We start from the raw sequence: 57,671 nt of genomic DNA, 5'->3' as shown, positions 1-57,671 counted from the left end.
GAGGCCGGAGACCCCGCGCTCGGGGATCGGCTCGTCCGTGCGCACGTCCCGGCAGAAGAACATGCCCTCCGCCGGGTCCCACAGCCGGTCGACCAGCGCCGCCGTCAGCCGCTCCGCGCGCGCGTGCCGGGCGGTGCCCGTCGCGCCCAGCTCCCGGGCGATCCGCGCCAGCGCGTGCTCGGAGGCGATCAGCAGCGCGTTGAACGCCGGGTCCTCCACGGCGAATTCACCGACGCCGCGACCGGGACGCCCGCCGCCCCCGCGACCGTCGTCCCCGTGAGCGCCGCCCCCGTGGCCGCCGTCCGCGTAGCCGCCGTCCCGGTAGTCCGCCGCCAGCCGTACGTACCGGCCGTAGTCCAGGTCGGTCGGCCGGTCCTCGGCGGCGCCGTGGTCCAGGTCGGCGCGGCGGAAGGAGCGGGCCGGGGCCGGTGTGACACGGGACAGCGGCGCGTCCCAGCTCGGCGCGTTGTCCATGCCCTGCTCCCAGGGGTGGACCACCGACGCGAGACCCCCGCCGCCCAGGTCCCGGCGGTGCAGCAGATAGCGGTGCCAGGCCGCGAGGCGCGGGTACATCCGGGACAGGAAGGACCGCGACCGGGACAGCCCCGGGTCGGCGGTGTGCACCAGCCACACGGCGAGCGCGTGCACCGGTGGCTGCACGATGCCCGAGGTCTGTACGGTGCCCGGGGCGCCCGCGGCGCGCCCCGCGGTCGAGGAGCGCCAGAAGTCCGGGCTGGGGAAGTACGCGTCGAGGGGGACGGAGGGGTTGAACACGATGTGCGGGATCCGGCCGTCGCCCCACTGCGCGTCGAGCAGCGTCTCCAGCTCGGTCTGGGCCCGCAACGGCGACAGATGCCGCAGCCCGATCGCGACGAACGCGGAGTCCCAGGACCACTGGTGCGGATACAGGCTGCGCGAGGGCACCGTGGACGTGCCCGTCCAGTTGCTGTCCAGCACCCGGGCCGCCCTGGCATGCAGCGACTCCGCCGGGCGGACCGGGTCGTATACGGCTGTTCCCGCCCGGCCGGGATCGTGGTGCACGGTCCGGCGGGCGGTAGGACGGGCGGTGAGCTGGGTTGTGCGGTCCACTCAGGTCTCCCCGAAGACATGCGGCCGATCAGTTCGGCAGTAACCACCGTAGAGTTACGTCTATTTAACACGCAGAACTCAATATGTAATGCAGAGTTGGGGAACGCAAGGGGTGCGTATGACCGGGACCGGAGGGAGGAGCGCGATGGCGACAAGGACCGGGAAGGCCGGGAGCCAGGCCAGCTCCGGCGACCTGCTGGAGCTGGTGCGCAGCGGGCGCGCCACCACCCGCGGGGCATTGCAACAGGTCACCGGGTTGTCCCGGGCCACCGTCGGACAGCGCCTCGACCGGCTCTTCCGGGCCGGCTGGCTGCGCGAGGGCGCCGCGGGCCCGGTGGACTCGCCGCTCGGCGGACGCCCCTCGGTCCGCCTGGAGTTCGACGACTCCCACGCCGTCGTCCTCGCCGCCGATCTCGACACCCGGCACGCGCGCGCCGCCGTGCTGTCCCTGACCGGTGAGCTGCTGGCCGAGCACGCGGGGCCGCTGCGCGTCGAGGACGGCCCGGACGTGGTCCTCGGCGAGCTGGGCCGCTGGTTCGCCGAACTGCTGGAGAAGGCCGGGCACCGGGCGGCCGAGGTGTGCGGGATCGGCCTCGCCGTACCGGGTCCGGTGGACACCGACACGGGCCGGGTCGTCCAGCCGCCGATCATGCCCGGCTGGGACGGCTACGACATACGAGGCCGCCTCACCCGCGCCTTCACCGAGCACACGGGCGCCGGACCGGTCCCGGTCCTGGTCGACAACGACGCCAACCTCATGGCGTACGGGGAGCAGCGCACCGCCCACCCCGACTGCTCGGCCTTCGTCCTGGTGAAGGTCTCCACCGGCATCGGCGCGGGTGTGGTCGTGGGGGGCACGATCTTCCGGGGCATCGACGGCGGAGCCGGGGACATCGGGCACATCCGGGTCCCGGAGGGCGCCGACGCGCTGTGCAGGTGCGGGTCGTACGGCTGCCTCGCCGCCGTCGCCAGCGGGGGCGCCGTGGCCCGCAGGCTGGTGGAGGCGGGGGTTCCGGCGGCGTCGGGCTCGGACGTGCGCGATCTGCTCACCTCGGGGCACCCCGGCGCGGCGGCGTTCGCGCGGGAGGCGGGGCGGCATGTCGGTGACGTCCTCGCCACGGTGGTGACCCTGCTCAACCCCGGGGTCCTGATGATCGCCGGGGATCTGGCCGGAACCGCCTTCCTCACCGGCGTACGCGAACTGCTCTACCAGCGGGCCCTGCCCCGCTCCACCGCACACCTGCAGGTGGTCACCTCCCGGCTCGGCGAACGGGCGGCCCTCGTCGGAGCCGGCGCGCTGGTCGTGGAGCACCTGTACGCGCCCGAGCGGATCGAGGAGCGCCTGCTCGCCCTGGGCGTGTGAGGCGGCGGGCGGGCGTGGGGCGCCCGTGCGAGGCGGTGTGACGGTGGTGTTTCCGGTCGGGGAACGCGTCCGCATGGTGAAATCCGGGCGCCGAGAACGGCGTGATTCTCACCACGCATGATCGATGTTTCGCTCAGATGAGCGGATCATGGGTGGCTGCACTTCTCCAAAGGGTGGCACTCAGTGCCACCCTTTGATCATTGACGACGTGAACTCAGACGTGCCGTAAGCCGCTCAAGTGAGCGCAATACCGGGTCTGTGAGCGCCGACGCCTTCAAGAGATGAACGCTGTATGCCCCATCGGCTTACCATCCCTTGACTTTCGATCCGCTGGCGCACGACGGGTTACGGCCGTGTGACACGCAAGTGGACGTACCCAGACGCCTTCGATCTGGGTATGTTCCCCAACGTCAGGGCAGCCACCGCGTCGTCGAGGAGTCGAGACCCGTGTCGGAAAACAAAGATCCCCACGTAGCCGCGAACGGCGACAGCGGCGTCGAGAGCGTCGGCGCAGGCGTGAAGTTCGTTTATGACTTCACCGAGGGCAACAAGGAACTCAAGGATCTCCTCGGCGGCAAGGGTGCCAACCTCGCCGAGATGACCAACCTGGGGCTTCCCGTGCCTCCCGGCTTCACCATCACCACCGAGGCCTGCAAGACCTACCTCGACAGCGGCGACGAGCCCGCGGCACTGCGTGACGAGGTGAGCGCGCACCTCGACGCCCTCGAAGCGAAGATGGGCAAGAAGCTCGGACAGGCCGACGACCCGCTCCTCGTCTCGGTCCGCTCCGGCGCCAAGTTCTCCATGCCCGGCATGATGGACACCGTCCTGAACATCGGCCTCTCCGACAAGTCCGTACAGGGCCTGGCCAAGCAGGCCGGGGACGACCGCTTCGCGTGGGACTCGTACCGCAGGCTCATCCAGATGTTCGGCAAGACCGTCCTCGGCGTCGAGGGCGAGCTGTTCGAGGACGCGCTGGAGGCGGCGAAGCACACCAAGAAGGTCGCGGTCGACACCGATCTCGAAGCGGCCGACCTGAAGAAGCTCGTCGCCAAGTTCAAGAAGATCGTCAAGACCGAGGCGGGCCGGGACTTCCCGCAGGACCCGCGCGAGCAGATGGACCTCGCCATCCACGCGGTCTTCGACTCCTGGAACACCGAGCGGGCCAAGCTCTACCGCCGCCAGGAACGCATCCCGCACGACCTCGGCACCGCCGTCAACGTCTGTTCCATGGTCTTCGGCAACCTCGGCCCCGACTCCGGCACGGGCGTCGCCTTCACCCGCGACCCGGCCTCCGGACACCAGGGCGTGTACGGCGACTACCTGCAGAACGCGCAGGGCGAGGACGTCGTCGCGGGCATCCGCAACACCGTCGCGCTCGCCGACCTGGAACAGATCGACAAGACGTCGTACGACCAGCTCATGCAGATCATGAAGACCCTGGAGAACCACTACCGGGACCTGTGCGACATCGAGTTCACCATCGAGCGCGGGCAGTTGTGGATGCTCCAGACCCGCGTCGGCAAGCGGACGGCAGGTGCCGCCTTCCGTATCGCCACCCAGCTCGTCGACCAGGGCCTCATCGACGAGGCCGAGGCGCTGCAGCGGGTCAACGGCGCCCAGCTCGCCCAGCTGATGTTCCCCCGCTTCGACGACTCGGTGGCCGGAGGCGAGAAGGTGTCGCAGATCGGCCGGGGCATCGCCGCCTCGCCGGGCGCCGCGGTCGGCAAGGCGGTCTTCGACTCGTACACGGCCGTCAAGTGGTCGCGTTCCGGCGAGCAGGTCATCCTGGTCCGCCGCGAGACGAACCCCGACGACCTCGACGGCATGATCGCGGCCGAGGGCATCCTCACCTCGCGCGGCGGCAAGACCTCCCACGCGGCCGTCGTGGCGCGCGGCATGGGCAAGACCTGTGTGTGCGGCGCCGAGGAGCTGGAGGTCGACACCAAGCGGCGCCGGATGACCGTCCCCGGCGGGCACGTGGTGGAGGAGGGCGACGTCATCTCCATCGACGGCTCGTCCGGCAAGGTCTACCTGGGCGAGGTCCCGGTCGTGCCGTCCCCCGTCGTGGAGTACTTCGAGGGCCGGATGCACGCGGGCGCCGACGACGCCGACGAACTGGTCGAGGCCGTCCACCGGATCATGGCCTTCGCCGACCGCAAGCGCCGGCTGCGGGTGCGCGCCAACGCCGACAACGCCGAGGACGCGCTGCGCGCCCGCCGCTTCGGCGCCCAGGGCATCGGCCTGTGCCGCACCGAGCACATGTTCCTCGGTGACCGGCGCGAGCTGGTGGAGCGGCTGATCCTCGCGGACACCGACGCCGAGCGCGAGGAGTCGCTGAAGGAGCTTCTCCCGCTCCAGAAGCAGGACTTCGTGCAGCTATTCGAGGCGATGGACGGCCTGCCGGTCACGGTCCGCCTGCTGGACCCGCCGCTGCACGAGTTCCTGCCCGACATCACCGAGCTGTCGGTCCGGGTGGCCCTCGCGGAGGCCCGCCAGGACCCGCACGAGAACGAACTGCGGCTGCTCCAGGCCGTCCACCGGCTGCACGAGCAGAACCCGATGCTCGGCCTGCGCGGCGTACGTCTCGGGCTGGTCATCCCGGGCCTGTTCACCATGCAGGTACGGGCGATCGCCGAGGCAGCCGCCGAGCGCAAGAACGCCAAGGGCGACCCGCGCGCCGAGATCATGATCCCGCTCGTCGGCACGGTCCAGGAGCTGGAGATCGTCCGCGAGGAGGCCGAGCAGGTCATCGCCGAGGTGCAGGAGCACGCCGGCGTGGACCTCAAGCTGTCGCTCGGCACGATGATCGAGCTGCCGCGCGCCGCGCTCACGGCCGGCCAGATCGCGGAGGCGGCGGAGTTCTTCTCCTTCGGCACGAACGACCTCACGCAGACCGTCTGGGGCTTCAGCCGGGACGACGTGGAGGCCAGCTTCTTCACGGCCTACCTGGAGAAGGGCATCTTCGGGGTCTCCCCGTTCGAGACGATCGACCGGGACGGCGTCGGCAAGCTCGTGAGCGACGCGGTGAAGGCCGGCCGTGAGACGCGGCCCGACCTCAAGCTCGGCGTCTGCGGCGAGCACGGCGGCGACCCGGAGTCGGTCCACTTCTTCCACGAGGTGGGACTCGACTACGTCTCCTGCTCCCCGTTCCGCATCCCGGTGGCGCGCCTGGAGGCGGGCCGGGCGGCCTCGTCCTCGACGGGCAGCGACCACCGGTAGGCCCACGGGGCTCCGGGCCCGTCATCCGTCACCCACCCTCACCGGCGGCCGACGGACCCGGTGCGCGAAAGCGGAGAGGCGGCGCCCTGTGCGGGGGTGCCGCCTCTTCGCTGTGCGCCGGTGCGCCGGTGCGCCGATGTGCTGGTGGGCCCGTGCGTCAGCGGGCGTCGCGTCGCCTGCGCAGGGTGAACAGCACGCCGCCGCCGGCCAGCAGGACGGCCGCGCCGCCGGCCGCGATGTACGGGGTGGCGCCGCTGCCCCCGGTCTCCGCCAGGTCGGGGTTCCGCCGGCCGGTGTCCGTGCCCTCGTCCTTCGTGCCCTTGTCGTCGGTGTCCTTGTCCTGGTCGCTCGCGGGGACGAAACCGGCGGGCGGCTTGTCGCAGCCGATGCCGTCCTTGTCGCGGTCCAGGTGCTCGCCGTAGTGGTCGTCGCCCTTGACGATGTTGGAGTACCCGTTCTCGTAGGCCTCGGTGCAGTTCTTGAACGGGTGCAGGCCGTCGTGGGCCTCGGCGGTGGTGACGGACAGGGCGGCCAGGGCCAGCGCGGCGACGGCCACGGAGGCGGACTTGCGGAACAGGTTCACGGTGAGCCCCCAGATATCTGTCGATATCCGTATGCATGATCACTAGGGTGATCTGTCGGATTCGAGGTGACGAAAGTATGAGAGGGGCTCGCGGTGCTGCGGCGGAATGACGGACCCGTGATGCGAACGTGACGTGACCGGACGGTAGCTCTCCGCTCACGGCCTCCGTCCCGGCGGGGGCGGGCCGCGCAGTTCCCCGCGCCCCCAGGGGCAAAGCAGGGGCGCAGCCCCGCTTTAGGGGCGCGGGGAACGGCGCGGGCAACCCCCACCGGGCCGCGCTGAGGTCAGAACCTCAATGCGCCCGTACCTCGTACGTCCTCACCCGCACCGACTCGTCGTCCAGGCACACGCCCGACGCCAAGTCGAACCGCTGCTTCAGGAGCGGCGAGGCCACGAACGGCCGCCCCTGGTGCGAGCCGGTCAGCCCGCGGGACAGCACCGCCGCGCCGGAGAACGGATCACGGTTGTCGATCGCGTACATACGGCCCGTACGGTCCAGGAAGACCGCCACCTGCCGCCCGTCCGGCAGCAGCGCCGCCACCCCCCGCCCGGGAATCAGCACGGACAGGTCGCACACCGCGAACCAGTCGTCGGAGGCGGCCGTACCGGCCGTGTCGTTCGGTTCGGCCAGCCGGAGCTGGACCCTGAGCGTCGTGGTCTCGGGTGCGAGCGTCATCGCTGGGCGCTTCCTTCCAGGGGACGGGTGCCGATGGTCAGCAGCGGCAGGTCGGGCTTGATCTGGTCGCGCTCCGGGACGAAGCCGACGACCGGGTCCGGCGTGTCCGGCGCGTTCACGAAGGAGACGAAGCGGGACAGCTTCTCCGGGTCGTTGATGGTCTCGGCCCACTCGTCGCGGTAGGCGGCGACATGCGCCGTCATCAGCGACTCCAGCTCCTCGCAGATGCCCAGCGAGTCCTCCACGACCACGTCACGGACGTGGTCCAGGCCGCCGGGGATCCGCTCCAGCCACGTCGAGGTGCGCTCCAGCCGGTCGGCCGTGCGGATGTAGAACATCAGGAACCGGTCGATCAGACGGATCAGCTCGGCGTCCGAGAGGTCCTGCGCGAGCAGGTCCGCGTGGCGCGGAGTCGCGCCGCCGTTGCCGCCCACGTACAGGTTCCAGCCGGCCGCCGTGGCGATGATGCCGAAGTCCTTCGACTGGGCCTCGGCGCACTCGCGGGCGCACCCGGACACCGCCGACTTGAGCTTGTGCGGCGACCGCAGACCCCGGTAGCGCAGCTCCAGGTCGATGGCCATGCGCACCGAGTCCTGGACGCCGTAACGGCACCAGGTCTGCCCCACGCACGACTTGACCGTCCGCAGCGACTTCCCGTACGCGTGCCCGGACTCGAAGCCCGCGTCCACCAACCGGGCCCAGATGAGCGGCAGTTGCTCGACGCGCGCACCGAACATGTCGATCCGCTGACCGCCCGTGATCTTCGTGTAGAGGCCGAAGTCCCGCGCCACCTCACCGATCACGATGAGCTTCTCGGGGGTGATCTCACCGCCGGGGATGCGCGGCACGATCGAGTACGAGCCGTTCTTCTGCAGGTTCGCGAGGAAGTGGTCGTTGGTGTCCTGGAGGGCGGCCTGCTCACCGCCCAGGACGTAGTTCTCGGCGCCGATCGTGGGCGCGAGGGACGCGACGATCGAGCCGACCGTGGGCTTGCAGACCTCACAGCCGTCACCGCCCCGCGCGTCCTCGCGGCCGTACCGGTCGAGCAGCTGCTGGTACGAGGAGATGCGCAGGGCGAGGACGATCTCGTACAGCTCCTCGCGGGTCTGGGAGAAGCAGCCGCACAGGCCCTTGTCGACCTCGACGCCGCTCGCCTCCAGCTCGGAGGTGACGAGCTGACCGAGCACCTTGACGCAACTGCCGCACCCGGTACCGGCCTTGGTGCACTTCTTGACCTCGGGGACCGTCGTGCACGCGTGCTCGGTGACCGCGCCGCGGATCGCGCCCTTGGTGACGTTGTGGCAGGAGCAGATGATCGCCTCGTCCGGCAGGGAGGAGGGGCCGAGCTGGACGGGAGCGCCCGCGCCGGCCGGCAGCACGAGCTGCTCCGGGGCGATCGGCGGCACCGAACCGGTGAAGGCCCGCAGGGTGCCGTACGCGTCCGCGTCACCGACCAGGATGCCGCCGAGCAGTTCCCCGTTCCGCCCGATGACGAGCTTCTTGTACGTGCCCGAGCGGGAGTCCGCGTAGACGACGTCGAGGCAGTCGGCGGCGGCGCCGTGCGCGTCACCGAAGGAGGCGACGTCGACACCGAGGAGCTTCAGCTTGGTGGAGAGGTCGGCGCCCGTGAAGGAGGCCGCGCCGGCGGTGTCGGTGAGGGGGGCCGCGGCGGCGGCGATCGTGGCGGCGGCCGTCTCGGCCATCTCGTAGCCGGGTGCCACCAGGCCGTAGACCCGGCCGTCCGAGGCCAGCGCGCACTCGCCGATCGCGAAGACCTGCTGGTCGGAGACCGTACGGCACTGGTCGTCGACGCTGATTCCGCCGCGCTCGCCCACGGTGAGTCCGCAGTCGCGGGCGAGCTGGTCACGGGGGCGTACACCGGCCGAGAACACCACCAGGTCGGTGGCGACCGTCGAGCCGTCGGAGAGCTTCATGCCGGTCACCGCGCCGTCGTCGCCGGTGACGACCTCCTGCGTGCCCGTGCCGGTGTGGACCGTCAGGCCCATGTTCTCGATGGTCCGGAGGAGCGCCGCGCCGCCGCCCTCGTCGACCTGGACGGGCATCAGCCGGGGCGCGAACTCCACGATGTGCGTGGTGAGTCCGAGCCCCTTCAGCGCACCGGCGGCCTCAAGCCCCAGCAGCCCGCCGCCCACCACCGCGCCGGTCGTCGCCCGCGCCTTCGCGTACTCCTCGATGGCGAGCAGGTCCTCGATCGTGCGGTAGACGAAGCAGCCCTCGGCGTCCTTGCCCGGTACGGGCGGCACGAAGGGGAACGAGCCGGTGGCGAGGACCAGCGTGTCGTAGCCGAGGACGAGACCCGAGCGGGCGGTGACCTTCCGGGCGGCCCGGTCGACGGTCTCGGCAGGATCGCCGATGTGCAGCTCGATCCCGTGTTCCTCGATGAACTCCATGTCCGTCACGGACAGTTCCTCGGGCGTGCGGCCCGAGAAGTACGAGGTGAGCTGCACGCGGTCGTACGCGGGCCGCGGCTCCTCGCACAGCACGACCACCCGGTGCGTGGCGGTCAGGCCGCGCTCGGCCAGCGCTTCGAGGAAGCGCTGGCCGACCATGCCGTGGCCGACGAGCACGATCGTGGGGCGGGGGCCAGTTCCCACCGGTGCGGTCGTGGACATCAGGAGCCTCCATCGTTGGTGAGCAGGTGGAGCAGCGGGGCGCCGTCCGTGGGGAGCGGTTCCGCTCCCTCCCAGGCGCGGGCGAGCGCGCCGACGGTGCCGAGCTCGCCGACGAGCACCCCGCCGACCAGGCGGTCGTCGCGGACGACGACCTTGCGGTAGGTGCCGCGGGTGGCGTCGGTGAGCTGGATGACGTCGTCCCCGGGGAGCGGGGTGTGCTCCCCGAAGGCGGCGAGGTCGAGCGGGCCGCCGGAGGCGGGGGAGCCGCCGGTGGTGAGGGTCAGCCGGGTGAGGGCGCGGGTGCCGCTGTAACCGGCGGCGCCCTGCGCGGGTGCGGTCCCGGCCGGTGACACGTTCAGTGACGCGGCCAGCAACTCGGCGAGTACATCGGCCTGTTCGAGCGCGGGCGCGGCCAGTCCGTACACCTGCCCGTCGTGCTGCGCGCAGTCGCCGATCGCCCGGATGTGCGGGTCGGAGGTGCGCAGCTCGTCGTCGACGATGACGCCCTTGTGCACGGCGAGACCCGCGTCCTGGGCGAGGCCCGCGCGCGGACGCACTCCGCAGGCCAGCACCACCAGGTCGGCGCCGAGGGTGTATCCGTCGGCCATCTCGACCAAGCGGACCGCGCCCCCGACGCAGCGCACACCGCGCACCCGGCTCTCGGTGTGCACCTCGACGCCGAGGTCCTTGAGGTGCCGGAGCACCAACTTGGACGCCGACGGGTCGAGCTGACGTTCCATCAGACGTTCGCCCTGCTGGGCCAGGACCACCTGCGCGCCGCGTTCGGCGAGCGCGCGGGCGGCCGAGACACCGAGCAGTCCGCCGCCGATGACGACGGCCCGGGTGTCCTGCCGTACGGCGCCGGACAGGCCCAGGCAGTCGTCCATCGTGCGGAACGCGTGGACGCCCTCGGGCAGTTCGTGCCGGTCGGGGGCGAACAGGCCGCGCAGCGGCGGCAGTACGGGGTTCGAGCCGGTGGCCAGGACCAGCGTGTCGTATGCGATCACCGTGTCGTCGGCGAGGTGCACCCGCCGCCGGACGCGGTCGATGCGCACCACCCGGCCGCGGGTCAGCCGCTCGGGCGTCGGGAGTGCGATGACCTCGGGGGCGTACCGCCCCGCCAGGACCTCCGCGAGCAGCACCCGGTTGTACGGGGTGTGCTCCTCCTCGCCGACGAGTACGGCGGGCACGCCGAGCTCTGAGAGCCTGCGGGCGAGACGTACGCCCGCGAGGCCGGCGCCGATCACCACCACACGCGTATTCGAGGTCATGTACCGCAGCGTGCGGTGCCGGTGTTACCCGGCCGCATCACGACTGTTTCCCGCGGGGAACGCTGCCCTCAGCGGGACCCGGACGCGGATGTGAGGGTTCTCGGGGGCCGGTTCCCGACCCCCGGGCTCCGTGCGAGCATCCAGGCAGCCGCCCGTCCGGGAACCTCAGAAGTCCCTCAAGGTTCACATAATTCATGGACGACGCATCTATCTCGTCCATAGGGTCGCGATCATGCCCGACATATCGCTGACCATGGTCGTCGTCCTGTGCCTCGCCGCCCTCGCGGCCGGCTGGATCGACGCGGTCGTGGGCGGCGGCGGCCTGCTCCTCCTGCCCGCGCTGCTGCTCGGCCTGCCGAACACGGGCTCGGTGGCCCAGTACGCGCTCGGCACCAACAAGGCCGTGGCGATCGTCGGGACGACGGGCGCGGCGGTGACGTACGCGCGCAAGGCGCCCGTGGACGTCCGCACGGCGATACGGATCGGTCTCGCGGCGCTCGCCGGGTCCACGGCCGGGGCGTTCGTGGCCACCGGGATGAGCACCGAGATCCTGAAACCGGTGGTCATGGTCGTCCTGCTCGGCGTCGGCACCTTCGTGATCATGAAGCCCGCGTTCGGTACGGCCCCCTCGACCGAGCCCGTCCCACCGCGCCGCGTCCTCGCCGCGATCGGACTCGCGGGCCTGGGCATCGGCTTCTACGACGGGCTGGTCGGCCCCGGCACGGGCACCTTCCTCGTACTCGCCCTGACCGCGATGCTGCACCTCGACCTGGTGTCCGCCTCCGCCACCGCGAAGATCGTCAACTGCTGCACGAACGCCGGCGCGCTCGCGACCTTCGCCTGGAAGGGCACGGTCTTCTGGCAGCTGGCCGCGCTGATGGCCGTGTTCAACCTCGTCGGCGCCATGACCGGGGCGCGCACCGCGCTCAAGAAGGGCAGCGGCTTCGTACGGGGCGTGCTGCTGACGGTGGTGTTCGCGCTGGTGGCGAAGCTGGCGTACGACTTCTGGCTCTGAGCCCCGCAGGCCCCCCGCCGGCCCCCCACCGCCCCCCCCGACGATCAGGATCGCCGGCTGCCCGTGAGGTGGGCGAAGACGACCACGTTGCCCTGGTAGCCGGTGCCCGCCGAGTAGCCGCCCCCGCAGGTGATCACGCGCAGTTCCGGGCGCCCCGCGGCCCCGTACACCCTCTCGTCCGGGAAGTCGCGGGCGTCGTACACCTCGACCGCGTCGACGGAGAAGAGGGCGACGCTGCCGTCCCGGCGTCCGACCTCGATCGTGCTGCCCTTCCTGAGGGCGCCGAGCCGGTAGAAGACGGCGGGGCCCTCGGCGTTGTCGACATGGCCGGCGACGATCGCGGTGCCCTTCTCACCGGGCGCGGTACCGGCCTCGTACCAGCCGGCGAGGTTCTTCCTGGCGGCGGGCGGCACGTCGAGGCTGCCCTGCGGGGAGAGGCCGAGGCCCATGAGGGGGGCGTCCACCCGGATCGAGGGGATACGGACGCGGTCGGGCGGCGAGTGCGGCAGCGCGTGGACGGCGGGCCGGTCCACATGGCCGTTCTCATGACCGCCCGCGCGGGCCTGCGCGGCCGACGGCTGGGGCGGCGCGTGCGTCTTCGCGCCGCTGTGCAGCAGCCAGGCCCCGCACAGCAGGGCGACGAGGGTGGCGGCGGCTATCGAGATGTTGGAGATGTTCGAGATGCCACTGAACGGACGCACTCGCACCTGAGCCCCCTCTCTCCCTCTCTCACGACCTCTGGAACGGTTCTACGTGTCCCGCGTCCCCCTCCGGGCCGCGAGGGGCATCGGGCCAGGAGGGGGAGGGGACGGCGGTACCGGTGGACAGCGGAGGGTGTCCGTCAGATCCCGTCGCCTCTCGCCCGGCGATGCAGGAGCCAGGTACCGCCCGCGGCGGCGACGGCCAGGGCGGCCACTCCCGCCGCGGTCTGCACGGGGTCGGGGCCGAGTGCGCCGCCGACCCCCGTCTTCACACTTCCTCGCGGGTGTACCGGCGTCTGCGGCCTGCTCTCCTGGGTGGAGGTGAGCGTGACCACGAGGTCGCCGGTCATCCGCGCGCCGCTCGAACAGCGCACGACGATCTCGTACGTGCCGGGCTGCGCGGAGGGCGGCACCTCGAACCGTCCGACCGCGTCCTGTTCGTGCGCGCTGGGGATCAGCGTGAAACGGCCCGCGCCGACGGCCCCGGCGTCACCCGACACGGCGTCGTCGGCCTCGCACGACGCGGTGTTCACGGTGACCTCGGCGCCGGGCGCGACGGTGGCCGGATAGAGCTCGATGGCCTCCGCGCCACCCGCGCCACCCGTGTCCACACCCGCCCCGTACGCGGGCGCCGCGCAGAGGGCCGCCGAGGCGACGGCGAGCGCGGTACCGGTCAGCAGGCGGGCTGTGCGCATCGTGCTCGCTCCTGTCGAGGGGGCGCGACCCGCGACACCCCCATGTGTCGCTGCGTCGGTCACGCCCTGCCCTACCGAGGTAAGTGGCAGTCGACGGCGTACGCCTCCTGATGAGACGTCAGAAGTGAGGTGAACGGGTGTCAGGCGGGGGACGCGCGGTGCCGTCCCGGCGACGTTTCACCAGGTCACGGGGGTATGAAGAGTGCTGTGGCAAAAAGAACCCGAAGAGAACGGGCGGCACGTGTGAACGGGTGACCGGTTCCCGCCGGCGGCGCCTTGACCTCAAGTTTGGTTGAGGTGTGAGTCTCGGTTCATGAACCCCACAGCGGATGTATCCGCACCTCTTCGCGCCGCCGTTTCCGCTCCCCTCAAGGTCGCCGTCATCATCGGCAGCAACCGGGAGGGCCGCTTCGGTCCTGTCGTCGCGGACTGGCTCCTGGGCCGGCTCCGCGAACGCGACGACCTCACGGCCGAGGTGGTGGACACGGCCGACGCCGGACTGCCGACGGCCCTCTCCTACTCCCCGACGCCCGAGGTGACCGCCGAGCTGGCCAAGATCACACCCAAGCTGGCGGCGGCCGACGCCTTCGTCGTCCTGACCCCCGAGTACAACCACTCCTTCCCCGCCTCGCTCAAGGCCCTGATCGACTGGCACTACGAGGAGTGGCGGGCCAAGCCCGTCGGCTTCGTCTCGTACGGCGGGGTCTCGGGCGGTCTGCGGGCCGTCGAACAGCTCCGCCAGGTCTTCGCGGAGCTGCACGCCGTCACCGTCCGCGACACCGTGTCCTTCCACAACGCGGGCGCGTCCTTCGACGACGAGGGCCGCCACCGGGACCCCGCGGCCCCGGACGCGGCCGCGAAGGTGATGCTGGACCAGCTGGGCTGGTGGGCGGCGGCGCTACGGGACGCCAAGGCGACGCGCCCGTACGGCAGTTGAGGTTTTTTGGTCGTCACTCGGCATCGGCGAGGGCCTCCGCCACCGCCCGGTGGCCCACGGCCGCGAGCACGGGATTGGTGACCCGGTAGTGGTGCTCGGCCGTCAGTCCGAAGTACAGGGCCCAGCCGCGCCCGCGGGCCCAGGTGGCGTCGTCGACGTCGGCGGCCTCGCGGAACAGGGGCCGGGTCCCGGCGTCGAACACGGCCCAGGCGGCGAGTACGTCCGCCGCCGGATCGCCGGTGCCGAGCCCGCCGAAGTCGATGACCGCGCTGAGGCGACCGTCCCGGGCCAGCAGATTGCCGGGCAGGAGGTCGCCGTGCAGCCAGACGGGGGCGCCGGTCCACCGGGGGACCCGCAGGGCGTCCTCCCAGGCGGCGGTCGCGGCGCCCGCGTCCAACGTGCCGTCCGCGCCGAGATCACGGATCGCGGTACGGACGTGACGGTCGTCGGCGAGCGGCCCGCCACGCCAGGACGGCGGCCCGCCGACGGCGTCGACCTCGCGCAGCGCGGCCACGAACCGTCCCAACTCGGTCGCGGCATGAGCGAGTTCGGCGCCCTCCTCCAGGGGCTGGTCATAGACGTTGCTGCCGTCCAGCCACCGGAACACGCCCCACGGGAGCGCGTACCCCTGCCCGGGGGCACCCGCGGCGAGCGGCACGGGGACGGCGAGCGGCAGCCGCGGCGCGAGCCTCGGCAGCCACCGCTGCTCCTTCTCGACCTGCCCCGCCCCGCCGGGCAACCGCGGCAGCCGTACGACCATGTCGTCGCCGAGCCGGTACATGGCGTTGTCGGTCCCGGCGGACACGACCTGCTTCACGGGCAGCCCGGCCCACTCGGGAAACTGCTCCGAGACCAGCCGCCCGACGAGCGCCTCGTCGATGTCGAGTTCGTCGGGGTGCATCTTCATGTCGGTCATGGCCTTCTGCGTGTGGGTGGAGAGTGGACCGTACCTGCCGCTCCCTCGTCCCACCGGGTTTTTTGCGGCGCGAGCAGACCAAGGACAGGGCGCGGCCCACCAAGTCCCGTGCGAGTGGGGCATCGCGAGTCGCCAGGTGCCACCTGCGTGCCGCACCTGCAAAAGCGATCAAAGGTGCAATATGTCTTGAATGAGTAGATCTACGGATTCCTTTCACCCGGGTCGGCCGACCACGCGTTCCGCCCGAACCGCCGCGGTCGCCGTCTGCGCCACAGCGTTCTGTGCGCTGCTGCTCGCCGGATGCGGCGACAGCGACGACGGGCGGTCCCCCTCCGTCTCCCGCGCCTCCGCTTCGCCGGCGGCGGCCACGACGAGCGGGCTCTCCGATGACCAGCGCGAACGTGCGGCGCTGATCCCCGCGGACAAGACCGGCTACCGCAAGGCCGTGAGCACGGCCGTTCACGAAGTGCCCGACGGAACGGTCACCGCGCTCGAACTGGAGCGGGACAACAAGGGCAAGCCGGTGTGGCGGGCCACGGTGGCCACGAAGGACGGCACCGAACACGAGGTGGAGCTGGACGCCGCCACCGGCAAGGTCACCAGTTCCCGCACCGACTCGGACCAGGACGGCGACGACAAGCGCGACCTGGCCCGACAGCTCTCCGAGGCCAAGGTCTCCTCCCAGAAGGCGGTCGACATCGCCACCGGCCGCACCAAGGGGACCGTCACCTCCATCGACCTCGACGACGCCGACGACGGCACCCTGATCTGGTCCGTCGACATCGTCACGACCGACGACTGGAACAAGACCACCTACGACGTCGACGCCACCAACGGCAAGGTCGTGCGCGAGCACGTCGACCGCGACTGAGCCCTGTTCGGCGGATCCTGCCGCGTTCGGGGCTCGGTGAGACCCGGCTGCGGCAGATCGTCGACGGGTTTCGTCTTCGCGTCGCGCGGACGAACAGAGGTCGTGCCGTTGTGGGCGACGCCGCCGATGGACTTCGGGCCGCTGCCCTCGGCGAGGAGGTACGCGAAGCAGGTGGGGAACGTCGTATGCCTTGTCCGCATGCGGCTCTTCGCCGTCGTGGACATTGCCGGCGCCGAGATCCCGACGGCGAGGGGCAGTCCGTTCGCGTCCGGCGGGATGTGCATCCTGGTACCCGGCTTGCGCTGGTCCACGGGGCTCGCACCTGTGTGTTCGCTGCGCAACAGCGGTGCGAAAGCTCGCGTCTGAGGCTGGGTCACCTTCTGGCTGGTCTTAGATACATGAAAAATTTGTTCGGGGGAACCGTCGACCGTTCGGTGCCTCTGTGGTGAATGCTGTGTGCACCCAGTGACCAAAGGGGTCACTGGGCTCACTTTTCCCTGGGGGGGGAAATGTCGCATTTACGTGCGTACGGCCATGCCCATTTCCGGGCGAGATACGGTCTCGTAGCGGCCCTGGCGGCCTTGTCGCTCGCCGCGAGCGCCGTGCCGGCCCTCGCGGCACCGGCCGCTGAGCCGACGGACCCCGAGCCGGTCTCCGTGTGGGGCAAGGACACCGGCAAGGCGACCGCGCCGGCGGTCAGGGTCGGCGAGACGAAACCGGCCGAGCCGGTGGCCGAGGCACCCCTGTCACCGGAGCGGCAGGCCTGGCGCAAGGCGCAGAAGGAGCGCGCCACGTCGACCGGCACGGGTGCACGTTCCGGCACCGCGGGCAGGTCCGCGCAGGCTGCGGCGGCTGCCTACGTGCCCGAGGGGCAGGGCGATGTGTCCTGGCATCAGATCGCGGACTTCCGTGTCACCGACTCCCTGGTGGCGCGCGTCGACTACTCCACCGGCAACCTGATGCTGGCCGCCACCGACTTCGACGTTGCCGGGGTCGGGCAGAAGCTGCAGCTCGCCCGCACCTACAACTCGCTGGACGCCCCCTGGGGCAAGGTCTCCCAGCGCTGGTGGCAGACGTACGAGCGGTACGCGCAGATCAACGCCGACGACATCGTGCTCTACGACTCCACCGGCGCGTCCTGGACGTTCACCAAGAACACCGACGGAACGTACAAGACACCGGCGGGACTGTCGAAGGACCTGAAGAAGGACGCGGACGGCACTCTCACCCTGATCGACCGTAAGTCCGGGGTGAGAGACACCTACGACGCGAACGGCACGCTGACCAAGGTCACGGAAAAGAACAAGGGCGTCATCACCGTCGAGCAGCACGACGAGGGCACCGAGCACAAGGGCTTCAAGCTCACCGAGAACCGCTCCGGCCGCTCCGTCGACCTGCTGAAGACGGACGCCTCGCAGTGGCAGGCCAAGGACCACACCGGCCGCACCGCCGTCTTCGACCTCAACCCCGCCGGCGACCTGGCCAGGACGACGGACACCGAGGGCAAGGCCACCGACTTCGAGTACGACTCCTCCCGCCGCCTCACCAAAATCACCACCCCCGAAAAACGCGTCACCGTCTTCACCTACGATGCCGCCAACCGCGTCACCAGCATGCTGCGCGCCACCGCCTTCGACGGCTCCGGCCACACCGGTCCCACCTACCGGTACACCTACAGTGCGTCCGACCCGAAGGCCGCGGGCATCACGACGGTCACCGATCCCGAATCTCATGCGACGAAGTACACGCACAAGGCCGACGGCACGGTCGAGAACGTCGTGGACCCCTTGAACCACAAGCGGTCGAAAACGTTCGACGCCAACAAGAACGTCGCCACGGCCGAGGACGCCATGGGCGTCGGCGGAGCCGGCGGCAACGTCACGACGTACGGATGGGACGCCCGCAACAACGCCACTTCCGCGACCCTGCCCACCGGCGGCAACGCGACAGCCGGCTACCAGACCGTCGCGGGCACCGACCTGCCCGACAGTTCCAAGAGCATGGACGGCGAGGAGAGCAAGTACACCTACGACGCCGCCGGCAACACCAAGTCGGTCGCGGTGCAGGGCACCGGCGGCGGTACCCGGTCCTTCGACTACAACCCCGCCACCCCCACCTGCGGCGGCTTCGAGGGCCAGATCTGCAAGGCCGTCACCAAGATGACGGCCGCGAAGTCGGTCACCACTGCCTTCGCCTACGACGCCAAGGGCAACCTCACCAAGGTCACCCCGCCCGCGCCGCTGAACGCGAACCCGATCGTCTACACCTACGACGCGCTGGGCCGCACGGAGACGACCGTCGACGGCCGCGGCATCGAGAGCGTCTACACCTACGACCACCGCGACCGCGTCAAGGAAGTCTCCACGACCAACACGACCGTCACCTACTCCTACGACGGTGACGGCAACCTCAAGCAGCGCACCGACGACATCGGCACCATCAAGTACGACTTCGACCCGCTCTCGCGTGAGACGGTCCGCACCCTGCAGGACGGCTCGCAGACCGTGCTGGCGTACACGGCGGCCGGCAACGTCGACACCTACACCGACCCCCAGGGGGTGGTCGACTACACCTGGGACGAGGCCAACCGCCTCAAGTCCCTCAAAGACCCCCAGGGCCGTCTGACGGCTTACAGGCACAACGAGAACGACGTGCGCACCGAGACCACCTATCCCGGCGGCACCGTCCAGACGGTCAAGCCCGACAAGTCCGGGCGTCCCGAGAGCGTCAAGACCACCTCGCTCAAGGGAACCCTGGTCAGCCTCGCCTACACGTACGCGTACACCGACGGCGCCGGCAAGACGGCGGACGGGGCGAAGATCCGTACCTCCACCGACGCCGTGTCCGGGATGAAGACCACCTACGAGTACGACAAGGCCGGCCGTTTCTCCTCTGCGGAGGAGAAGAAGGGCACCACCCCCAACTCGTCCTGGCAGTACTGCTACGACCTCGCGGGCAACCTCACCTCCCAGGGCGTCGAGCCCGGCTGCCCCCGCGGCACCACCTACACCTACAACGACGCCCAGCAGCTGACGTCGAAGAACGGCTCCACGACGAACTGGTCCTACGACCCGGCCAGCAACGAGACCGCAGGCGCCTCCACTCCGGAAGGCACGCGTACGGCCGAGACGTGGTCGGACTTCTCCCAGCTCACCTCTCTCACCGTGGGCGGCAAGACCTACCCGGGTGAGTACGGCTCCACCGACTCCAGCGAACGCCACCGCCTGGGCGACACCTACTACCACCCCGGCCCCATCGGCCTGGCCGCCGAGACCACCGCCGGCGTGGACACCGGATTCGTTCGCGAAGCCGAGGGCACGCTCAATTCCATGACCCGTGACGGCAAGGCGTACTACTACCTCACCGACGCCCTTGGCTCCGTCGTCGGCCTCGCCGACGAATCCGGCACGAAGGTGAACACGTACTCCTACAGTCCCCGTGGCGTCACCCGCCCCGAAACCACCGAGAAGGCCGGCGTCTCCCAGCCCTACCGGTTCGCCGGCGGCCACCAGGACCCCACGGGCATGTACCACCTCGGCGCCCGCTACTACGACCCCAACATCGGCCGCTTCACCCAACAAGACCCCTCCGGCCAGGAGAAGAACCCCTACCTCTACGCCGAAGGCGACCCCGTCAACCGCATCGACCCCAATGGTCTATTGAGTCTGTCGGGCCTCGCGGACGGCCTGGGAAGTGCTGCCGGGAACATCGCCGATGCCTACGCCATCGCGTCGGCCATCGGTGACGGTGACATTCCGGGTGTCGCCGCGAGTGTGGCCAGCTACACCGCGGGGTTCGTTGCCGGCAGCGTCTGTACGGCGGCCTCGACCGCAACCGCCTTCACCACCGCGGTGGGATGCGTCGGAGTCGGCTTCGCCGCAGGGGCCTCCGTGGGTAACTACCTGGAATCCTGACACCTGTGCGGGGCAGGGGTTTCGCCCCTGCCCCGCACCCACGACCAAGCTCACGAAGGAAATCAACTTGTCGAACAACGACCCAGTTCAGAAACCGTTTTACGGCGAGAGCAAGAAGAAGAACTGGCTCTATCTCCTGCTCGCGGTCTGCGTTCTCTATGTGCTTATTGGCGTTGCCTACATGCTGTCCGGAGCTTCCGCGGCAGAAGCGTGGTTGAAGCCCATGGGCCTCTTTGCTCCCGCTGCGGGAGTGGCGTTCGTGATGCAGAGGCGGCACAGCCAGTAGGGCCCTGTCACTCGGTGGTGCGACATCACCGAGGATCAGGACGAGACCTCGCCCTGGTCGGGTGGGCCGTTGATCGAGGCCGCAAGTGGTCGGGCGATACGGTGTCGGATTCTTCGCCGGCGGAGCATCACCGCAGGTAGTCGTAGTTGTAGCCCCTGTCCGCGTAGAACTTGTCCGGGCGTCGGCGTCGTGGTCCGCGGCGTGAACGTATCGGAGGGATGCCGCTGACGGGCGGCTGCAGGCCGAGCCTGTCGTGCATGTTGGCACCGGAGATGCCGGGCGAGAGAGGCAGTCCCCTTCGGTCCGTGGTGGCTGTCCCACACCGCCAGGGCAAGGCCGTTGCTGCCGTCGGCCCGGGTCGCGGGGAACTGCGCGACCAGCCCCACCGACCCGCAGCGTCCCGCCGGGCTCGGCTCACCCCATCCGCTCCACCCGAACCGCACACCCCTTGAACTCCGGCATGCGCGACACCGGATCAAGCGCCGGATTCGTCAAGGTGTTGGCCCGTCCCTCCCCCGGCCAGTGGAACGGCATGAACACCGTGTCGGCCCGGATCGTGGTCGTGATCCGCGCCGGCGCCACCGCCCGCCCCCGCCGCGACACCACGGCCAGTGGTTCCCCCTCCACGACCCCGAGCCGCTCGGCCAGCCGGGGGTGCAACTCCACGAAGGGGCCGGGCGCGGCGGCGTTCAGCTCGTCGACGCGGCGCGTCTGCGCACCCGACTGGTACTGGGAGACGACCCGGCCGGTGGTCAGCAGCACCGGGTACTCCTCGTCCGGCTCCTCCGCCAGCGGCCGATGACTCACGGCGACGAACCGCGCGCGCCCGTCCGGGGTGGCGAACCGGTCGAGGAACAGCCGGGGCGTCCCGGGATGCACTTCGCCCTCACCGGCATCGGCATCGGCATCGGCACCGGCGTGCCCAGTCGGCCCACCCGCCCCCTCCGCCGGACAAGGCCAGAACACCCCGCCCTCCTCGATCAGCCGCCGATACGTGATCCCCGAGTAATCGGCGGCCCCACCCGCACTCGCCCGCCGCAGCTCCTCGAAGACCTCCTCCGGATCCGTGGGGAAGCCCTTCTCCACGCCCAGGCGGGCGGCCAGTTCCCGCATCACGTACAGGTCGCTGCGAATGCCGTCCGGCGGCGTGATCGCCTGCCTGCGCAGCAGGACACGGCCCTCCAGGTTGGTCGTCGTGCCCGTCTCCTCGGCCCACTGGGTGACGGGGAGGACGACATCCGCCAGCTCGGCCGTCTCGGACAGCACCACGTCGGCGACGGCGAGGAAGTCCAGCGACCGCAGCCGTTCCTCGACATGGGCGGCCCGGGGCGCGGACACCACCGGGTTCGAGGCCATCACCAGCAGCGAGCGGATGTCCGTACCCATGGCGTCGAGCAGCTCGTACGCGCTGCGGCCCGGCCCCGGCAGCGAGTCGGGGTCGATGCCCCAGACCTCGGCCACATGCCGCCGCGCCGCCGGGTCGTCGAGTTTGCGGTAGCCGGGCAACTGGTCGGCCTTCTGCCCGTGTTCACGCCCGCCCTGCCCGTTGCCCTGCCCGGTGAGGCAGCCGTACCCGGAGTGGGGCCGCCCTGCCCGCCCGGTCGCCAGGCACAGGTTGATCCACGCGCCGACCGTGTCCGTGCCCTTGGACTGCTGCTCGGGGCCGCGCGCGGTGAGCACCATCGCGGACTCCGGCTCGCAGAACATCCTTACGGTCTCGCGGAGTTGGGGAACGGACACCCCCGTGATCCGTTCCACGTACTCAGGCCAGTGCGCCATCGCGGCGGCCCGCGCCTCCTCCCAGCCGCTCGTACGCTCCTGGATGTACGCCTCGTCCGTACGACCCTCCGCCACCACCAGGTGCAGCAGCCCGAGCGCCAGGGCGAGATCCGTGCCGGGACGCGGCGCGAGATGCAGATCCGCCTGCTCGGCCGTGCGCGTGCGGCGAGGATCGATCACGATCAACGTGCCGCCGTTCTCCTTCAACTCCGTGAGGTAGCGGAGCGCGGGCGGCATGGTCTCGGCGAGATTCGAGCCGACGAGGATCACGCACCCCGTCCTCGGGATGTCCTCCAGCGGGAAGGGCAGCCCGCGGTCCAGGCCGAAGGCCCTGATGCCGCCGGCCGCAGCGGACGACATGCAGAACCGTCCGTTGTAGTCGATCTGCGAGGTGCCGAGCGCGACCCGGGCGAACTTGCCGAGCGTGTACGCCTTCTCGTTGGTCAGCCCGCCCCCGCCGAAGACCCCGCACGCGTCCGGGCCATGCTCCGTACGCGTGCGGGACAGCCCCTCGGCGATCCGGTCGAGCGCCTCCTCCCAGCCGGCCGGGCGCAGCTCGCCGTCCGTGCGGACCAGCGGGGAGGTCAGCCGTACCCGGGACGAGAGCAGCGCGGGCGCGGTGCGGCCCTTGCCGCACAGGGCGCCCCGGTTCACCGGGAAGTCGGTGCGTTCCGTCACCTCGACCACGCTGCCGCCGTGGCCGTCCGGCACGGGCGTCAGGTTCATACCGCACTGCAGTGCGCAGTACGGGCAGTGGGTGGGCGTCACGGAGGTCTGCATACCGCCCAGCGTGCGACGGGCGTGTTACGCGGCAGGACGCACCCCGTTACGCGGCAGGCACGGGGACCTCCCCGCCCGCCCCGGCCGACCGTGAGGGCGCCCGCGGGGAGGCGCGCCCGCACAAGGAGGGGGCCCCGGACAAAGAGGGACGGTGGGGCGGGAGCACCCGCCAGTGCTCCCGCCCCACCGCCCGCTCGGAGACCGCGCTCACCCGGCCACGCGAGCGCGGCCACGCTCACCCGGCCACGCGAGCGCGGCCACGCTCACCCGGCCACGCGCGAGCGGCCCCCGCGGGACCCGCTCGCGCGGCCCCGCTCAGCACTCGTACGCGTAGTACGGCTCGTCGCCCGGCTCCAGGCCGATGCGCCCGACCCCGCCGGGGGCGATCTGGATACAGCTGGGGTCCCACCCGTCGACTTCGACAGTGGCGGAGATCGTGTGGCCGCACGCATTGTGGATGTCGGCCCATCCCCAGCCCGAGCCACGGAGCTTGGCGCACCCGGGCTCCCTCAGCGACCCGTCGCTCTCCGCCGAGGCGGTCGCCACGGCACCCGGCACCGACAGCAGTGCGGCCGCCATGGCGGCGACGAAAGCGGTACGAAGTCCAGTCATCATGTGTCCTTCCCATCAAGCCCAGTTGAAGGTCCGGGCTGCTGAAATAGACACTATCCGTAGTCACTTGACTACAGAACGCTGCGGACACGCTTTCACGCGGCAGGGTGAGCGACCGCCGTCAAACCCCGTCGACGGCGTGACATCCATCTCGTCCCTACTGCCCGGCAGACTGTTTGGCGGTCGCCAACGCCCTTTCCACGCCCGGCTCTTGGGGCCCCAGGAAGGTGGGATCCGGCTCGAAGACGGCATCCAGGAGCGCCTTCCCGGCCGCCATCACCTCGCGGGCCCCGCCGTAGTACCAGGTCGTGTCGTGCACGTCGTCCACCCCGACCCCGTACGACTCGACGCCCGCCTCCTGGCACAGCGCGACCGCGCGCCGGATGTGGAAGCCTTGGCTGATCAGTACGGCCTCGTCCACGCCGAAGATCTTCTTGGCCCGTACACAGGAGTCCCAGGTGTCGAAGCCGGCGTAGTCGCTGACGACGCGCCCGTCGGGCACGCCCCGCTTCGTGAGGTAGGCGCGCATGGCGTCCGGCTCGTCGTAGTCCTCGCGGCTGTTGTCGCCGGTGACCAGGACCACCTGGATACGGCCGGCCCGGTACAGCTGCGCCGCCGCGTCCAGCCGGTGCGCGAGATACGGGGACGGCTCGCCCTGCCACAGCCCGGCCCCGAAGACGACCGCGACCTCGGTGCGCGGCACGTCCGCCGCCGTCCGCAGCCGGTCGCCCGTGACCGTGAACATCCACGCCGACGGGAGCAGTGCGAGCACGCACCCGGCCATCACGGCCTGCACGGCGCGGCGCTGCCCGGTGCGGGTACGCGGCAGCCGCGGTCTCAAGGACTCCGGCAGTCGCGGCAGTCGCGGACGTCTCGGACGACGCATGGGACGGTCCCTCCCCGGGTGGCCTCGCCACGGGAGACGCGAAGCGGGGCCGTCCGGTTCACTCCGCGTCACTTTGCTCGTGGCACCGCATCTCACACGGCTCCGCACCCCACCGTGAAGCCCCGGAAAAGCCCCGTGACCACGGCGCAACGGCGTGGCAACCTCGTACCGGCACCCTTGGTGCATGACGGCGCACCTCATGAACCGGAACAGAAGCAGTCGGCTCGGCACCCGGCGTCCTGCCCCGCCCGCGCTCGTCCTGGTGGGCCACGGCAGCCGCGACCCGCGCGCCCTGAGCACCGTACGGACCCTCATGGAGCGGATCCGTGAGCTGCGCCCCGGTCTGCCCGTGCACCTCGGGCACATCGAGCTGAACGAACCCCTGCTGCCCGACACGCTCGCCGCCCTCGGCACCGGTGAGGCGGTCCTCGTACCGCTGCTGCTGAGCCGCGGCCACCACGTCAAGCGGGACATCCCCGAGGCCGCTGCCGCGTCGTCGGCGCACACCCGGATCGCCGGACCGCTGGGCCCGCACCCGCTGCTGGTCGAGACGCTGTACGAGCGTCTGGTCGAGGCCGGCTGGCGCACGCCGGACGCCGCCGAACGCCGGACGAGCGCGGTCGTGCTCGCCGCGGCCGGCTCGCGCGACCCCGAAGCGGCCGTCGACACGCGGCACACCGCCAGGCTGCTCGCGAACCGCCTCGGCGTCCCCGTCGTGCCCGCGTACGCCTCCGCCGCCGCGCCCACGGTCGCGGACGCCGTGCGTGCGCTCACCGCCCGGGGCCGCCCCCGCATCGCGGTGGCCTCCTACTTCACGGCCCCCGGCCGCTTCGCCACGGAGTGCGCGGCAGCGGCTCCGGGCCTGGCCTCGGCCCCCCTGGGCGCCCACCCCACCATGGCCCACCTGGCCCTGCACCGCTACGACCGGACAACGCCCCACACCCTGGCGGCAACGGCCTAGGGGCGCGGGGAACGGCGCGACCAGCCACAACGAACCCGCACCCGCCCACGGTCAGTACCTGGCAGCCGCGCAGGCGTAAACGCGCAGGCGCAACCCCGCACCCCAATTGTCAGCCCCTCCGCTTACTGTCAAGACATGGAAGGCACGAGCACCGAAACCCCCCGCCCCCCACAAGCACACGAGCACCGGCCCACCTCCCCGGCCTACGACCCCACGTCAGTGGCCCGCTGGGCCACGGAGCCGGACAAACGCCCGGGCCGCACCGCCTTCCAGCGCGACCGGGCCCGCGTCCTGCACTCCTCCGCCCTCCGCCGCCTCGCGGGCAAGACCCAGGTCGTCACTCCCGGCACCCGGAGCCAAGTCTGGGACGCCAGCCCCCGCACCCGCCTGACCCACTCCCTGGAGTGCGCCCAGGTCGGCCGCGAGCTGGGCGCCGCCCTCGGCTGCGACCCCGACCTCGTGGAGGCGGCCTGCCTCTCCCACGACCTGGGCCACCCGCCGTTCGGGCACAACGGGGAACAGGCGCTGAACGAGTTCGCCGAGGACTGCGGCGGCTTCGAGGGCAACGCCCAGTCGCTCAGACTCCTCACCCGTATCGAGCCCAAGCGCTTCGTGCGCGGCGCGGCCGTCCCGGCGGCGGCCCTCGCGGACGGTGACGACCTGGTCAGCGTCGGCCTCAACCTCACCCGTGCCACCCTCGACGCCGCCACGAAGTACCCCTGGCCGCGCGGCGCCCACCCCACCGACCCGGACTCCTCGAAGTTCGGGGTCTACGAGGACGACCGCCCCGTCTTCGACTGGATCCGCGAGGGCGCCCCCGGCACCCGCACCACCTTCGAGGCCCAGGTCATGGACTGGGCCGACGACGTGGCGTATTCGGTGCACGACGTGGAGGACGGCCTGCACGCGGGTCACATCGACCCCAACTGCCTGCAGGCGGAGCCCGAGCGCCAGGAGATCTTCAAGGTCGCCGTCGGGCGGTACGTGCCGGCGGACACCGACCCCGCCGAGTTGTCGGCGGCCCTCGACCGGTTGCTCGGCCAGCGGTGGTGGCCGCACGGCTACGACGGCTCGGCCGTCGCCCAGGCCCGGCTGAAGGACGCCACCAGCCAGCTCATCGGCTGGTTCTGCCTCGCCGCCGAGAGCGCCACGCGCGCGAGACACGGGACGGGCAGACTCACGCGGTACGCCGCCGAACTGGTCGTCCCGCGCGCGGCGCGCCTGGAGTGCGCGGTCCTCAAGGCCGTAGCCGACCGGTACGTCATGCAGCGCGCCGAGCAGGAGCTGCTCCGCGCCGACCAGCGGATCGTCGTCGCCGAGCTGGCCGAGGCGCTCACCGCGCGGGCGCCGGAAGGCCTCGACCCGCAGTTTCGAGCCCTGTTCGACGAGGCGTCCGACGACCGCGCCCGCAAGCGGGTGATCGTCGACCAGATCGCCTCGCTCACTGACGCCGCCGCACGCTCACTGCATGCGAGGCTCAGGGTGCAGGTGTGACGTCCGGAGGGGGCGGACGTGACCCTGCGTGGCCTGAAGGGGCCGCTCCCTCTTCCCCCATCACCCTGCGTGCGGGACGCTCGCAGGTGGCGACACCGTAACGAGGAGGCATCAAGTGGTCGACGCAGATCAGACATTCGTCATCGTCGGAGGAGGCCTGGCCGGCGCCAAGGCGGCCGAGACTCTCCGGGCGGAGGGCTTCAACGGCCGGGTGATACTGATCTGCGACGAACGGGACCACCCGTACGAACGGCCGCCGCTGTCCAAGGGATATCTCCTCGGCAAGGAGGAGCGCGACAGCGTCTTCGTCCACGAGCCCTCCTGGTACGCGCAGAACGACGTCGAGCTGCACCTCGGCCAGACCGTCGACGCGATCGACCGGACCGCGAGGACCGTCCGCTTCGGTGACGACGGCACGCTGGTCCACTACGACAAGCTGCTGCTCGTGACCGGCGCCGAACCGCGCCGTCTCGACATCCCGGGCACGGACCTCGTCGGGGTCCACCACCTGCGGCGCCTCGCCCACTCCGAGCGCCTCAAGCAGGTCCTGGCCGCCCTCGGCCGCGACAACGGCCACCTGGTCATCGCGGGCGCCGGCTGGATCGGCCTGGAGATCGCCGCGGCGGCCCGTGAGTACGGGGCCGAGGTCACCGTCGTCGAGGCCGAGCAGACCGCCCTGCACGGAGTGCTCGGCCCCGAGCTGGGCGAGATCTTCGCCGAACTGCACCGCGAGCACGGGGTCCGCTTCCACTTCGGCGCCCGCCTCACCGAGATCACCGGCCACGACGGCCTGGTCCTGGCGGCCCGCACCGACGACGGCGAGGAGCACCCCGCGCACGACGTCCTGGCGGCGATCGGCGCGGCCCCGCGCACCGGCCTCGCCGAGGCGGCCGGTCTGGAGCTCGCCGACCGGGCGCACGGCGGCGGCATCGCCGTCGACGAGCGGCTGCGCACCTCCGACCCCGACATCTACGCGGCCGGTGACGTGGCCGCCTTCCCCCACCCGCTGTTCGGCACGCGGCTGCGCGTCGAGCACTGGGCGAACGCGCTGAACGGCGGCCCGGCGGCGGCCCGGGCGATGCTGGGCCGCGCAACGACGTACGACAGGGTGCCCTATTTCTTCTCCGACCAGTACGACGTAGGGCTTGAGTACTCGGGCTGGGCGCCCCCGGGCACGTACGACCAAGTGGTGATCCGGGGAGACGCGAGCAAGCGCGAGTTCATCGCCTTCTGGGTGAAGGAGGGGCGCGTGCTCGCCGGGATGAACGTCAATGTGTGGGACGTCACAGAACCGATCCAGCAGCTGATCCGTACGGGGGTACGGGTGGACACCGAGGCGCTCGCGGACCCGCACGTTCCCCTGGACAGCCTGGTCCCGTGACCCACGGAGGGACTCGGGGGGACTCCACTGTCACACCGTCCCCGTAGACTCGGCGCGTGGCCGGCAGGATCAACGACGAGGACGTGAAGGCGGTTCGGGACGGGGTCCCGATCGACGCCGTGGTGTCCGAGTACCTCCAACTGCGCAACGCGGGCGGCGGAAACCTCAAGGGACTGTGCCCGTTCCACGACGAGAAGTCGCCCTCCTTCCAGGTCAGCCCGAGCAAGGGGCTCTTCCACTGCTTCGGCTGCCAGGAGGGCGGCGACACCATCACGTTCGTGATGAAGGTCGACCACCTCACCTTCTCGGAGGCGGTCGAGCGCCTCGCCGGCCAGGCGGGCATCACCCTTCGCTACGAGGAGGGCGGGTACAACCCCTCCCACCAGCGCGGCGAGCGGATCCGCCTGGTCGAGGCCCACCAGGCCGCCGCCAAGTTCTACATCGAACAGCTCGACACCGGCTCCGAGGCCGACACCGGCCGCAAGTTCCTCGCCGAGCGCGGCTTCGACCAGTCGGCCGCCACGCACTTCGGCGTCGGCTACAGCCCCCAGGGCTGGGACCACCTCGTCCGCCATCTGCGTGGCAAGGGCTTCACCGACAAGGAGCTGCTGCTCTCCGGCCTTGCCCAGGAGGGCCGCCGCGGCCCCATCGACCGCTTCCGCGGCCGTCTGATGTGGCCGATCCGCGACATCGGCGGCGAGGTCGTCGGCTTCGGCGCCCGCAAGCTCTACGAGTCGGACAACGGCCCGAAGTACCTGAACACACCGGACACGCCGATCTACCGCAAGTCCCAGGTCCTCTACGGCATCGACCTGGCCAAGAAGGACATCGCCAAGAGCAGCCGGGCCGTCGTCGTCGAGGGCTACACCGACGTCATGGCCTGCCACCTGGCCGGCATCACCACCGCCATCGCGACCTGCGGCACGGCCTTCGGCAACGACCACATCAAGATCCTGCGACGGCTCCTGATGGACAACGGCTCGGCGCGGGTGATCTTCACCTTCGACGGCGACTCGGCCGGCCAGAAGGCCGCCCTGCGCGCCTTCGAGGACGACCAGAAGTTCGCCGCCGAGACGTACATCGCGATCGCCCCGGACGGCATGGACCCCTGCGACCTGCGCCTCGCCAAGGGCGACGCGGCCGTCGCCGACCTGGTCGAACCGCGCACCCCGCTCTTCGAGTTCGCCCTGCGCCAGATCATCGCCCGCTACGACCTGGAGACCCCGGCGGGCCGCGCCGCCGCGCTCGACGAGTCCGCGCCCGTCGTGGCCCGCATCAAGAACAGCGGCGCCCAGCACGAGGTCGCCGTCCAGCTCGCCGGCATGCTCGGCATCCTCGACACCCAGTTCGTCGTCAAGCGGGTCGCCCAGCTGGCCCGCTGGGCCCGCGACCGCGGTGGCAAGGGCCCCGCGCCGACGGGCAACGGCCGAGCCCCGCAGCAGTACGAGAACAGCGGTTCCAGGCCCCCTTCGGGCCCGGCCCTCACCCTGCGCAACCCGGTCTTCGCCACCGAGCGCGAACTGCTGAAGCTGGCCCTGCAGCGCCCCGACCTGGTCTCCCCGGCCTTCGACGCGTACGGGGTGGACGAGTTCACCGCCCCGCCGTACGCGGCCGTCCGCGAGACGATCATGGAGGCGGGCGGCGCGGAGTACGGCGTCCAGGACCCGCAGGAGTACCTCGTACAGGTCCGCGAGGCCGCCCGGGACGACGTGGTTCGCGCCATGGTCACGGAGCTGGCAGTCGAGGCCATCATGCGCAAGACCGTCGACGAGGCCTATGCCGGCGAGCAGTTGGTGACCGTCCGCCGGCGCGCCGTCGAGCGCCGGGTCCGCGACGTCCAGGGCGCACTCGCGCGCGCCAGCGCGCAGGGGGACCCGGTCCAGCTGGCCGCCGTGCAGAACGAGCTGTGGGTGCTCCAGCAGTACGACCAGGCGCTGCGCGAGAAGGGCCCGGCCGCGCTCTGAGCGGGCCGACGGGGCGGGTCCAGGGCCGGGAACCGGGTCGGTAGGAGGGTCCCTGACCGGACCCCTCGGGGAACGTCCCAGATCAGGGTGCACACAAGCACACATTCTTTCCGCGAGGGTAACCGCGTAGTCACGGACAGGACTCAAAAAGTCACCGCACGCCCCTCGTGGCGGGGATGTGTCGTACTCCACACTGGGTTCCGGTGCCTGAGTCCTCGGAGCGCGGCCGACCCGAACGCGACGGGTCCGAAGTCCCCGCGGTTCCGCTCAACGTGTTCGGGACGGACAGCGGCAAGGCCGTCGTCCCCGTCCCGCTGCCGCACGCCTCAGCAGCGACATTCCTGGAGGTCGCCCCCGTGCAGACCCAGACCCTGACCGACAACAGCACGCCCCCCGCGCCCCCTGCGGCCCCCGCGCACAAGGACACGGACGCCGATGCCCTCGCGGCCGTACCGGCGCAGAACCGTGCCGCACACCACCCCGAGAGCGCACCGGAACCCGAGAGCACGCCGGAGCCGCCCGCCGCCGTCCTCGTGGAGAGCGAGACCGAGACGCAGGAGCCGGTGGAAGTGCCGCGCGGACGTGCGGACACCGGCGGGCCGTCCTCCGACCTGTTCCGCCAGTACCTGCGGGAGATCGGCCGGATCCCGCTCCTCACCGCGGTGGAGGAGGTCGAGCTCGCCCGCCGGGTCGAGGCGGGCCTCTTCGCCGAGGAGAAACTCCGGCTGGCCTCCGACCTCGACAGCCAACTCGCCCTGGACCTCGACAAACTGGTGGTCATGGGCCGGATGGCCAAGCGCCGCCTCATCGAGGCCAACCTGCGGCTCGTCGTCTCCGTCGCCAAGCGGTACGTGGGGCGCGGGCTGACCATGCTCGACCTGGTCCAGGAAGGCAACCTGGGGCTGATCAGGGCGGTCGAGAAGTTCGACTACGCCCGCGGGTACAAGTTCTCGACGTACGCGACCTGGTGGATCCGCCAGGCCATGTCCCGGGCCCTCGCCGACCAGGCCCGCACCATCCGGGTCCCCGTCCACGTGGTCGAACTCATCAACCGGGTCGTCCGGGTGCAGCGCCGCATGCTCCAGGAGCGGGGGTACGAGCCGACGCCGGAGGAGGTCGCCGCGCATCTCGACCTGACCGGGGAGCGGGTCAGCGAGGTGTTGCGGCTGGCGCAGGAGCCGGTGTCGCTGCACGCGCCGGTGGGGGAGGAGGACGATGTGGCTCTCGGGGACCTCATCGAGGACGGGGACGCGACGAGTCCTGTGGAGTCGGCGGCCTTCCTGCTCCTTCGGGAGCATCTGGAGGCGGTGCTGTCCACGCTCGGCGAGCGTGAGCGGAAGGTCGTCCAACTCCGGTACGGGCTGGCTGACGGTCGGCCCCGCACGCTGGAGGAGATCGGGCGGATCTTCGGCGTCACCCGTGAACGCATCCGTCAGATCGAGTCCAAGACCCTGAACAAACTCCGCGACCACGCGTTCGCGGACCAGCTGAGGGGCTATCTGGACTAAGCACTTCCCTCGCCCCCGCCGCCCCTACCCTTCCCGTCACTGCATGGGGGCTGCGCCCCCTCGCCCCCCTTGTCGCGCTGCGCGCTCGTCCTCAAACGCCGGACGGGCTGGATTTCCAGCCCGTCCGGCGTTTGAGGACCGGGGGTTCGGGGGCAGCGCCCCCGAGTCGTTGACGGGAACGGGTAGGGGCGGCGGGGGCGGAAGGAAAGGTCAGTCCACCTCCACCGCCGCCTGGGCGAACTGCGCCTTGTACAGGCGGGCGTACGCGCCCCCCGCCGCCAACAGGTCCGCGTGAGCGCCCTGCTCCACGATCGCCCCGTCCTCCATGACGAGAATCGTGTCGGCATCGCGAATCGTCGACAGACGGTGAGCGATGACGAACGACGTACGACCGTGCGCGAGCTTCGCCATCGCCTTCTGGATGAGCACCTCGGTCCGCGTGTCCACGGAACTCGTCGCCTCGTCGAGTACGAGGATCACCGGATCGGACAGGAACGCCCGAGCGATCGTGATGAGCTGTTTCTCACCGGCGCTGACCCCGGCCCCCTCGTCGTCGATGACGGTGTCGTACCCGTCGGGCAGCGTCCGCACGAACCGGTCGGCGTGCGCGGCCCGAGCCGCCTCCTCGACCTCCCCGCGGGTGACCTCGGATGAGGCCCCGTACGCGATGTTGTCCGCGATCGTGCCCCCGAACAGCCAGGTGTCCTGCAGCACCATGCCGATACCGGCCCGCAGTTCGTCGCGGGACATCGTGGCGATGTCGACACCGTCGAGCGTGATCCGGCCGCCGGTGGTCTCGTAGAACCGCATCAGCAGGTTCACCAGGGTTGTCTTGCCGGCTCCCGTCGGGCCCACGATCGCGACCGTGTGGCCCGGGTCGACCGCCAGTGACAGGTCCTCGATGAGCGGCTTCTCCGGGTCGTACCGGAAGGAGACCCCCTCAAGGGCCACCCGCCCCCGCAGCTCCTTGGGCCGCGTCCCTGTCACCGGGTCGGCCTCCTGCTCCTCGGCGTCCAGCAGCTCGAAGACCCGCTCCGCCGAGGCGACTCCGGACTGCACGAGGTTCGCCATCGAGGCGACCTGCGTGAGCGGCATGGAGAACTGCCGGGAGTACTGGATGAAGGCCTGCACGTCACCGATGGACAGGGAGCCCGACGCGACGCGCAGACCGCCCACCACCGCCACCAGTACGTAGTTCAGGTTCGACACGAACATCATCAGCGGCTGCATGACCCCGCTGTTGAACTGCGCCCGGAACCCGGCCTCGTACAGCTTGTCGTTCTCCTCGGCGAACTGCGCCGCCGACTCGTCCTGCCGTCCGAAGACCTTCACCAGGTTGTGCCCGGTGTACATCTCCTCGATGTGCGCGTTGAGCTTGCCGGTGGTCCGCCACTGCTGCACGAAGTGCGGCTGCGACCGCTTGCCCACCCGGGTCGCGACGACGAACGACAGGGGCACGGTGACCAGCGCGACGAGCGCGAGCAGCCAGGAGACGTAGAACATCATGATCAGCACGCCGACGATGGTCAGCAGCGAGTTCACGAGCTGGCCCATCGACTGCTGGAGGGTCTGCCCGATGTTGTCGATGTCGTTCGTGGCGCGGCTGAGGACCTCACCGCGCTGACGCTTGTCGAAGTACGACAGCGGCAGCCGCGACAGCTTCGTCTGCACGTCCTCGCGCATCTTGTACATCGTCAGGTTGACGGCCCGGTTCACCAGCCGCGTCGCCGTCGCCATGAGCAGCCCGGCCAGCAGGAACGCCACCAGCGCGATCCCCAGCACCTCGCCGACCGCGTCGAAGTCGATGCCCTGGCCCGGGGTGAAGTCCGTGCCCGAGAGCATGTCGGCCATACCGCCGTCGCCGCGCTCCCGCATCGCCGCGAGCACCTCGGCCTTCGACTGCCCGGCGGGCAGCTCCCGCCCGACGATGCCGGCGAAGACCAGGTCGGTGGCCCGCCCCAGGATCTTCGGCCCGAGCACCGACAGACCCACACTGCAGACCACGGCGGCCAGCATCACGTACAGCGTGGCGCGCTGCGGCTTGAACTGCGCGAGCAGCCGTTTCCCGGACCCCTTGAAATCCATCGAATGCTGGTCGGGTCCCGACCCGGCCATCATGCGCCCCATGGGCCCGGCCATCAGGCTGCCTCCGCTTCCGTCAGCTGCGAGAGCACGATCTCCCGATAGGTCTCGTTGTCGGCCATCAGCTCGTGATGGCGGCCGGTCCCGACGACCCGGCCCTCGTCGAGGACCACGATCCGGTCGGCGTCGCGGATGGTCGACACCCGCTGGGCGACGATCACGACGGTCGCCTCGGCGGTCTCCCGCGCGAGGGCCGCACGCAGCGCCGCGTCCGTCGCGTAGTCGAGCGCGGAGAAGGAGTCGTCGAAGAGATAGATCTCGGGACGCTGTACGAGGGTCCGGGCGATGGCGAGCCGCTGCCGCTGACCGCCGGACACGTTCGTGCCGCCCTGCGCGATGGAGGCGTCGAGACCGTTCTCAAGCCCCTCCACGAACCCCTTGGCCTGCGCCACCTCCAGCGCGTGCCACAGCTCCTCGTCCGTCGCGTCCGGATTCCCGTACCGCAGGTTGGTGGCGACCGTCCCCGCGAACAGATACGGCTTCTGCGGTACGAGGCTCACCGTGCGCGCCAGCAGCCGCGGCTCGACCGTGCGTACGTCGACGCCGTCCACCAGCACCTCGCCGTCGGTGGCGTCGAACAGCCGGGGGACCAGGCCGAGAAGGGTCGACTTGCCGCTGCCGGTCGAACCGATCACCGCGGTCGTCTCGCCGGGCAGCGCCACCAGGTCGACGGCCTTCAGGACCGGCTCCTCGGCGCCCGGGTAGCGGAACCCGGCCCCGCGCAGCTCCAGATGACCGTGCCGCCGCAGCTCCAGGACGGGAGCCTTCGGCGGGACCACGCTGCTGGAGGTCTCCAGGACCTCCTGGATGCGCTCGGCGCACACCTCGGCGCGCGGCACCATCATGAACATGAAGGTGGCCATCATCACGGACATGACGATCTGCATCAGGTAGGCGAGGAACGCGGTCAGCGCGCCGATCTCCATCCCGCCGCTGTCGATCCGGTGGGCACCGAACCACACCACCGCGATCGACGAGACGTTCACCACCGTCATGACGATCGGGAACATCAGCGCCAGCATCCGCCCCGTCCCCAGCGACACCTCGGTGAGGTCGGTGTTCGCCTTCCGGAAGCGCTCCTCCTCGTACGCGTCGCGCACGAAGGCACGGATGACGCGGTTGCCGGTGATCTGCTCGCGCAGCACCCGGTTCACCGTGTCCAGGCGCACCTGCATCGTGCGGAACAGCGGCCGCAGTCGGCGCACGATGAGGCTGACCGAGATGCCGAGCACCGGTACGACGGCAAGGAGCACCCCGGACAGGGGGACGTCCAGGCCGAGCGCCAGCACGATGCCGCCCACGCACATGATCGGCGCGGACACCAGCAGCGTGAACGTCATCAGGGCCAGCATCTGCACCTGCTGGACGTCGTTCGTCGTGCGGGTGATCAGGGACGGCGCCCCGAAATGGCCCAGCTCACGCGCGGAGAACGACTGCACCCGGTCGAAGACGGCGGCCCTCAGATCCCGGCCGACCGCGGAGGCCGTACGGGCGCCGTAGTAGACGGCGCCGATGTTGCAGACGACCTGGACCAGCGAGATGCCGATCATCAGGGCGCCGAAGGACAGGATGTAGCCCGTGTCTCCCTTCACGACACCGTTGTCGATGATGTCGGCGTTCAGGGTGGGCAGGAAGAGCGTGGCGCAGGTCTGCAGGAACTGCAGCAGGACGAGCAGACCGATGGGCTTCTTGTAAGGCGTGAGATAGGTACGCAGAAGTCTTATGAGCACGCTGGGTCTCTCGGGGTCGGCGGCGGGGCGGTTGGTTGCCCTTGGCCCCCATCGTCGAACACTCCCCCCGTGTTACCTCAACTGATTAACCCAAGAGAGGGCCAAGAGCGGAGCGGGCGTCGGCCCGAAGTCGTGGGCCGCCCGAGACGTACCACCTCACCGGGCCCCGGTAGGGCCCCTCAGGACCGGAAGGCGCCGGGGTGGGTCTGCTTGCGCACCGACACGTACTGCTGCCGCACCGCCTGCCCCACCGCCAGTTCCTCGCCCGGCTCCAGGACCTGCGCGGCGGCGCCCTGCCAGACGGGCGGCAGACCCGGCTGGACGGTGCCCTGCTGGACACCGAGCGCCCAGGCGGCCTGCCGGGCCGCGCCGATCGCCGCGTAGTCCGCGGGCTGCGGCACCACGATCTGCGTACCGAGCAGCGCGGGCGCGCACGCCTGCACCGCGCTCAGCTCCGCGGCCTGGCCCAGCAGGAAGATCCGCCGTACCTCCACGCCCCGCTTGCGCAGCACGTCGAGTGCGTCGGCGAGCCCGCACAGCATGCCCTCGAAGGCGGCCCGCGCCAGATGCTCGGGCTTCATCGACTCGCGCCGCAGCCCGGCCAGCGTCCCCGCCGTGTGCGGCAGATTGGGCGTCCGCTCACCTTCCAGATACGGCAGCATGACCAGCCCGTGGGAGCCCGGGGTCGACTTCATCGCCAGGTCGGAGAGGGCCTCCAGGTCGGGTACGCCCAGCAGTTCGGCGGCCCCGCGCAGGGCCCGTACGGCATTGAGCGTGGTGACGACCGGCAGATGCATGCCGGTCGCGTCCGCGAGCGAGGTGATCATCCCGGAGGAGTCGACCAGCGCCTCGTGGTGGACGGCCATCACGGAGCCGGAGGCGCCGAGCGACACCACCGCGTCCCCGAGGCCGATGCCCAGCCCGAAGGCCGCCGCCATCGTCTCGCCCGTGCCCGCCGAGATCAGCAACCCCTCGGGCGTGGTCCCCGCGGCCTCCCACGGCCCGAGGACATCGGGCAGCAGCGCCTGGTGACCGAGCGCCAGCTCCACCAGATCCGGCCGGTACGCGCCGGTCGCCGCCGACCAGTAACCGGTGCTGGAGGCGCCGCCCCGGTCGGTGGTCCGGCGGGCGGGCCTGCCGAGCAACTGCCACACCAACCAGTCGTGCGCCTGGAGCAGCGTCGCGGTGCGCGCCGCCGCCTCGGGTTCGGTCCTCGCCAGCCAGCGCAGCTTCGTCACGGGCTGAGCGGCCTGGGGCACCGACCCCACGGCCTGCGCCCAGGCCTCCCGCCCGCCGAGCGCGTCGACGAGATCGGCGGCGGCGACCTGGGCGCGTTTGTCCCCGCCTACCATCGCGGGGCGGATGGTGTTGCCCTGGCTGTCCACCGGGACGAGCCCGTTCTGCTGTGCGGACACACCGATGGCCTGAACGCCCTCCAGGAGACCGCCGCCCGCGGCCTCGCCCAGGGAGAGCAGCCAGGCCTGCGGGTCGACGTCCGAGGGCCGGGAGCCCTCCGCCGCGCCGTCCAGGGGATGCGGGGCATACCCCTGCCGGAGTACGGCTCCGCTGTCCGCGTCGCAGACGACGATGCGTGTGAAATCGGGCGAACTGTCCAGCCCGGCGACTATCCCCATGACGGAAATTCTGCCGTATCGCTGCGCTGGCTTGGGCCGTGGGAGGCGGTGGGCTGCGGCCGGCTGTGTGTCTGCGGGTGCATCGTGGCTGGTCGCGCAGTTCCCCGCGCCCCTTTTGGTGGGACGGCTGGACCTGTGCCGGAGGAGTGCTGCTAGGTGTTGCTCGTGCCCCAGTCGTCCTCGGTGCGGGTGCCGTTCGCGTTGCGTTCGCGCAGGGAGCGGACCCGCTCGGAGACCGAGTCGGGGACCCGGTCACCGACCTTCTCGCTCACCACGTGGAACGCCTTCCCGGCGATCTGCCGGCCCTGCTGGGCCGCCGATTCGGCGGTGTTGCGCACCGCCGGGTTCTGCGAGACCTGCCGGGCGGTCTTCCTCAGTTGCTCGTAGCGCTCGCGCCCGGCGCGTGTGCCGAGCACGTATCCCAGAGCCAGTCCGACGACGAACGTGAGCCGGTAGCGCATGGGGCCACCCTTCCTCTTGTGAGTCGGTCCTTTGCGGCGGCGTCGGTCGCAGGCGGGTTACCGATTGGCGAAGCACCCCCCTGCTTGCGCTAATGTATGTGTCGCAGCGAGCGCACGCCCTCTGGCGAATACCCAGGGAGCTACGTTCGATGCAAACGAGGCAATCCCCTGTAGCTCAATTGGCAGAGCAGCCGGCTGTTAACCGGCAGGTTACTGGTTCGAGTCCAGTCGGGGGAGCTTCGGTCTTCCGTAGCTCAATTGGCAGAGCAGCCGGCTGTTAACCGGCAGGTTACTGGTTCGAGTCCAGTCGGGAGAGCAGTGCGAACGAGGACCCCGTGGACCCCATCGGGGTCCTTTTTCATGGCCGCGGGAACCGCTGCGCCCCAGGTGAGGTCCTAGAGGGCAGGCGAAGTCGACCATCCGAAGCAGGAGATCGTATGAGCGGCTATGCTGCGGCAGACGGCGCGCACACCTGTGCGCGACGCGCCGTAATGGGGCGGTAGCTCAGCCGGTTAGAGCAGCGGACTCATAATCCGCCGGCCGTGGGTTCGAGTCCCACCCGCCCCACCACGCGCTACGCGGGAAGAATCGATCTGACCAGCGTCTTCGCTGGAGGATCAGGCGGATTGGCAGCGGTGCGGGGTAGGTCTTCGCCGGTCCGGCCCGTGCCTGGCGTCGGGTCCACGCCGACCGGTACAGACTGACCCGACAGGACCAGCATCGCGCCGCGGAAGCGATCGACCTCTTGGTGTGTGCGACTGCGGTCCACCACAGCCCCACCGTCCGGCCTGCCGGCTGTGTGGGCGCAGCCGGGCAGGCCGGTCGGTGGGGTGTGGGTCAGTGGGCGCGGGCGTAGTCGCGGAGGAACACGGCTTCGACGAGGGCCATGTTCTCGATCTCGGTGGGGTCGACGCTTTCGTTGGGGGCGTGGATGAGGCAGCGCGGCTCTTCGACGCCCATGAGGATGATCTCCGCCTGCGGGCAGGTGCCGGCGAGTACGTTGCACAGCGGGATGGATCCGCCCTGGCCCTGGTGGGCCAGGGGTTTGCCGTAGACCTTTCGCATCGCCGCGTCGAGCGCCGCGTACGCGGGGCCGTCCGTGTCGGCGCGGAAGGGCGCGCCCGTGCCCTCGGTCTCGATGGAAACCCGGGCGTTCCAGGGGACGGCCTCGGTCAGGTGCCGGGTCAGGGCATCCAGGGCGAACGCCGGATCCGCGTCCGGCGGGATGCGCAGGCTGACGCGCGCGCGTGCGGTGTGCGGCACAGCCGCGGCGGAACCGATGACGGGCGGGCAGTCGATACCGAGGACGGTCACGGCGGGGCGTGCCCACAGCCGGTCGGCGACGCTTCCGGTGCCGGTGAGCTCGACACCGTTCAGAACACCGGCGTCGGTACGGAACTGCCGCTCGTCGTAGCCGACTCCGTCCCAGGTGCCTTCGCAGTCCATTCCCCGGATGCGGGTGTCGCCGGTCGAGGGGTCACGCAGAGTCGACAGCGCCTGGATCAGGGCGGCCAGGGCATCCGGCGCGGGCCCCCCGAACATGCCCGAGTGGATCTCCCCGTCGAGTGTGCCGACGGAGACGACGACGTCGACCAGGCCGCGCAGGGTGATGGTCGCCGTGCCGACGCCCACGGCCGCGTTGCCGGTGTCGCACACCAGGAGAGCGTCCGCCGTGAACTGTTCGGGATGCAGGGCGACGTACTGCTCCAGGCCGCCGGTGCCCTGCTCCTCGGAGCCTTCCGCGACGAACCTGATGCCTACGGGGATGTCGTCGCCGAGTGCCCGCAGCGCGGTGAGATGCATGACGATGTTGCCCTTGCAGTCCGCGGCGCCTCGCCCGTACCAGCGTCCGTCGCGTTCGGTGAGCGTGAAGGGCTCGGTGGTCCAGGCGGCCTCGTCGAGCGGCGGCTGGACGTCGTAGTGGCAGTAGAGCAGGACGGTGGGTGCGCCGGGCGGGGGCGGGCGGTGGCCGAGTACGGCATGACTCCCGTCCGGGGTCCGCGCGAGGTGGACGGCCTTCAGACCCACCTCGGTGAAGGCGTCGGCGACCCACTGGGCGGCCTCCTGGCACTTCTCGGGCGGGTACTGGCGGGGGTCGGCGACCGAGGGGATCGCGACGAGTTCGGTCAGGTCGGCCCTGGCCCGGGGCATGAGTCCGGCGACCCGGGCCGCGAGATCGGTATCGTCCATGGCCTACCGCCTCACCGTCGTGTCGGTCCTCAGGTCGTCGATCCTGTCCTGGATCCTGTGCAGCTCGTCCGGGCAGTAGACCTTCAGGATCGTGGCCTCGGCGTGGATGGCCCGCTTGTCGCCGATGACGGGGCGCTGACCGACGAACGCGGCCCCGTTGGAGACGTTGGTCTTCCACAGGGCGGACTTCAGGGCGCCGGCCGGGTCGTCGCAGACGTTGCCGCCGTCGGTGCCCAGGGTGCGTTCGATCGTGCCGGTGTCCGGGCGGGGGTAACCGGCGGCGACGGCGGCGTCCGCGAGTTCGCCGGCCTTCTCGGCAGCCTCGGTGCCGGTTTTGACCTTGCCGTACTGGATGACTCCGACGACGGCCAGGACGACCAGCAGGACGAGGGCGCCGGCGTAGAGCCACCTGTGCTCGGAGGCGAAACGGGTGGGACTCATGCCGCCCCCTCCTGACCGCCGGCGGAGGCTTCGGCGGTGTGGGTGCGCCAGCCGGGCTTGCGCAGTTTCAGGAAGGCCCAGGGGATGAGCAGACCGAGCACGACCAGGCCGGCGGCGATGATGCCGACGTAGGAGACATGGACGGCGTTCATCTCCGTACCCGAGTAGGACAGGAAGTTGTTCACGATCAGTACGAGGCTCGCGAGGCCGGCCCACTGCGGCATCAGGTGACTGGCCGTCAACGGGGCGGCCGAGGTGTTGCCCTGGCCCAAGAACACCATGCCGAGCACGACCAGGACCGTACCGGGCACCAGCGTGCCGATGATCAGTCCCCAGGAGGACAGGCCGGCCAGGGCTTTGGTGCCGCGGGCGGAGACCCATACGCCGGTCCAGTACAGCACCATGATCACGACGGCCGTGTAGACGCCGCTGGAGGCCAGGGACGGATCGATGACGTACGCGATCGTGCTGGCCACGAAGGCCAGCAGGCTCGGGTAGTAGAAGATCGTCATCGCGAACTGGCACCACACCGCGAGGAACCCGAGAGGCTTCGACAAGCCCTCGCTCACCCACCGGTAGACGCCGCCGTTCCACCCCGACGCCAGCTCGGCGGAGACCAGCGCGGTCGGCAGCAGGAACACGATCGCCGGCACCAGGTACAGGAAAACGCACGCCAGACCATAGACGGCCATCGTCGGCGCGGCCCGCAGGCTGGCCACCGAAGCCGTTGTCATCATCGCCAGGGTCACCCAGGAGATCAGCGGCGCGGCCGGGCGGGCCGCCGCAACCGGACGAGACACGGCCCGCGGCCGTGCGAACTCGTCCGGCATATCCATAGAACTCATCAGCACTCTCTCGCCAACGGGACACAGCGCGGCCGAGGACTGGCAGCGCCCGTACACCGAAAGCGTCGTCCCGTCCCCGCGGCCCCCTTTCAGTCACTCAGCCGAATGGCCCACAGCAGCGCCCCCTTTGGCGGCAGGGAGCGTGGTTCGAGACAGGGAGACCGGGAGACAGAGAGACGGGGAGACGGGGAGACGGGGAGGAGGTCAGAGAGGGGACTGCCAGGTTGTTGTCATGCCCTCCTCCGGGTCTGGGCCCGCGTCCGTGTCGGCCGTGTGCCCGTCCTCGTTTCCGTTCCCGTTGTCGGAGACCGTCAGGCGTACTCCCGGGCGGCCGTCCGGGAGGCTCACCGTCGCGTCGACCGTGACCGCGACGCGGGTCGTGCCGGGGCGGTGTGACGCCGTGGCGAGGGCGGCTGCGAGGGCCGTGAGGAGGTGCCCCGCCACCGCTTCCGGGACGCGGGTGTCGACCGGCCCGGTGAACTGGACCGACGGCTGGACGCCGAGAGCCGCCGCGGCGCCCGCCGTCTCGCGGAGCACCTTGCTCCTGAAACTGGTCGGGGCGTCCGCGGGCGGTTGCTGCAGGGCGAAGATCGCCGTACGGACCTCCTGGACGGTGGACCTCAGCTCGTCGAGGGCCCGGCCGATCGTCGCGTGCACCTGCGCCTCCCGCTCGTCCGCGGCCGTGCGGCGCTGCGTGGACTCCAGCATCATGCCGGTGGCGAAGAGCCGCTGGACGACCAGGTCGTGCAGGTCACGGGCGATCCGGTCGCGGTCCTCGAAGACCGCCAGCCGCTCCCGGCGCTGCTGCGCGTCCGCCAGCACCAGCGCCAGCGCGGCCTGCGAGGCGAACTGCGTGGCCAGCAGCTTCTCGGCGGGCGTGTACGGGGCATCGCCGCGCCGGCGCGGGAGGGCGAGAGTGCCGATGAGCCGGCCCCCGGCCTGGAGCGGCAGCATCATGCTCGGCCCGAACCGGTGCCGTACGGGGGTCGTCATACGCGCGTCGGTCGCCGAGTCGTCCAGGAACACCGGCTCGCCGCCGAGGAGTTGCTCCAGGACCGCGCTGCCCGGCGCGATGGTCGTACCGATCAGGCCGTCCCGGCCGGCCGGCGCCGACGCCGTGACGATCTCCATGCCGCCCTCGTCCGTGGGCTGGAGGATCACCCCGGCCGACGCGTCGGCGAGGACGCGGGCGCGCTCGGCGACCGTCATCAGCGCGTCGGCCGCCGTCTCGCCGGTGAGCAGCGCCGTCGTCACCGCCGCCGCGCCCTCGATCCAGCGCTCCCGCTGGCGGGCCGTCTCGTACAGGCGGGCGTTGCCGATCGCGATGCCCGCCTGAGCGGCCAGCAGCCGCGTCACCTGCTCGTCCTCGGCGGTGAAGGGGCCGCCGCGCTTCTCGGTGAGGTACAGGTTGCCGTACACCTCGTCCTGTACGAGCAGCGGTACGCCGAGGAAGCTGTGCATCTCCGGGTGCCCGGGCGGGATGCCGCACGCGCGCGGGTCGGTGGTCAGGTCGGTGAGCCGGAGCGGCGCGGACTCGTGGACGAGCGCGCCGAGCAGGCCCCGGCGTCCGCTGGGCGGATGCCCGATACGGGCCCGCTCGGCCGCCGGCAGTCCGGCCGTGCAGAACTCCGCCAGGCCGCTGCCGCCGGGCGCGAGCACGCCCAGCGCCGCGTACCGGGCGCCGGTCAGCGCCGCCGCGTTCTCCACGATGCGCTGGAGCGTGGCGCGCAGTTCGAGATCGCTGCCGACACCGAGGACGGCTTCGAGGAGACGGGGGAGGGGGAGCCCCTGGGAGGGGGGCTCCGCGGGGTTCGGGGGCGTGGGTTCCGTCATGGGTGCCGCGGCGGTGGTGGCGGGGGACCGGGGTGCTGTGCCCGCGGACTCGTGCGGCTGTTCAGCCGGCCGTCGGGTCGAGGACCAGGGGCTCGATCCGGCCCTCCAGCATCGCGCCCAGGCCGAGGACCGCGCACACGTCGGGCCGTTCGGCGATGTGCACCGGCATCCCCGTCGCCTGCCGCAGCATCTGGTCGAGGCCCGGCAGCAGCGCGCTGCCGCCGACCATCATGATCCCGCGGTCCACCAGGTCGGCCACCAGGTCCGGCGGGCAGACGCGCAGCACCTTGCCGATGCCGTCGAGCACGGCGGTCAGCGGGGTCTGGATGGCGTCGCGCACGGCGGCCGTGTCGACCTGTACGGAACGGGCGAGGCCGGTGGCCACGTCCCGGCCGTGGATCTCGGTGGACGTGGGTCCCTGCGAGGTGAGCCCGTTCCCGGAGAGGGCCAGTTGCAGCGGGCGTACGGACTGCGAGGGGAGCATCAACTCGTGGTGGTGGCGCAGGTGCTGGACGATCGCGTGGTCGATGGCCTCGCCGCCCACGGGGATGCGTTCGGCGGTGACGATCGAGCCCAGCGACAGCACGGCGACCTGGGTGGCGGCGGCCCCGCACACCATGATCATGGTGGCCTCGGGGCGTTCCACGGGCAGTCCGCAGCCGACACCGGCGGCGATGAGCGTGTCGACCAGTTCGACGCGCCGCGCGCCCAGACCGACGAGCGTCTCCACGGTCGCCCGCTGGGCCAGCGGGTCGGAGTCGTGCGGGGTGCAGGCGGCGGCCCGCAGCCGGGGCTTGCGGCGCAGGGTGCGCCGGACCTTGTCCCCGAGGAGTTGGCGCAGCATGCGCTGGGCCATCTCGATGTCGACGACCGTGCCGCCCGAGACGGGGCGTACGACACGGATGTAGTGGGGGGTACGGCCCGTCATCTTCTCGGCGAACTCACCGACCGCGATCAGGGCGCCGGTCCGCGTGTTCACCGCGGCGACGCTGGGCTGGTCGACGATCAGCCCGGCGCCCTTCACGAAGACACGCGTTCTCGCCGCTCCGAGGTCGACGGCGAAATGGCAGCGGCGCAACTGCTCCAGGCTGGCGGTCATGGCGGGTCCTCCCGAGAGCACAGACCGTGGGACTCCACCGGGCGGCGGTCCTCCTACGCATCGTGCGGGAACTGACGGGGTGTCGCCTTTCGGGGTGGGCCGGGCGGGGTGCGGCTGGACGGGTGGTCTTCGCGGACGGCGGAAGGGCGGTCTTCGCCGAAGGCGGAAGGCAGGCGGCCTTACGGGGCGGGTAACGGGGGCGGGTAACGGGCGGCGTACGGCTTACGGCGGACGGGTCATCAGGTGGCGGGCGGGTGCCCCGGGCGCCGGAGAGGGCTCAGGTGTGGGGGAGGGACCGGAGGAGGGGGGCCCACGAGGCCGTGGTCACCTCGCAGCCCGCGCGGACCAGGCGCCGCTTGTGCCCCTCGGAGCGGGTGTAGCCGAGGAAGCGCAGGCCGGCGGCCCGTGCCGCGGTCAGTTCGGCGACCGACGAGCCGACCAGTACGGCGTCCTTCGGCGGCACGCCGAGGTGTTCCAGGGCGCGCAGGAGACAGTCGGGGTTCGGCATGAGCAGGGTCAGGTCGTCGGCGCGGCCGTGCACTCCACCGGTCACCAGGCCGGTCAGCCGGCCGTGGGAGTGCAGGTACTTCCAGACGGCGCCGGGCGCGTTGTCCGCGACGACCGCGGTACGCCGCCCGAGCGAGCTGAGCGTGGTGATCAGGGCGTCCGAGAACGGGGTCGACGCCGCGGTCGACACGGCCCGCTCCTCGATCCGGTTGAGCCGTCGGCGCAGGTCCGCTCCCAGCGGGTGGTCCGCGAAGGCGCGCAGCAGGTCGAGGGGGTTCGGGCGCCCCTCCAACGGTTGCGGGGGCCCGCCCCGAGCGACGAGCGGCTCGCCTCTCAGCGCGGCCTCGGGGTCCCGCAGCTCGGCGAGGAGCGCGGCGAGTTCCCGGACGGCCTGCTTCTCGGTGTCACTCGTGTAGAGACGGACGAGGGGGCCGTCGAAGCCGAGGAGTACGCAGGGGCTCTCCATCAGGGCCGCGGCGGCGTCTTCCGGCCGCCGGGCGGCCGACCCGACCTGCCGCGCGGCGGCGGCCTGCCGGGGGGTGTCGGGCTTCCGGCCGGAGGCGGGTTGCCTGGCGGGCGGGGAGAGGGGGGTTTTGGGACGCCGAGGGGTGTCGGCCTCCCGAGTGGTCTCGGACCGGCGTGGGGTGTCGGCTTCCCGAGTGGTCTCGGATCGGCGTGGGGTGTCGGCTTCCCGAGTGGTCTCGGATCGGCGTGGGGTGTCGGCTTCCCGAGTGGTCTCGGATCGGCGTGGGGTCTCGGCTTCCCGAGTGGTCTCGGATCGGCGTGGGGTCTCGGCTTCCCGAGTGGTCTCGGACCGGCGTGGGGACTCCGCCTCCCGAGTGGTCTCGGACCGGTCGGCGGACTCGGACGGTCGAGGGGTCTCGCTTGCGGAGGCGGACTTGGGCGGGGAGGGGGTCTGGGCTGCGGAGGCTGACTCGGCCGGAGACGTGGTCCCGGTCCGTGAGGCGGTCTCGGCCGGAGGCGTGGTCTCGGTCGGTGAGGTGGTCTCGATTGCGGAGGCCGTCTCAGCCGGAGACCTAGCCCCGGTCGGTGAGGCCGACTCGGCCGGAGACGTGGTCTCGGGCGGTGAGACCGTCTCGGCCGGAGACCTGGGCCCGGTCGGTGAGGCTGTCTCGGGCTGAGGTGTGGTCTTGGGCTGAGGTGTGGTTTCGGGTGGGGGTGTCGCCTCCGGTGGGTGGGTGGGGCGCGGGGTGGTGGGCTGCGGTTCGCTCTCGGGTGTCAGGCGGGCCGAGCAGAGCATGTGCAGGCGCCGGAGGTCCTCGTGCTCGGGGTGCTCGCGCAGCAGCTCGCCGAGGTCGTGCGACGCGCGCTCGAACCGCCCGAGTGCCAGGTCGAGTTCGGCACAGGTGACGCCGAGCGTGAGGCGGAGCGAGCGCAGGCGTAGACGTGCCGACGCCGCTGCCGGTCCGGGAACATCGCTGAGAGCGACGCCGGACCAGAGGCCCAGGGCCTGCTGGACGGCGTCGCGGGCCCCTGCCGTACTCCCCTCGTCCCGCAGGTACTTCGCCTCGGCGATGAGGTTCTCGCAACGGATCACGTCGATGGTGGTGGGGGGCGTGTGCAGGGCATGACCGCCCGCGCCGGTGGCCAGGACGCCGGGCCCCAGCGCGTCCCGGAGCGCGGCGGCCACGACGGCCAGGGTGCCCGCCGGATCCTCCGGAAGACTCGTTCCCCAGAGTCCCGCGGCCAGTTCGTCGTGGGACACGAACCGGCCGTGCCGCAGGAGCAGCATGCAGAGCAGGGCTTGTGCCTGGAGCGGGAGGTCCGGCAGGAGCGAGTCGCCGCGGACGATCCGCACCGGGCCGAGCAACCGGTAGCGCAGGCAGGTCGCCGTCACGTCCCGCAGCACCGGGCTGAAGGAGCGGGGCATGAGGAGGTCCGCGCCGACGTTCTGGGTGTAGGTGTCCGAGGAGAGCAGGCAGTCCACGGCCTCGACGAAGGGCGACCTGAACTCCGCCGGTACGCCCGGCAGCTCGGCCGGGGACGAGGGATCGCCTCCCGCCAGCACGCACAGCAGCTCCCCGAGGTCGTGCAGGTCCTTCGACGCGTCGGCGCCGTGCGGTACCCCCAGGGGGAAGCGGGCGAGTCTGAAGGAGCCGTCCGCCGGCACCAGCACACTGAACGCGCTCAACTGCCCATGCACCATGGCCTGTTCGTGGAGCGCCTTGAGGCCGAGCACCATCTGATGGGCCAGCGGCGCCAGTGTCGGGAAGGGCACCCCGTAGTCGCCCAGGGCGGTGAGTTCGGCCAGGGTGATGCCCGGCAGGAACTCCGTGACGAGATAGGGGATGCCGTCGTCGATGCCGAAGTCGTGCACCGCGACCACGTTCTTGTGCCGGACGCGGGAGAGCGCGCGGGCGTCCTGGAGGAACCGCTCGTGTCGTTCCGGCTCGACGGTGTACCGGTGGACGGCCACCGTTCGACCCGGACGGGCGTCATGGGCCTGCCAGACCTCCTGACCCCGTCCCAGCGGCCGTACGAGCCGGTACCTGCCCAGCACGAGTCCCGCCGCGGTCTTCGAGGGCGGCCCGCCCATTCGCCGTACGGACTCCTCCCGCACGGCTGCGAACGGTTCGCCCGCCGCCTCCTCGCCCCCGCCTCCCGCACCATTGCCGCCCGGTGCGAGCACGCGGAACTCGCCGGCCGAAAGACCGGCCCGCTCGTCGATCAACGCGCCTACGCGGGCCAGGAGTTCGGAGGTCCGGCCGTACGCGGAGCGCGGCAGGGTGCGTCGCAGCAGCTCCCGCACGCCCGGCCGGAAGACGTACGAACCGGCCGCGCCCGGGACCGCGGTGAGCGCGCCGCTGAGGATCACCTCGGCCAGGTGCTGCGGCCGGGGGTTCTTCTCGACGGCCGCCTGGACCAGACGCATGACCGGCAACTCCACCGGCCCCACCGCGAGATGACCGGCCAGCCGGAAGGCCTCCGGCGAGGCGACGGAGCGGAACCGCAGCAGCAACTCCTCGGCGGAGAGCCGCTCGACATCGCTGCGGCCCCTCTCGTCGACCGGCGCGAGCGGCGGCCCTGGCCCCAACAGGGCGACCGCGCCCGGCAGTCGGCCGCCGCCCGCCACGAGAGAAGACCAGTTCCCCAGCCAGGGCGCCGAGGCTTCGAGCACGGGGAGGGGCAGCAAGCCGCGCGGCCGGCCCTCATGCGCGTACGAGTCCAGTGCGTACGAGTCCAGCACGTACGAGTCCACGTCGTACGACGAGTTGGGCGCCGCCGGTCCCGGCGCGCTGATGCGCGCGGTCGTGGCCGGCAGCGCGGTGGTGCGCCACAGGCGTTCCGGCAGCGGCTGGACCAGGGCGACCGGCATCCGGGCCGACCAGCGGCGCAGTGTGCTGTACCAGCGGGTGCCCGCCGGGCCCTCCCGCCACTGCGGACCCATGCAGTCGCTGAGGAGGAGGGTGACCGTACGCCCGTCGGCGAACGACTCCTGCGAACCGGGGCGGCACACCGCGCCGTCGGCCTCCAGCCGGTGCAGTTCCACCGTGCGGAAGATGCCCGACTGGGCCAGTGCCGCGTGCAGTTCGCGTACGAGCGGGCGCCAGACGGGCATCGTCGGGCCGGTGTCGTGCACGAGGTGCAGTGTCAGCCATCGCTCGGTCGTGGGCCGCAGCACGGGCAGCCACCACTGGGGGGCGGCTCCGAGCCGGGCGATGCGGTGGGCGGTCGCCGCCTCGTCCAGCTCCTGCCCGACCGGGGCGGGGACGCGCCGCTTGAGGGGGCGGAGGGCTCGTTGGAGCCCGAGGGGGTGGGGGAGCATCGGGGGCGCGGGGGCCAGGAGGGATGTGTACGGGCCGCTCGGGGCGTCCTGGCCCGCGCGGCCCGGCGTCGGTGTGCGGGGGCCCGGCAGCCGGAGGGGAACGCGGGTGTCCGGCGGGTCCGGGATGGAGTGGGGTGGGGGGTCGGGTGCGGGTTCGTTGTGGCTGGTCGCGCAGTTCCCCGCGCCGCTGAGGGGGGAGGGGGTGGCGGAGGGTGGCTGGGCTGTGGTGGCGGAGGGCTTGGGGCGGGGTGTCGGGTCGGGGGTCTCGGGGGCCGGCATGTGGGTTGCCAGCCACAGGAGTTCGGCCAGTTCCACCGAGGTCGGTTCCGGGCCGCCGGATGCCCGGGCCAGTACGCCGGCGAGGAACGCGGCCCCCGCGCCCGCGCCGCCGTCCGCACCCGGGTCAGAACGCATCCGGTTCCTCTCCCGTGCGGCTCAGATACGGCATCAGCTGCTCGGCCAGGTCGTCGCGGGACGACGTGTCGATGCCCGCCACGCCCGTGAGGTAGATCGCGTTGAGCAACTGGTCCGTGGCGAGCTCGCCCTCGGTCCCGCGGGACAGAAAGCGTTCGATCAGATCGCGGGCGTACGCGTCGGGTTCCCCCAGGTGGGCGCGGACGATGTGCTCCAGGTGGGCGGCGCGGGGCTGGTGGAGTTCGAGACGGACACAGCGCCGCAGGAAGGCGGGCGGGAACTCGCGCTCGCCGTTGCTGGTGAGGACCACGAAGGGGAAGGCCCGGCAGCGGACCCGGCCGCGCGAGACCCCGGCCCGTTCGTCCGTGCCGTCGATCATGACCTCGGCCGTGGGGGTGTGCCGGGCGGAGCGGACCAGCTCGGGGATCTCGTACTGGCCCTCCTCCAGGATGTTGAGGAGGTCGTTCGGCAGGTCCAGGTCGCTCTTGTCGATCTCGTCGATCAGCAGGGCGCGCGGACGGCCGTACGGGAGGAGTGCCGTGCCGAGCGGTCCGAGCCGCAGATGGTCCTGGAGCTCGCTGTCCTTGGGGAGTACGGGGTCGGGCGGTGCCTCGCCGCCGGGCCGGACGCCGCGTGCGGCCGCGTACAGGCGGGACAGCGGGTCGTACTGGTAGAGCCCGTCGTGCAGCGTGGTGCGGCTGGTGATGTTCCAGCGCAGGACGGGGCCGAGCCGCAACTCCCTCGCGACGGCGTACGCCAGGCTCGACTTCCCGCTGCCCGGCGGGCCCGTCACCAGGAGCGGACGGCGCAGATAGAGGGCCGCGTTGACGAGCTGGACGGCGCGGTCCGTGGCGCGGTAGGTGCGGGCACGGTGCCGGCGGTCCGGGGACGTGGCCGAGGCGTCGTCGTCCTCGGCGGGCGTCGCCAGCTCCGGACCGCCGTCGAAGTCGCGCCAGGGCGGCGGCGCGGGCAGCTCGGCGATGCCGTCGTGGGGCTCGCTCGCACCCGTGTAGACGGGCCACAGGGACATGGTCTCTCCGAACGTGTTCCGATGTGCGGTTCCGGCTTGTCTGACTTGTCTGGCTTGTGCGGTTCTGGCTTCGGTGGTCTGTCCAGCAGGTGTGTCCGGCCCGCCCTAGCCGACCGGGTTGTGCAGATAGCCGGCGGGATCAGGCAGGCATTCGGGGTCCTCCCACAGCAGGGCCAGGTCGTACGCCCAATGCGGCTCCGGGGCGTCGGAGGCGTACGCCGTCTCGCGCAACTCATGGATGTGGCGCGGCAGTTCGCGGGGCGGCAGGTTCGCCAGGTGTGCGGCGAGGCGGTCCAGGAACTCCGAACCCCGGCAGTCGGCCGAGTCCCCGCACCGGTGCTCGCTCCGGCAGCCGGTGCGCGGCCACAGCATCACCGGCACCGCCGCGTTCAGGCTCGCCTGGAACAGCCGCCGGACCCGGTCCGCGCGCGGCGGCGTGGCGAAACCCACCATGTCGGCATCGCGGCGCAGCCCGATGGTCAGTCTCACCTGGTCCTGGCCGACCGACCAGCAGTCGATACGGTGCAGCCGGGCCGTCGGCCGCTCGTCCAGGTACTGCCACTTCTGCCGGAGCTTGTGCTGCAGGCCGCCGCTGCGCCGACGCTCCAGGTCCATCACGACGAGCGGTGCGAAGGAACCGAGCGGGCTGTCGTCGTCCGCGCTGCGCTGCCAGTGCGCCACGTTCGTGTTGAGCCAGCGGCGCGGCAGCACGAAGGCGATCAACTCGCGTGCGCCGAGCTCCAGTTCGCGGTACGCCTCGTCGATCCGCTCCAGCGTGTAGGGGCGTACCCGGTCCACGGGGAGGCGGCGCGAGCCCACCACCCGCCGGTGTCTGCCGTTGTACGCGGACACCTCCACCAGGAAGTACCCGTCGCCGGAGCCGCTGGGCGCGATCTCGACGAGGATCGGCGACCAGGAGTGCGCGGCGTCGCGGGCGGCCCCGCGTGCGGGCCTGTCGGGGGGCGGGTCGGGGTGGCGGGTACGGGGGGCCGAGGGCCAGGCGCGCAGGGCGGTCCGGGTGGGGGTGTCGTCCACGAAGTCGGCCAGGCGGGCGGTGAAGCGGGTGACCGCGGCGGGGTCCTGTACCTCCGAGAGGAGGTACCAGGCCGCGTCCCACAGGGAGGTGAAGCCGTGGGGTGGGAGTGGGGGGCCGAGGGGGCCTACGGCGTCGAGGTACAGGCGTTCGGGGGCGTGTTCCGGGCCGTGTTCCGGGCCGTTTTCCGGGCGGGCCGGGGGGTGGGGGTTCTTCGTCTGCGGGCCGGTGGGGGCTGGTCGCGCAGTTCCCCGCGCCCCTGAAAGCGGGCCGGTGGGGGCTGGGCGCGCAGTTCCCCGCGCCCCTGGAAGGCGGGGCTGCGCCCCTGCCTGATCGGCGGGTGCGGGAGGTCTCTGTTGGGGGTCCAGTTGTTCCAGTAGGTGTCTCAGGTGTTCCTTCTGTCGTTGGTCGTATGCCGGGGTGGGGATCAGGTCCGCCAGGCGGGGCCAGTAGCGGGCCATGATCTGGGCGGGGAGCATGCGGCCGTTGCGGATCTCGGGGCTGCGGGCGGCGGCCGAGACCATGCCGACGACCTGGCCGGTGTCCGCGAGGGTCACGGCGGCACCGCTGAACCCCGGCGCGAGCGGCTGCCCGTGCGCGGCCCACGACTCCAGCTGGACCCACTCGCCGGCGATCAACTGCTGTGCGGTGGCGCGGTATTCGGCGAGCGTTCCCTCGTCGTACCGCTTGGGGAAGCCGTAGGCGAGGAGCCTGCGCGGGGGATCCCCGTAGGCGTCGGCGGGTGTCGCGAACTCCGCGGGCTTCATCGGCACCGGCCGGTCCAGCTCCAGTACGGCCAGATCGCCCGGGTCGCTCTCGCGGCCGTCCCAGCCGCCGTGCGCGACCACCCGGGCCAGGACCTGCTCGTAGCCACCGTGCGCGAAGGACACCGCGACCGCTTCGGTGTCCCTGCGCGCCACGACATGGGCGCAGGTCAGAACGTGCTGCTCGGTGACGAGGAAACCGGCGCCGGTGTCCCGCCCACAGCTGATTCTCGCGTGCCAGGAAGCGCTGCTCATGGGCGCGGGGTGGTCTCCGGGGGGCCGTCCGGCCGCTCGGGCGACCAGGAGAGCTTGACCACGAGATGGCCCTCGACGGCACTCTTGGCGATCAACGCGCCCGCCTCCGCCGTGAGCTTCACACCGAACTCGATCTCCACGGAGTCGGGCTTCAGCGAACCGTCCCTGAAGACGCGGAACGCGGCGCCGGCGGCGGCCCGTACCCCCTCCAGCGAGCCCTCGAAGGTGCGGGCCGCGGCGACCGTGCCGTCCGCCCGTGCCACCAGGCGGGAACCCGACTCGTCCTCGGCTCCCTCGACGACGACAAGGACCCCGTCGTCCGTCTTGAACTCCACTAATCCGTCCATGATGCCGCATTGCCCCCGTAGTCCGTCACTGGTGACCACCTTCATTGTCACGGACGGTACTTGCCCCTGTCGCGGTTTCCCCCGGTCGTTCACCGTTCCTCTGGCGGAAAACCGCCAGGGCAGCTTCCCGCCAGGTTCCGTCGGCGGCACCGCGACACCGGCCCCCCGACACTCTTCGCAGCGCCCTGACACCACCCGGGCCCGCGACAGCGCCGAGAAGAGGGGCACCGATGACCAGAGGATCCGCGAGACACGGGGTGGCGCTCGCGTCGGCCGGACTCGTGTTCGCCCTGCTTCCGTCCGGCGGGGCCGGGGCCGACGTGCAGGACACCGGCGTCCCGCCCCGCACCCGCGCCGCGTCCGCCGCCCGTACCGTCACCCTCGTCACCGGTGACCGGGTCACCGTCACCGAACTCGGCGGCGGGAAACGGACGGTGACCGTCGAGCGGGCGAAGGGGGCGACCGGAGCGGTCCGTACGCAGACGGCGAACGGCGCCCTGACCGTCGTACCGGACGAGGCGCTGCCGTATCTGCGGGCGGGCACCCTCGACCGGCGGCTGTTCGACGTGGGTGAGCTGATACGCCAGGGGCTCGCCGACCGGGAGACGGACGCGCTGCCGTTGATCGTCACGTACAAGAAGGGCGCGCGGGTGGTGACTCCGCGCGGGGCCGAGAGGACACGCGCCCTGCCGAGCGTCCGCGGGGCCGCCGTCACGGCCGACAAGGGACGGACGTTCTGGCAGGCCCTCACCCGGCAGGACGGGACCGACGCGGACGGGACCGACGCGCACGGGACCGGCATGGGCGCGATCGGCAAGGTCTGGCTCGACGGCCGGGTCCGTGCGGAGATGGCCGAAAGCAACGCCCAGATCGGTACGCCCGAGGCCTGGGAGGCGGGACTGACCGGCAAGGGCGTCACCGTCGCGGTACTGGACACGGGGGCGGACGTCGGCCATCCCGATCTCGCCGGGCGGGTCTCCGTGACGAAGAGTTTCATCGAGGGTGAAGAAGTCGCCGACCGCAACGGCCATGGCACGCACGTCACTTCGACCGTCGGAGGCAGCGGGGCCGCGTCCGACGGCAAGGAGAAGGGCGTCGCACCCGGTGCCACGCTCGCCGTCGGGAAGGTGCTCGGCGACCAGGGCTCGGGCAGCGAGTCGCAGATCATCGCGGGCATGGAATGGGCCGCGCGGGACGTCGGCGCCACGGTCGTCTCCATGAGTCTCGGGACTACGGAGCCCAGCGACGGCACCGACCCCATGGCCCAGGCCGTCGAGACCCTCACCGCGGAGACCGGCGCCCTCTTCGTCGTCGCCGCGGGCAACACCGGCGCCCCCTCGTCCATCGGCTCGCCCGGCGCCGCCGACTCCGCGCTGACGGTCGGCGCGGTCGACTCCGCGGACCTGGCCGCGTACTTCACGAGCGCGGGCCCGCGCCACGGCGACAACGCCCTGAAGCCCGACCTGTCCGCCCCGGGCGTCGACATCCTCGCCGCCCGCTCCCGGCTCTCCGCCGGCAGCGGCGACTACACCGTCCTGAGCGGTACGTCGATGGCGACGCCCCATGTCGCGGGCGTGGCCGCCCTCCTCGCCGAACGGCACCCCGACTGGACCGGCGCACAGCTCAAGGACGCGCTCATGTCGACGTCCAGGCAACTCGACGCGTCCGCCTACGTGGTGGGCGCCGGGCGGGTGAGCGTGCCCGCGGCGGTGAAGGCCGAGGTCACGGCCACCGGAAGCGCCGATCTGGGCTATCACCGCTGGCCCTACGAGTCGAACGAGCCGGTGACCAGGACTGTCACGTACTTCAACTCCGGTGACATGCCCGCCGAGTTGAGGCTGACCGTGTCCGGCGCGCCCGACGGGGTCGTGACGCTCACCGACTCCACGCTGACCGTCCCCGCGCACGGGACCGCCGCCACGACCGTGACCGGGGACGGTGACAAGGCTCCGGTCGGCAACACCGGTGGGCGGATCGTGGCCTCCACGGCGGACGGTACGCCCGTCGCGCACACCGCCTTCGGGCTGGTCAAGGAGGAGGAGCGGTACACCCTCACCGTGCACGTCAAGGACCGGGACGGTGACGCCACCGCCGCCGACCTCGTGGTCCAGCAACTCGCCGAGGACGTCGACCCGTTCGCGGAGCACGTCGGTGACACGGGCACGGTCGGACTGAGGCTCCGGCCGGGCACGTACAGCCTGAACACCTTCCTCGACGTACGCGGCAGCCGTGGCGCCGACTCGCTCGGGCTCGGCTTCCTCGCGGCACCCGAGATCGCACTCGACCGGGACCGTGAGGTCACGCTCGACGGCCGCCGGCTGAGGGAGATCGCGGCCCGCGTCGACCGGCGTACCGAGACCCGGCAGCTGCTCATGGAGTACGACCGGGCGGCGAACGGCGCGGACCTGTTCGGGGCCGTGCAGGTGCCGCTCAAGTACGACAGCGTCTTCGCGGCACCCACGGCGAAGGTGACGAAGGGCAGCTTCGAGTACCGGACCGTGTGGCGGCTCGGGAAACCGACGCTGGAGGTCGAGGGGCTCGGTGAGGCCGTGGTCCAGCCCGGGGGCACCCTCGTCGAGGGCCGCCGCAGGCTCCCGGTCGTCGATGTCGGCGGCGGCGGTACGGGCTCCGGGGGGTACGGCGGAAAGGACGTGCGGGGCAAGGCCGTACTCGTCCGGACGGAGGAAGGCGCGGTGCCTTCCGAGATCGCGCGGGCCGCCCAGGACGCGGGCGCCGAGGCGCTGTTCGTGACGGACGGCGTACCGGGCAGGCTCAACGCCTGGTTCGGCACCGACGACAACGCGGACCGGCCGATCCAGATCGCCACCCTCGACGCGCGGGACGCGGCGCGACTGCGGTCGGCGGGCAGGGCCGAGATGAACGGGACACGCAACACGCCCTACACGTACGACCTTTCGGAAGGACACCAGGGGAGCATCCCGGCGCGTGACCTCACCTACGAGCCATCGCGCCGCCAACTGGCCGTGCTGGACACGAAGTTCCATGCCACGAAACCCGTCTCGGGCAGCGAGTTCCGGTACTCGCTCACCGATGACTCGTTCCCCGTCGGGATCGGCTTCCAGGAGCGGGCCGACTTCCCTGCCGAGCGGACCGACTACGTGTCCACGGGGCCCGGCCAGCTGTGGCACGAGTCCGTCAACGTGGGTGCCGGGGACCTGGAGGAGCGCAGTGGGCTCGTCCGCCACCACGGAGGTACGCGGCAGGACCTCGACTGGTTCCGGCCGGTCTGGCATCCCTGGCTCGGCACCGGGCTCGGCTGGGGTCAGCGGCGCTCCGGCTCGACCCTGCAGTTCAACGTCCCCGGCTGGGGCGACTCCGGGCCCGACCACACCGGCTTCGGCAACGTGTGGGACGAGAACAGCGGCATGACGCAGTCCACCGAGGTGTACCTCGACGGGGTATCGGTCGACCGGCGGACCGGTTCCGGCGCGTACGTCTGGGACGCGCCCGCCGACGAGCACACGTACAAGGTCGTCACGGACACCGCCCTGGACGCGGACCGCTGGAAGCTCGCGACGAAGGGCCGTTCCGAGTGGACCTTCAGATCGGCGGCCACCCCGGAGGACCGCTGGACGACCCTCCCGCTGATCAACCTCGGCTTCGACGTCGACACGGACCTGGCCGGGAACGTACGGGCCGGGGCCCGGCTGCCCGTGGCCATCAGCGCGTCCTACGTGGCGGGCGCCGGGCAATCCCCGAAGGGGCGTAGCCCCCTAGGGGCGCGGGGAACTGCGCGCCCAGCCCAACTCGACCCGCACCCGACAACCGACGATCCGTCCCCCGGGACCGTCCGCAGGGCGAGCCTCGAAGTCTCGTACGACGCGGGCAAGTCCTGGCGGACGGTGCAGGTGTCCAAGGCGGGCGCCGACACCTGGGAGGGCACCCTCACCGTGCCGCGCGGCGCCGCGTACGTGTCGCTGCGGGCCTCGGCGGGCGACGACCGGGGCGGCTCGGTGACCCAGGAGATCATCCGGGCGGTGGGCGTGCGGTAGGCCCCGGCTCACCGCCCCTGCTCCACGATCCCGCGCACGACACCCAGCTCCAGCAGGTCCTGCGGACGGATGCGGAGCTGGTCGGCCGTGGCGCGTACCTCCTCCGCCGGGCGCTTGAGGATGGCGGCCGCGAGTTCGGGGGCGATGACGGAGAAGTAACTGTCCGGCGTGGCCCACGTGTTGTCCGGGGCCGCGAGGGCCAGTGCGCCACCCGAGCCGCCCTCCCCGATCAGCAGCGTGGTCATCGGGGTCTCCGCCGCCGCCACCGCTGAGAACAGCTCCGCGATCGCCGCCCCCGCGCCCTGCCGCTCCGCCTCCGCGTCGTTGGCGGCGCCCGGCGTGTCCACCAGGGTCAGCACGGGGATACGGAGCCGGTCCGCGAGCCGGATCAGCCGGGCGGCGGTGCGATAGCCGGCGGGGCGCGTGGCGGTGCCGGTCTGGGCCGCGTACGCGACCGTACGGCCGTCCCGCGCCCGTACGCCGAAACCGCAGAGCATGCCCGCGTCGGTACCGCCGCACCGGTCACCGCTGATCGCCGCGCGCCGGGCGAAGAAGGTGTCCAGATAGGCCTCGGCGCGCGGCCGTTGCGGGGCACGGGCGGCTCGTACGGCCTCCCATCCGGTGGGCGGGAGACCGGCGTCGCCCAGCGCCGGGGGCGGCGGCACGGGATCCGTCGAAGGGTCGCTCAGCAACCGCAGCCAGAGCGCCAGCGCTTCCGGCAGCACCCGCTCGGGAACCACGGCGTCGACCGCCCCCGCCGCCCACTGCGCCTCGGCCGTGTACGCGGCCGGGTCCGCGTCGGGCGGCCGGACCCGCGAGCCCGCGAAGCCCACCTGCGCCCCGGGCAGCGCGAGGATCACATCGGCGCCCGCCCCCAGGGTGGCCCAGCCGCCGCCCGTCGTGGGGTCGCGCAGAACGGCGATCTGGGGCAGCCCGGCCGCCCGGGTGAGCGCCGACTGCCGTGCCACACGCTGGAGTTGGACCAGCGCGCGCATGCCCTCCTGCATCCGGCTGCCGCCCGTCGCGACGAGGGAGACGACCGGGAGGCGGTGTTCGCGCGCGTAGGTGTGCGCGGCTTCCAGCCGGTCGCCCGTGCGCTCGCCCAGCGAGCCGCCGAGGAACCCGAACTCGAAGGAGATCAGCACGGCCGGGGTCGTACCGCCGTCCTCGCCCCTGACGGCGGCGGTGCCGCAGACGACGGACTCCTCCTCGCCGGTGCGGTCCGCGGCCCGGGTGCGCGAGGCGTCGTAACCCTGCCAGGACAGGGGGCCGTCCGGCCCGTACGAGCCCGGCGGGGTGAGGGCGAGGGCGGGGGCGGTGGGGTCGGCGAGATCGGTGAGGTCGGTGAAGCCGGTGCTGACGAGGGCGATCGCCTCGCGGGCCGTGAACCGCCGGGGGCCGTGGACCGCGGCTCCCTCAGTCATGGGTCAGGGCGCGCTTCATGATCTTGCCCATGTCGTTGCGGGGGAGGGCGCCGAGGTGGTGGACGACGCGGGGCCGCTTGTGCGGTGCGAGACGGTCGGCCACATGGTTCGCCAACTCGGCCGCGGACGGGGGGTTTTGGGGATCGGTGGGCACGATCCACGCCACGATCCGCTCACCGAGGTCG

The 57,671-nt window shown here is 71.6% G+C and carries 38 protein-coding genes, 3 tRNA genes and 3 pseudogenes (2 of these 44 cut by a window edge); 17 read left to right on the top strand and 27 right to left on the bottom strand.

Going from position 1 to position 57,671, the window contains the following annotated elements; translation table 11 throughout:
• Window positions 1-1,089 carry the 5' portion of an MGH1-like glycoside hydrolase domain-containing protein gene (locus ACH4DZ_RS05610; RefSeq protein ID WP_398285654.1) on the bottom strand. 522 nt of this gene lie to the left of the window's left edge, so 1,089 of the gene's 1,611 nt are visible here — the first part of the coding sequence; it begins with the start codon at window positions 1,087-1,089; its stop codon lies beyond the left edge, outside the window.
• Window positions 1,090-1,234: 145 nt separating this feature from the next.
• On the opposite strand from ACH4DZ_RS05610, the gene ACH4DZ_RS05605 reads away from it, so the two are divergent.
• Together ACH4DZ_RS05605 and ppdK are read left to right on the top strand one after the other, a co-directional pair.
• Window positions 1,235-2,452: an ROK family protein gene (locus ACH4DZ_RS05605; RefSeq protein ID WP_398285653.1), complete on the top strand. Its 1,218-nt coding sequence runs from the start codon at window positions 1,235-1,237 to the stop codon at window positions 2,450-2,452.
• 447 nt (window positions 2,453-2,899) lie between these two features.
• The gene (ppdK, locus tag ACH4DZ_RS05600) at window positions 2,900-5,674 is read left to right on the top strand and encodes a pyruvate, phosphate dikinase (RefSeq protein WP_398285652.1); all 2,775 of its coding nucleotides are present in this window, start codon (window positions 2,900-2,902) and stop codon (window positions 5,672-5,674) included.
• Window positions 5,675-5,831: 157 nt separating this feature from the next.
• On the opposite strand, the gene ACH4DZ_RS05595 is transcribed toward ppdK, so the two are convergent.
• The 4 genes from ACH4DZ_RS05595 to ACH4DZ_RS05580 form a co-directional block, all read right to left on the bottom strand.
• The gene (locus ACH4DZ_RS05595) at window positions 5,832-6,257 is read right to left on the bottom strand and encodes an LAETG motif-containing sortase-dependent surface protein (RefSeq protein WP_398285651.1); all 426 of its coding nucleotides are present in this window, start codon (window positions 6,255-6,257) and stop codon (window positions 5,832-5,834) included.
• Window positions 6,258-6,549: 292 nt separating this feature from the next.
• Window positions 6,550-6,933: a nitrite reductase small subunit NirD gene (gene nirD, locus ACH4DZ_RS05590; protein ID WP_398285650.1), complete on the bottom strand. Its 384-nt coding sequence runs from the start codon at window positions 6,931-6,933 to the stop codon at window positions 6,550-6,552.
• Complete coding sequence (gene nirB, locus ACH4DZ_RS05585) at window positions 6,930-9,566, bottom strand: nitrite reductase large subunit NirB (protein WP_398285649.1); 2,637 nt, start codon at window positions 9,564-9,566, stop codon at window positions 6,930-6,932. The genes nirD and nirB overlap by 4 nt, the downstream gene beginning before the upstream one ends.
• Window positions 9,566-10,837: an NAD(P)/FAD-dependent oxidoreductase gene (locus ACH4DZ_RS05580; protein WP_398285648.1), complete on the bottom strand. Its 1,272-nt coding sequence runs from the start codon at window positions 10,835-10,837 to the stop codon at window positions 9,566-9,568. The genes nirB and ACH4DZ_RS05580 overlap by 1 nt, the downstream gene beginning before the upstream one ends.
• A 232-nt stretch (window positions 10,838-11,069) precedes the next feature.
• Here ACH4DZ_RS05580 and ACH4DZ_RS05575 point away from each other — a divergent pair, with 232 nt between their 5' ends.
• A complete protein-coding gene (locus ACH4DZ_RS05575) occupies window positions 11,070-11,852 on the top strand; it encodes a sulfite exporter TauE/SafE family protein (RefSeq protein ID WP_398285647.1) in 783 nt (260 codons plus the stop codon).
• Between the two features lie 44 nt (window positions 11,853-11,896).
• On the opposite strand, the gene ACH4DZ_RS05570 is transcribed toward ACH4DZ_RS05575, so the two are convergent.
• Window positions 11,897-12,553 (bottom strand): class F sortase, encoded by a 657-nt coding sequence (locus ACH4DZ_RS05570; RefSeq protein ID WP_398285646.1) that lies wholly within the window; start codon window positions 12,551-12,553, stop codon window positions 11,897-11,899.
• Between the two features lie 140 nt (window positions 12,554-12,693).
• Window positions 12,694-13,248: a hypothetical protein gene (locus ACH4DZ_RS05565; RefSeq protein WP_398285645.1), complete on the bottom strand. Its 555-nt coding sequence runs from the start codon at window positions 13,246-13,248 to the stop codon at window positions 12,694-12,696.
• A 313-nt stretch (window positions 13,249-13,561) separates the two neighbouring features.
• Between ACH4DZ_RS05565 and ACH4DZ_RS05560 the strand changes: the two genes are divergently transcribed.
• Window positions 13,562-14,185, top strand: a complete 624-nt coding sequence (locus ACH4DZ_RS05560) for an NADPH-dependent FMN reductase (protein ID WP_398285643.1) — start codon at window positions 13,562-13,564, stop codon at window positions 14,183-14,185.
• A gap of 13 nt (window positions 14,186-14,198) precedes the next feature.
• Here ACH4DZ_RS05560 and ACH4DZ_RS05555 read toward each other — a convergent pair whose 3' ends face one another.
• Entirely contained in the window at window positions 14,199-15,101 is a 903-nt protein-coding gene (locus ACH4DZ_RS05555) for an aminoglycoside phosphotransferase family protein (RefSeq protein ID WP_398285642.1), read from the bottom strand.
• Between the two features lie 190 nt (window positions 15,102-15,291).
• On the opposite strand from ACH4DZ_RS05555, the gene ACH4DZ_RS05550 reads away from it, so the two are divergent.
• The 3 genes from ACH4DZ_RS05550 to ACH4DZ_RS05540 all read left to right on the top strand — a co-directional run bounded on the left by ACH4DZ_RS05550 (window position 15,292) and on the right by ACH4DZ_RS05540 (window position 20,172).
• A complete protein-coding gene (locus ACH4DZ_RS05550) occupies window positions 15,292-15,972 on the top strand; it encodes a PepSY domain-containing protein (RefSeq protein WP_398285641.1) in 681 nt (226 codons plus the stop codon).
• Between the two features lie 509 nt (window positions 15,973-16,481).
• Window positions 16,482-19,886: an RHS repeat-associated core domain-containing protein gene (locus ACH4DZ_RS05545; RefSeq protein ID WP_398285639.1), complete on the top strand. Its 3,405-nt coding sequence runs from the start codon at window positions 16,482-16,484 to the stop codon at window positions 19,884-19,886.
• Window positions 19,887-19,953: 67 nt separating this feature from the next.
• On the top strand, window positions 19,954-20,172 hold the full coding sequence (locus tag ACH4DZ_RS05540) for a hypothetical protein (protein ID WP_398285638.1): 219 nt from the start codon (window positions 19,954-19,956) through the stop codon (window positions 20,170-20,172).
• An 89-nt stretch (window positions 20,173-20,261) separates the two neighbouring features.
• Here the strand turns inward: ACH4DZ_RS05540 and ACH4DZ_RS05535 are convergent.
• The 4 genes and pseudogenes from ACH4DZ_RS05535 to ACH4DZ_RS05520 form a co-directional block, all read right to left on the bottom strand.
• A pseudogene (locus tag ACH4DZ_RS05535) lies at window positions 20,262-20,476 on the bottom strand (IS5/IS1182 family transposase); the annotation flags it as partial.
• Window positions 20,477-20,586: 110 nt separating this feature from the next.
• Window positions 20,587-22,731, bottom strand: a complete 2,145-nt coding sequence (locus tag ACH4DZ_RS05530; RefSeq protein ID WP_398285637.1) for a molybdopterin oxidoreductase family protein — start codon at window positions 22,729-22,731, stop codon at window positions 20,587-20,589.
• A gap of 315 nt (window positions 22,732-23,046) precedes the next feature.
• Window positions 23,047-23,343 carry a hypothetical protein gene (locus ACH4DZ_RS05525; protein ID WP_398285636.1) on the bottom strand — a complete coding sequence of 99 codons (297 nt, stop codon included), beginning with the start codon at window positions 23,341-23,343 and terminating at the stop codon, window positions 23,047-23,049.
• Window positions 23,344-23,500: 157 nt separating this feature from the next.
• Window positions 23,501-24,229, bottom strand: coding sequence for a vancomycin high temperature exclusion protein (locus ACH4DZ_RS05520; RefSeq protein ID WP_398285635.1), 729 nt, complete (start codon window positions 24,227-24,229; stop codon window positions 23,501-23,503).
• Between the two features lie 184 nt (window positions 24,230-24,413).
• Here ACH4DZ_RS05520 and ACH4DZ_RS05515 point away from each other — a divergent pair, with 184 nt between their 5' ends.
• From ACH4DZ_RS05515 to ACH4DZ_RS05495, 5 genes are all read left to right on the top strand, one after another.
• On the top strand, window positions 24,414-25,190 hold the full coding sequence (locus tag ACH4DZ_RS05515) for a sirohydrochlorin chelatase (RefSeq protein WP_398285634.1): 777 nt from the start codon (window positions 24,414-24,416) through the stop codon (window positions 25,188-25,190).
• 135 nt (window positions 25,191-25,325) lie between these two features.
• Window positions 25,326-26,684: a deoxyguanosinetriphosphate triphosphohydrolase gene (locus tag ACH4DZ_RS05510; RefSeq protein WP_398285633.1), complete on the top strand. Its 1,359-nt coding sequence runs from the start codon at window positions 25,326-25,328 to the stop codon at window positions 26,682-26,684.
• A gap of 115 nt (window positions 26,685-26,799) precedes the next feature.
• Window positions 26,800-28,065, top strand: a complete 1,266-nt coding sequence (locus tag ACH4DZ_RS05505) for an NAD(P)/FAD-dependent oxidoreductase (protein WP_398285631.1) — start codon at window positions 26,800-26,802, stop codon at window positions 28,063-28,065.
• A gap of 56 nt (window positions 28,066-28,121) precedes the next feature.
• Window positions 28,122-30,029, top strand: coding sequence for a DNA primase (dnaG, locus tag ACH4DZ_RS05500; protein ID WP_398285630.1), 1,908 nt, complete (start codon window positions 28,122-28,124; stop codon window positions 30,027-30,029).
• A 203-nt stretch (window positions 30,030-30,232) separates the two neighbouring features.
• The gene (locus ACH4DZ_RS05495; protein ID WP_398285629.1) at window positions 30,233-31,537 is read left to right on the top strand and encodes an RNA polymerase sigma factor; all 1,305 of its coding nucleotides are present in this window, start codon (window positions 30,233-30,235) and stop codon (window positions 31,535-31,537) included.
• Window positions 31,538-31,747: 210 nt separating this feature from the next.
• Here the strand turns inward: ACH4DZ_RS05495 and ACH4DZ_RS05490 are convergent, their stop codons facing one another.
• From ACH4DZ_RS05490 to ACH4DZ_RS05475, 4 genes are all read right to left on the bottom strand, one after another.
• On the bottom strand, window positions 31,748-33,676 hold the full coding sequence (locus tag ACH4DZ_RS05490) for an ABC transporter ATP-binding protein (RefSeq protein WP_398285628.1): 1,929 nt from the start codon (window positions 33,674-33,676) through the stop codon (window positions 31,748-31,750).
• On the bottom strand, window positions 33,676-35,409 hold the full coding sequence (locus ACH4DZ_RS05485) for an ABC transporter ATP-binding protein (protein WP_398285627.1): 1,734 nt from the start codon (window positions 35,407-35,409) through the stop codon (window positions 33,676-33,678). The genes ACH4DZ_RS05490 and ACH4DZ_RS05485 overlap by 1 nt, the downstream gene beginning before the upstream one ends.
• 179 nt (window positions 35,410-35,588) lie before the next feature.
• Window positions 35,589-37,043 (bottom strand): FGGY family carbohydrate kinase, encoded by a 1,455-nt coding sequence (locus ACH4DZ_RS05480; protein ID WP_398285626.1) that lies wholly within the window; start codon window positions 37,041-37,043, stop codon window positions 35,589-35,591.
• A gap of 152 nt (window positions 37,044-37,195) precedes the next feature.
• Complete coding sequence (locus tag ACH4DZ_RS05475; protein ID WP_398285625.1) at window positions 37,196-37,504, bottom strand: YtxH domain-containing protein; 309 nt, start codon at window positions 37,502-37,504, stop codon at window positions 37,196-37,198.
• A 164-nt stretch (window positions 37,505-37,668) separates the two neighbouring features.
• On the opposite strand from ACH4DZ_RS05475, the gene ACH4DZ_RS05470 reads away from it, so the two are divergent.
• The 4 genes and pseudogenes from ACH4DZ_RS05470 to ACH4DZ_RS05455 form a co-directional block, all read left to right on the top strand.
• Window positions 37,669-37,741 (top strand) — tRNA-Asn (locus tag ACH4DZ_RS05470).
• 6 nt (window positions 37,742-37,747) lie between these two features.
• Window positions 37,748-37,820 (top strand) — tRNA-Asn (locus ACH4DZ_RS05465).
• Between the two features lie 177 nt (window positions 37,821-37,997).
• Window positions 37,998-38,074 (top strand) — tRNA-Ile (locus ACH4DZ_RS05460).
• A gap of 88 nt (window positions 38,075-38,162) precedes the next feature.
• Window positions 38,163-38,288: pseudogene (locus ACH4DZ_RS05455) on the top strand (VapC toxin family PIN domain ribonuclease); the annotation flags it as partial.
• Window positions 38,289-38,341: 53 nt separating this feature from the next.
• Here the strand turns inward: ACH4DZ_RS05455 and ACH4DZ_RS05450 are convergent.
• From ACH4DZ_RS05450 to ACH4DZ_RS05410, 9 genes and pseudogenes are all read right to left on the bottom strand, one after another.
• Window positions 38,342-39,694: a dipeptidase gene (locus ACH4DZ_RS05450; RefSeq protein ID WP_398285624.1), complete on the bottom strand. Its 1,353-nt coding sequence runs from the start codon at window positions 39,692-39,694 to the stop codon at window positions 38,342-38,344.
• 3 nt (window positions 39,695-39,697) lie between these two features.
• Window positions 39,698-40,135, bottom strand: coding sequence for a hypothetical protein (locus ACH4DZ_RS05445; protein ID WP_398285623.1), 438 nt, complete (start codon window positions 40,133-40,135; stop codon window positions 39,698-39,700).
• 80 nt (window positions 40,136-40,215) lie between these two features.
• A pseudogene (locus ACH4DZ_RS05440) lies at window positions 40,216-40,980 on the bottom strand (amino acid permease); the annotation flags it as partial.
• Window positions 40,981-41,184: 204 nt separating this feature from the next.
• Window positions 41,185-42,813, bottom strand: coding sequence for a GAF domain-containing protein (locus tag ACH4DZ_RS05435; RefSeq protein WP_398285622.1), 1,629 nt, complete (start codon window positions 42,811-42,813; stop codon window positions 41,185-41,187).
• A 61-nt stretch (window positions 42,814-42,874) separates the two neighbouring features.
• Window positions 42,875-43,912 carry a rod shape-determining protein gene (locus ACH4DZ_RS05430; RefSeq protein WP_210882857.1) on the bottom strand — a complete coding sequence of 346 codons (1,038 nt, stop codon included), beginning with the start codon at window positions 43,910-43,912 and terminating at the stop codon, window positions 42,875-42,877.
• A gap of 277 nt (window positions 43,913-44,189) precedes the next feature.
• Window positions 44,190-48,620, bottom strand: coding sequence for an SAV_2336 N-terminal domain-related protein (locus tag ACH4DZ_RS05425; RefSeq protein WP_398285621.1), 4,431 nt, complete (start codon window positions 48,618-48,620; stop codon window positions 44,190-44,192).
• Window positions 48,610-49,650: an AAA family ATPase gene (locus ACH4DZ_RS05420; RefSeq protein WP_398285620.1), complete on the bottom strand. Its 1,041-nt coding sequence runs from the start codon at window positions 49,648-49,650 to the stop codon at window positions 48,610-48,612. The genes ACH4DZ_RS05425 and ACH4DZ_RS05420 overlap by 11 nt, the downstream gene beginning before the upstream one ends.
• A gap of 105 nt (window positions 49,651-49,755) precedes the next feature.
• The gene (locus ACH4DZ_RS05415; protein ID WP_398285619.1) at window positions 49,756-51,702 is read right to left on the bottom strand and encodes a trypsin-like peptidase domain-containing protein; all 1,947 of its coding nucleotides are present in this window, start codon (window positions 51,700-51,702) and stop codon (window positions 49,756-49,758) included.
• Window positions 51,699-52,049, bottom strand: coding sequence for a CU044_2847 family protein (locus ACH4DZ_RS05410; RefSeq protein ID WP_398285618.1), 351 nt, complete (start codon window positions 52,047-52,049; stop codon window positions 51,699-51,701). Before ACH4DZ_RS05410 ends, ACH4DZ_RS05415 begins: the two co-directional genes overlap by 4 nt.
• A gap of 230 nt (window positions 52,050-52,279) precedes the next feature.
• Between ACH4DZ_RS05410 and ACH4DZ_RS05405 the strand changes: the two genes are divergently transcribed.
• Window positions 52,280-56,062 (top strand): S8 family serine peptidase, encoded by a 3,783-nt coding sequence (locus ACH4DZ_RS05405; RefSeq protein ID WP_398285617.1) that lies wholly within the window; start codon window positions 52,280-52,282, stop codon window positions 56,060-56,062.
• Window positions 56,063-56,070: 8 nt separating this feature from the next.
• Here the strand turns inward: ACH4DZ_RS05405 and ACH4DZ_RS05400 are convergent, their stop codons facing one another.
• Both ACH4DZ_RS05400 and ACH4DZ_RS05395 read right to left on the bottom strand, forming a co-directional pair.
• The gene (locus tag ACH4DZ_RS05400; RefSeq protein ID WP_398285616.1) at window positions 56,071-57,486 is read right to left on the bottom strand and encodes a carboxyl transferase domain-containing protein; all 1,416 of its coding nucleotides are present in this window, start codon (window positions 57,484-57,486) and stop codon (window positions 56,071-56,073) included.
• Window positions 57,479-57,671, bottom strand: partial view of an acyl-CoA synthetase gene (locus ACH4DZ_RS05395; RefSeq protein ID WP_398285615.1) — the end only. 1,325 nt of this gene lie beyond the right edge of the window; 193 of the gene's 1,518 nt are visible here — the last part of the coding sequence; the start codon falls outside the window, past its right edge; its stop codon occupies window positions 57,479-57,481. Before ACH4DZ_RS05395 ends, ACH4DZ_RS05400 begins: the two co-directional genes overlap by 8 nt.

The organism is Streptomyces sp. NPDC017991, from assembly GCF_044328075.1.
Classification (GTDB): domain Bacteria; phylum Actinomycetota; class Actinomycetes; order Streptomycetales; family Streptomycetaceae; genus Streptomyces.
The sequence above is the reverse complement of the archived record's forward strand: the minus strand, read 5'-3'. Positions and strand labels throughout refer to the sequence as shown.

Coding starts and splice junctions, on each gene's coding strand:
- ACH4DZ_RS05605 (WP_398285653.1), top strand. CDS start 1,235: ATGGCGACAAGGACCGGGAAGGCCGGGAGCCAGGCCAGCTCCGGCGAC.
- nirD (WP_398285650.1), bottom strand. CDS start 6,933: ATGACGCTCGCACCCGAGACCACGACGCTCAGGGTCCAGCTCCGGCTG.
- nirB (WP_398285649.1), bottom strand. CDS start 9,566: ATGTCCACGACCGCACCGGTGGGAACTGGCCCCCGCCCCACGATCGTG.
- ACH4DZ_RS05580 (WP_398285648.1), bottom strand. CDS start 10,837: ATGACCTCGAATACGCGTGTGGTGGTGATCGGCGCCGGCCTCGCGGGC.
- ACH4DZ_RS05575 (WP_398285647.1), top strand. CDS start 11,070: ATGCCCGACATATCGCTGACCATGGTCGTCGTCCTGTGCCTCGCCGCC.
- ACH4DZ_RS05565 (WP_398285645.1), bottom strand. CDS start 13,248: ATGCGCACAGCCCGCCTGCTGACCGGTACCGCGCTCGCCGTCGCCTCG.
- ACH4DZ_RS05560 (WP_398285643.1), top strand. CDS start 13,562: ATGAACCCCACAGCGGATGTATCCGCACCTCTTCGCGCCGCCGTTTCC.
- ACH4DZ_RS05555 (WP_398285642.1), bottom strand. CDS start 15,101: ATGACCGACATGAAGATGCACCCCGACGAACTCGACATCGACGAGGCG.
- ACH4DZ_RS05550 (WP_398285641.1), top strand. CDS start 15,292: ATGAGTAGATCTACGGATTCCTTTCACCCGGGTCGGCCGACCACGCGT.
- ACH4DZ_RS05545 (WP_398285639.1), top strand. CDS start 16,482: ATGTCGCATTTACGTGCGTACGGCCATGCCCATTTCCGGGCGAGATAC.
- ACH4DZ_RS05530 (WP_398285637.1), bottom strand. CDS start 22,731: ATGCAGACCTCCGTGACGCCCACCCACTGCCCGTACTGCGCACTGCAG.
- ACH4DZ_RS05525 (WP_398285636.1), bottom strand. CDS start 23,343: ATGACTGGACTTCGTACCGCTTTCGTCGCCGCCATGGCGGCCGCACTG.
- ACH4DZ_RS05520 (WP_398285635.1), bottom strand. CDS start 24,229: ATGCGTCGTCCGAGACGTCCGCGACTGCCGCGACTGCCGGAGTCCTTG.
- ACH4DZ_RS05515 (WP_398285634.1), top strand. CDS start 24,414: ATGACGGCGCACCTCATGAACCGGAACAGAAGCAGTCGGCTCGGCACC.
- ACH4DZ_RS05510 (WP_398285633.1), top strand. CDS start 25,326: ATGGAAGGCACGAGCACCGAAACCCCCCGCCCCCCACAAGCACACGAG.
- ACH4DZ_RS05490 (WP_398285628.1), bottom strand. CDS start 33,676: ATGGCCGGGCCCATGGGGCGCATGATGGCCGGGTCGGGACCCGACCAG.
- ACH4DZ_RS05480 (WP_398285626.1), bottom strand. CDS start 37,043: ATGGGGATAGTCGCCGGGCTGGACAGTTCGCCCGATTTCACACGCATC.
- ACH4DZ_RS05475 (WP_398285625.1), bottom strand. CDS start 37,504: ATGCGCTACCGGCTCACGTTCGTCGTCGGACTGGCTCTGGGATACGTG.
- ACH4DZ_RS05450 (WP_398285624.1), bottom strand. CDS start 39,694: ATGGACGATACCGATCTCGCGGCCCGGGTCGCCGGACTCATGCCCCGG.
- ACH4DZ_RS05445 (WP_398285623.1), bottom strand. CDS start 40,135: ATGAGTCCCACCCGTTTCGCCTCCGAGCACAGGTGGCTCTACGCCGGC.
- ACH4DZ_RS05435 (WP_398285622.1), bottom strand. CDS start 42,813: ATGACGGAACCCACGCCCCCGAACCCCGCGGAGCCCCCCTCCCAGGGG.
- ACH4DZ_RS05430 (WP_210882857.1), bottom strand. CDS start 43,912: ATGACCGCCAGCCTGGAGCAGTTGCGCCGCTGCCATTTCGCCGTCGAC.
- ACH4DZ_RS05425 (WP_398285621.1), bottom strand. CDS start 48,620: ATGCGTTCTGACCCGGGTGCGGACGGCGGCGCGGGCGCGGGGGCCGCG.
- ACH4DZ_RS05420 (WP_398285620.1), bottom strand. CDS start 49,650: ATGTCCCTGTGGCCCGTCTACACGGGTGCGAGCGAGCCCCACGACGGC.
- ACH4DZ_RS05415 (WP_398285619.1), bottom strand. CDS start 51,702: ATGAGCAGCGCTTCCTGGCACGCGAGAATCAGCTGTGGGCGGGACACC.
- ACH4DZ_RS05410 (WP_398285618.1), bottom strand. CDS start 52,049: ATGGACGGATTAGTGGAGTTCAAGACGGACGACGGGGTCCTTGTCGTC.
- ACH4DZ_RS05405 (WP_398285617.1), top strand. CDS start 52,280: ATGACCAGAGGATCCGCGAGACACGGGGTGGCGCTCGCGTCGGCCGGA.
- ACH4DZ_RS05400 (WP_398285616.1), bottom strand. CDS start 57,486: ATGACTGAGGGAGCCGCGGTCCACGGCCCCCGGCGGTTCACGGCCCGC.